The sequence below is a fragment of the Pseudomonas sp. FW305-70 genome, assembly GCF_058783925.1.
On sequence record NZ_JBYSYZ010000042.1, the window covers coordinates 1 to 54296 of the forward strand.

At 61.7% G+C, this 54296-nt stretch carries 45 protein-coding genes; 32 read left to right on the forward strand and 13 right to left on the reverse strand.

What is annotated here, in order from left to right; translation table 11 throughout:
• Positions 1-275: 275 nt before the first annotated feature.
• Positions 276-1310 carry an AraC family transcriptional regulator gene (locus AC3WN7_RS23850; RefSeq protein ID WP_102675293.1) on the reverse strand — a complete coding sequence of 345 codons (1035 nt, stop codon included), beginning with the start codon at positions 1308-1310 and terminating at the stop codon, positions 276-278.
• Between the two features lie 356 nt (positions 1311-1666).
• On the opposite strand from AC3WN7_RS23850, the gene AC3WN7_RS23855 reads away from it, so the two are divergent.
• The 8 genes from AC3WN7_RS23855 (at position 1667) to AC3WN7_RS23890 (ending at position 13662) form a co-directional block, all read left to right on the forward strand.
• Entirely contained in the window at positions 1667-2233 is a 567-nt protein-coding gene (locus tag AC3WN7_RS23855) for an RBBP9/YdeN family alpha/beta hydrolase (protein ID WP_015093602.1), read from the forward strand.
• Between the two features lie 123 nt (positions 2234-2356).
• Complete coding sequence (locus AC3WN7_RS23860; RefSeq protein WP_095965796.1) at positions 2357-4360, forward strand: DUF1302 domain-containing protein; 2004 nt, start codon at positions 2357-2359, stop codon at positions 4358-4360.
• Positions 4361-4401: 41 nt separating this feature from the next.
• A complete protein-coding gene (locus tag AC3WN7_RS23865) occupies positions 4402-5760 on the forward strand; it encodes a DUF1329 domain-containing protein (protein ID WP_095965795.1) in 1359 nt (452 codons plus the stop codon).
• Between the two features lie 192 nt (positions 5761-5952).
• The gene (locus AC3WN7_RS23870) at positions 5953-7044 is read left to right on the forward strand and encodes a WD40/YVTN/BNR-like repeat-containing protein (RefSeq protein ID WP_095965794.1); all 1092 of its coding nucleotides are present in this window, start codon (positions 5953-5955) and stop codon (positions 7042-7044) included.
• A gap of 16 nt (positions 7045-7060) precedes the next feature.
• Complete coding sequence (locus AC3WN7_RS23875; protein WP_102675292.1) at positions 7061-9580, forward strand: efflux RND transporter permease subunit; 2520 nt, start codon at positions 7061-7063, stop codon at positions 9578-9580.
• 6 nt (positions 9581-9586) lie between these two features.
• A complete protein-coding gene (locus AC3WN7_RS23880) occupies positions 9587-11365 on the forward strand; it encodes an acyl-CoA dehydrogenase C-terminal domain-containing protein (protein WP_102675291.1) in 1779 nt (592 codons plus the stop codon).
• Between the two features lie 23 nt (positions 11366-11388).
• Positions 11389-13032 carry a fatty acid--CoA ligase gene (locus tag AC3WN7_RS23885; protein WP_102675290.1) on the forward strand — a complete coding sequence of 548 codons (1644 nt, stop codon included), beginning with the start codon at positions 11389-11391 and terminating at the stop codon, positions 13030-13032.
• Between the two features lie 285 nt (positions 13033-13317).
• Positions 13318-13662: a potassium channel family protein gene (locus AC3WN7_RS23890; protein WP_102675289.1), complete on the forward strand. Its 345-nt coding sequence runs from the start codon at positions 13318-13320 to the stop codon at positions 13660-13662.
• 50 nt (positions 13663-13712) lie between these two features.
• Here AC3WN7_RS23890 and AC3WN7_RS23895 read toward each other — a convergent pair whose 3' ends face one another.
• The 7 genes from AC3WN7_RS23895 to AC3WN7_RS23925 form a co-directional block, all read right to left on the reverse strand.
• The gene (locus AC3WN7_RS23895) at positions 13713-15137 is read right to left on the reverse strand and encodes a gamma-aminobutyraldehyde dehydrogenase (RefSeq protein ID WP_095964997.1); all 1425 of its coding nucleotides are present in this window, start codon (positions 15135-15137) and stop codon (positions 13713-13715) included.
• Positions 15138-15314: 177 nt separating this feature from the next.
• A complete protein-coding gene (locus AC3WN7_RS23900; protein WP_015093712.1) occupies positions 15315-16124 on the reverse strand; it encodes an ABC transporter permease in 810 nt (269 codons plus the stop codon).
• Positions 16114-17061, reverse strand: a complete 948-nt coding sequence (locus AC3WN7_RS23905; RefSeq protein WP_095964998.1) for an ABC transporter permease — start codon at positions 17059-17061, stop codon at positions 16114-16116. Before AC3WN7_RS23905 ends, AC3WN7_RS23900 begins: the two co-directional genes overlap by 11 nt.
• Before the next feature lies 1 nt (position 17062).
• Positions 17063-18100: an ABC transporter ATP-binding protein gene (locus AC3WN7_RS23910; protein WP_095964999.1), complete on the reverse strand. Its 1038-nt coding sequence runs from the start codon at positions 18098-18100 to the stop codon at positions 17063-17065.
• A gap of 210 nt (positions 18101-18310) precedes the next feature.
• A complete protein-coding gene (gene ydcS, locus AC3WN7_RS23915; RefSeq protein WP_007975060.1) occupies positions 18311-19462 on the reverse strand; it encodes a putative ABC transporter substrate-binding protein YdcS in 1152 nt (383 codons plus the stop codon).
• Between the two features lie 110 nt (positions 19463-19572).
• Complete coding sequence (locus AC3WN7_RS23920) at positions 19573-21060, reverse strand: gamma-aminobutyraldehyde dehydrogenase (RefSeq protein ID WP_102675288.1); 1488 nt, start codon at positions 21058-21060, stop codon at positions 19573-19575.
• Positions 21061-21162: 102 nt separating this feature from the next.
• Positions 21163-22077, reverse strand: coding sequence for a LysR family transcriptional regulator (locus tag AC3WN7_RS23925; RefSeq protein WP_007975056.1), 915 nt, complete (start codon positions 22075-22077; stop codon positions 21163-21165).
• A 184-nt stretch (positions 22078-22261) separates the two neighbouring features.
• Between AC3WN7_RS23925 and AC3WN7_RS23930 the strand changes: the two genes are divergently transcribed.
• From AC3WN7_RS23930 to AC3WN7_RS24000, 15 genes are all read left to right on the forward strand, one after another.
• Positions 22262-22954, forward strand: a complete 693-nt coding sequence (locus AC3WN7_RS23930; protein ID WP_095965002.1) for a tellurite resistance TerB family protein — start codon at positions 22262-22264, stop codon at positions 22952-22954.
• A gap of 311 nt (positions 22955-23265) precedes the next feature.
• Positions 23266-24888 (forward strand): methyl-accepting chemotaxis protein, encoded by a 1623-nt coding sequence (locus tag AC3WN7_RS23935; RefSeq protein ID WP_095965003.1) that lies wholly within the window; start codon positions 23266-23268, stop codon positions 24886-24888.
• Entirely contained in the window at positions 24888-25424 is a 537-nt protein-coding gene (locus AC3WN7_RS23940; protein ID WP_095965004.1) for a chemotaxis protein CheW, read from the forward strand. Before AC3WN7_RS23935 ends, AC3WN7_RS23940 begins: the two co-directional genes overlap by 1 nt.
• A complete protein-coding gene (locus AC3WN7_RS23945) occupies positions 25421-26692 on the forward strand; it encodes a CheR family methyltransferase (RefSeq protein ID WP_095965005.1) in 1272 nt (423 codons plus the stop codon). Before AC3WN7_RS23940 ends, AC3WN7_RS23945 begins: the two co-directional genes overlap by 4 nt.
• Positions 26689-27369: a chemotaxis protein CheW gene (locus AC3WN7_RS23950; protein ID WP_095965006.1), complete on the forward strand. Its 681-nt coding sequence runs from the start codon at positions 26689-26691 to the stop codon at positions 27367-27369. The genes AC3WN7_RS23945 and AC3WN7_RS23950 overlap by 4 nt, the downstream gene beginning before the upstream one ends.
• On the forward strand, positions 27366-29639 hold the full coding sequence (locus AC3WN7_RS23955; protein ID WP_102675287.1) for a hybrid sensor histidine kinase/response regulator: 2274 nt from the start codon (positions 27366-27368) through the stop codon (positions 29637-29639). The genes AC3WN7_RS23950 and AC3WN7_RS23955 overlap by 4 nt, the downstream gene beginning before the upstream one ends.
• Positions 29636-30646 (forward strand): chemotaxis response regulator protein-glutamate methylesterase, encoded by a 1011-nt coding sequence (locus AC3WN7_RS23960; RefSeq protein ID WP_095965008.1) that lies wholly within the window; start codon positions 29636-29638, stop codon positions 30644-30646. Before AC3WN7_RS23955 ends, AC3WN7_RS23960 begins: the two co-directional genes overlap by 4 nt.
• A gap of 48 nt (positions 30647-30694) precedes the next feature.
• On the forward strand, positions 30695-31696 hold the full coding sequence (locus tag AC3WN7_RS23965; RefSeq protein ID WP_095965009.1) for a response regulator: 1002 nt from the start codon (positions 30695-30697) through the stop codon (positions 31694-31696).
• A 207-nt stretch (positions 31697-31903) separates the two neighbouring features.
• Positions 31904-32999, forward strand: a protein-coding gene (gene prfB / locus AC3WN7_RS23970) for a peptide chain release factor 2 (RefSeq protein ID WP_095965010.1) whose coding sequence is annotated in 2 segments (ribosomal slippage) — positions 31904-31975 and positions 31977-32999 — 1095 coding nt in all. Because the reading frame shifts where the segments join, the coding sequence is not laid out codon by codon here.
• 95 nt (positions 33000-33094) lie between these two features.
• Complete coding sequence (gene lysS, locus AC3WN7_RS23975) at positions 33095-34597, forward strand: lysine--tRNA ligase (protein ID WP_102675286.1); 1503 nt, start codon at positions 33095-33097, stop codon at positions 34595-34597.
• A gap of 99 nt (positions 34598-34696) precedes the next feature.
• Complete coding sequence (locus tag AC3WN7_RS23980; RefSeq protein ID WP_041474790.1) at positions 34697-35413, forward strand: TetR/AcrR family transcriptional regulator; 717 nt, start codon at positions 34697-34699, stop codon at positions 35411-35413.
• 43 nt (positions 35414-35456) lie between these two features.
• Entirely contained in the window at positions 35457-36011 is a 555-nt protein-coding gene (locus tag AC3WN7_RS23985; RefSeq protein ID WP_095965011.1) for a hypothetical protein, read from the forward strand.
• Positions 36012-36043: 32 nt separating this feature from the next.
• Entirely contained in the window at positions 36044-37321 is a 1278-nt protein-coding gene (locus tag AC3WN7_RS23990; RefSeq protein WP_095965012.1) for a flavohemoglobin expression-modulating QEGLA motif protein, read from the forward strand.
• Between the two features lie 147 nt (positions 37322-37468).
• Positions 37469-38383, forward strand: coding sequence for an alpha/beta hydrolase (locus AC3WN7_RS23995; RefSeq protein WP_095965013.1), 915 nt, complete (start codon positions 37469-37471; stop codon positions 38381-38383).
• Positions 38380-38709 carry a PA3694 family proteiin gene (locus AC3WN7_RS24000; protein WP_007975029.1) on the forward strand — a complete coding sequence of 110 codons (330 nt, stop codon included), beginning with the start codon at positions 38380-38382 and terminating at the stop codon, positions 38707-38709. Before AC3WN7_RS23995 ends, AC3WN7_RS24000 begins: the two co-directional genes overlap by 4 nt.
• A 141-nt stretch (positions 38710-38850) precedes the next feature.
• Here AC3WN7_RS24000 and lptF read toward each other — a convergent pair whose 3' ends face one another.
• The 3 genes from lptF to AC3WN7_RS24015 all read right to left on the reverse strand — a co-directional run bounded on the left by lptF (position 38851) and on the right by AC3WN7_RS24015 (position 40824).
• Positions 38851-39648, reverse strand: a complete 798-nt coding sequence (gene lptF / locus AC3WN7_RS24005; protein ID WP_095965014.1) for a lipotoxin F family OmpA-related lipoprotein LptF — start codon at positions 39646-39648, stop codon at positions 38851-38853.
• 45 nt (positions 39649-39693) lie between these two features.
• Positions 39694-40107 (reverse strand): DUF4398 domain-containing protein, encoded by a 414-nt coding sequence (locus AC3WN7_RS24010; RefSeq protein WP_095965015.1) that lies wholly within the window; start codon positions 40105-40107, stop codon positions 39694-39696.
• 372 nt (positions 40108-40479) lie between these two features.
• Entirely contained in the window at positions 40480-40824 is a 345-nt protein-coding gene (locus AC3WN7_RS24015) for a hypothetical protein (RefSeq protein WP_015093732.1), read from the reverse strand.
• A 201-nt stretch (positions 40825-41025) separates the two neighbouring features.
• Between AC3WN7_RS24015 and ppc the strand changes: the two genes are divergently transcribed.
• The 6 genes from ppc to AC3WN7_RS24045 all read left to right on the forward strand — a co-directional run bounded on the left by ppc (position 41026) and on the right by AC3WN7_RS24045 (position 47638).
• Entirely contained in the window at positions 41026-43656 is a 2631-nt protein-coding gene (ppc, locus tag AC3WN7_RS24020; protein ID WP_207258316.1) for a phosphoenolpyruvate carboxylase, read from the forward strand.
• A gap of 287 nt (positions 43657-43943) precedes the next feature.
• Positions 43944-44591 (forward strand): adenylate kinase, encoded by a 648-nt coding sequence (adk, locus tag AC3WN7_RS24025; protein WP_015093734.1) that lies wholly within the window; start codon positions 43944-43946, stop codon positions 44589-44591.
• Between the two features lie 94 nt (positions 44592-44685).
• A complete protein-coding gene (gene tsaB, locus AC3WN7_RS24030; protein ID WP_102675284.1) occupies positions 44686-45360 on the forward strand; it encodes a tRNA (adenosine(37)-N6)-threonylcarbamoyltransferase complex dimerization subunit type 1 TsaB in 675 nt (224 codons plus the stop codon).
• Positions 45361-45615: 255 nt separating this feature from the next.
• Positions 45616-45921: a hypothetical protein gene (locus tag AC3WN7_RS24035; RefSeq protein WP_102675283.1), complete on the forward strand. Its 306-nt coding sequence runs from the start codon at positions 45616-45618 to the stop codon at positions 45919-45921.
• Positions 45921-46781 (forward strand): DUF72 domain-containing protein, encoded by an 861-nt coding sequence (locus tag AC3WN7_RS24040; RefSeq protein WP_102675282.1) that lies wholly within the window; start codon positions 45921-45923, stop codon positions 46779-46781. The genes AC3WN7_RS24035 and AC3WN7_RS24040 overlap by 1 nt, the downstream gene beginning before the upstream one ends.
• Positions 46782-46816: 35 nt before the next feature.
• Complete coding sequence (locus tag AC3WN7_RS24045; RefSeq protein WP_102675281.1) at positions 46817-47638, forward strand: isocitrate lyase/PEP mutase family protein; 822 nt, start codon at positions 46817-46819, stop codon at positions 47636-47638.
• 3 nt (positions 47639-47641) lie between these two features.
• Here the strand turns inward: AC3WN7_RS24045 and AC3WN7_RS24050 are convergent, their stop codons facing one another.
• Positions 47642-48262, reverse strand: coding sequence for an energy transducer TonB (locus tag AC3WN7_RS24050; protein ID WP_102675280.1), 621 nt, complete (start codon positions 48260-48262; stop codon positions 47642-47644).
• 93 nt (positions 48263-48355) lie between these two features.
• On the opposite strand from AC3WN7_RS24050, the gene AC3WN7_RS24055 reads away from it, so the two are divergent.
• Positions 48356-49138 carry a class I SAM-dependent methyltransferase gene (locus tag AC3WN7_RS24055; RefSeq protein ID WP_007995774.1) on the forward strand — a complete coding sequence of 261 codons (783 nt, stop codon included), beginning with the start codon at positions 48356-48358 and terminating at the stop codon, positions 49136-49138.
• 138 nt (positions 49139-49276) lie between these two features.
• Here the strand turns inward: AC3WN7_RS24055 and AC3WN7_RS24060 are convergent, their stop codons facing one another.
• Complete coding sequence (locus tag AC3WN7_RS24060; protein WP_102675279.1) at positions 49277-49915, reverse strand: TetR/AcrR family transcriptional regulator; 639 nt, start codon at positions 49913-49915, stop codon at positions 49277-49279.
• 93 nt (positions 49916-50008) lie between these two features.
• Between AC3WN7_RS24060 and AC3WN7_RS24065 the strand changes: the two genes are divergently transcribed.
• The gene (locus AC3WN7_RS24065) at positions 50009-51109 is read left to right on the forward strand and encodes an efflux RND transporter periplasmic adaptor subunit (RefSeq protein WP_102675278.1); all 1101 of its coding nucleotides are present in this window, start codon (positions 50009-50011) and stop codon (positions 51107-51109) included.
• A 6-nt stretch (positions 51110-51115) separates the two neighbouring features.
• Positions 51116-54181, forward strand: a complete 3066-nt coding sequence (locus AC3WN7_RS24070) for an efflux RND transporter permease subunit (RefSeq protein ID WP_102675277.1) — start codon at positions 51116-51118, stop codon at positions 54179-54181.
• Positions 54182-54296: the final 115 nt, after the last annotated feature.

The following is a 54296-nucleotide window of genomic DNA, read 5'->3' on the forward strand; positions in this document are numbered from 1 at the left end:
AGGCTGGCTCCTACAGGTTCAGCGTGGGCACGGTCCTTTGTGGGAGCTGGCTTGCCAGCGATGGTCGTTAACGATGACGCGGGCGAGCTGGATGAACGCGGCGTGCTGGAGTCCATCGCCAGCAGGCTGGCTCCTACAGGTTCAGCGTGGGCACGGTCCTTTGTGGGAGCTGGCTTGCCAGCGATGGTCGTTAACGATGAGGCGGGTGAGCTGGATGAACGCGGCGTGCTGGAGTCCATCGCCAGCAGGCTGGTTCCTGCGGGTGTGTGTTCGACTCAGGACTCTTTCGGGCCTGCGCCAGGTTTTGCTGTGGATTGTTTTTGCGCACGCCACGTCGCCGGCGGCATCCCGAACTGGCTGATAAACCACCGCGTAAACGAACTCGCCATCGAATAGCCGAGCATGTCGGCAATGCGGCTAAGGGAGTAGTTCGGGTTGTCCAGATAACGCAGCACCAGATCACGGCGCACATCGTTGATTACGTCGTTGAAGGCGCAACCATCGTCCTTGAGGCGGCGTTGCAGGGTGCGTACGTTCATGCCCTGGCTCTGGGCGACCTGTTCGATGGTGGCGCGCCCCATGGGCAGCAGCAGGTAGATCGCCTTGCGTACTTCGAACAGCATCGAGGTGCCTTCGTGGCCCTGCAGCGAGTCGAGGTAGCTCTGGGCGTAGCGGGCCATGGCCGGGTCGGCGTTGGGGTTGGTCATGTCGAGGCTGATGTCGGGGCAGACGATGCCGTTGAACTCGCTGCCGAACTCCAGTTTGCAACCAAACAGCCGGCGGTGCAGGTGCAGGTTGTCCGGTGCCTGGTGCATGAAGTTGACGCTGTAGGGGTGCCAGTGTGAGCCCAGCAGGGCCGAGCACAGCCGGAACATCACGCCGATGGCCAACTCCGTGGCCTGGCGGCTGGGCATGGGCGTTTCGGTGACCACCTCTTCGCGAATGATCACCATCTTGCCGGCCTCTTCGATGAAGATGGCCAGCGAGTCGTTCATCAGGTGTCGGTAATCCACCACGACCTGCAAGGCATCGCGCAGGGTGCGCTGGTGGCTGAGCAGCAGGCTGACCACGCCGAAGTCCGAGAGCTGGCGTGACTCGGCCATGCTCAGGCCGAAGGTCTGGCAACCGCTGGCGGTGGCGGAGTCTTCCAGCAGGCGTACGGCGGCATCGATCTGGATGCGGTGTTCAGGGGCTTGCAGTTGGGCCCTGCTCAGGCCGACAGCGGCCAGCACGTCGCGCGGGTTGAAACCCAGGTACTGGGTGACCTCAAGGTAGTTGGTCAAGACGGCGGCGCGAACAAGCTTGGTCATGCGAGGGGCTTCCCTGTGCCGATGGCGATTGGCGTGAGCGTGGCGACTATATCCAGCGTATCAACAGTTGAACAGTTGTCATGTCGTTGATGGTTTTCATGCTGTGCGCTCACCCATCTTCTACGCTGCAGGGAGCCATCAGCGCTCATCCGTTGATTACAGTGACCTTGCGCCAACCTGCTGGGTTTTTTAGACCGACGGTCACGCGTCTGAGTGTCGGACAATTTGTCATCAAAAGAAAAGTGCCTGACGTCCAATGTAAAGCGCTTCGGGTGGGCGCTCTTTAATGTCGACCCTACAAAAAGCCCCTGGCGCAAACAGCCAGTCGAGTTATCGAGAAAGCGAAGGTGTTCACCGTGGACAAACTGCAAACTGCCGCCACCGTTCTGATTGTTCCAGGTCTGCGCGAGCACGTGGCCGAACATTGGCAAACGTTGCTGCAAGCCAGGCTGAGCAACGTGCGTAGCGTCCCGCCGCTGGAGACCGACAAGCTCGATTGCATGGCTCGCGTGCGGGCCATCCAGCACGAACTCGAGCAGATCGACGGGCCGGTGATTCTGGTGGCCCACAGTGCCGGCGTACTGATGGTCGCGCACTGGGCTGCGCATTACAGCCGTCCGATCAAGGGCGCTTTGCTGGCCGCGCCACCGGACCTCGATGCGGTCTGGCCGGCAAACTATCCATCTTCCGAAACCCTGCGTAGCCAGGGCTGGAATCCTCTGCCACAAGGCCCGCTGCCATTTCGCAGCATCGTGGCCGGCAGCACCAACGATCACCTTGCCACGCTGCCTGCGGTCACCCGCATGGCAGAAGGCTGGGGCGCCGAATTGCTCAATCTGGGCGATGTCGGTCACCTCAATCCGGCCGCAGGATTTGGCCACTGGCCGCAAGCCGAAGCACTCATCCTGGAGCTGGACCGCTAGTACAAGGAGCTGGACTGGCAGTACGCCACCGGCATTTGCCCTCATTCCTTAAACGCAAACCCGAAGAGGTTTGCGTGAGGGCGGCTGCGCTAAAAACAAATACAAAAAGGCGGAGACAACGCAATGCACAACAACAAGAGTCACGGCTTCACCGCTCCACGCTGCACCTTGCTGGCCTCGGCCATTCTCGCGGCAACCGTACCGGTGGCCCATGGGGCCGAAATCGAGACGGGGAATCCGGACTGGAACGTACGCGTGGATAACACCATCAAGTACAACTATGGCGTGCGCACCGAAAGCGCCGACAAACGCATGTTGGGAACGCCGAACAACAACGACGGCGACTACAACTTCCGCAAGGCCGGCACCAACATCACCAACCGTATCGACCTGTTGACCGAAATGGACGTGGTCTACAAGAACGCCATGGGTTTTCGCGTCAGCGCCGCCAGCTGGTACGACAAGGCCTATGACAACACCGGCTCCAACTCCAACCCGTTCGTCAACGGCAACGATGCGCGTTCGGGCCTGATTGCCAACGACCCGCGCCTGGCCGGGGTCACCCGTGACAACGTCGGCAACGGCAGCCCCCACCTGAGCAACTATGCCCAGCGCTACTACAGCGGTCCTTCGGGCGAAATCCTCGATGCCTTCGTGTTCTACAGCACCGAAGTGGGCGAGGAGTCGATGTTCAGCGCCAAGGCCGGTCAGCACAACGTGTTCTGGGGCGAGACCATTCTCAACCCGGTGCACTCGGTCAGCTATGGCCAGTCCGGCCTCGATCTGGCCAAGCTTGCCGCGTCGCCGGGTACCGAGGCCAAGGAACTGTTCGTTCCGCGTAACCAGCTGTCGATGACGTTCACCGTCAATCCCGAGCTGACCGTGGGTGCCCAGTACTTCCTCAATTGGGATGCCGCGCGCCTGCCGGAAGCGGGCACCTATTACGGTGGTTCCGACCTGGTCGGCTTCGGCGCGCAATCGTTCCTGTTGGGCAACACCAACGCCGTGGTACCGGGCAGCCCGCTGGGTTGTGGCCTGGCGCCGTGCAACGCCTTGACCAATGTGCGTCGCGGCAAGGACCTGACACCGCATGACAGCGGCGACTGGGGCGTCATGGCCAAGTGGTCGCCGGCGTGGCTGGATGGCACCCTCGGCGTTTACTACCGCGAAACCTCGGAAATCCTGCCGCAAGCCTATCTGGACGCCAGGGGCATTACCTCGGCCAACCCGAACGGCACCCGTCCGGCGGGGCAAGTGCCTGCGGTGATCAACACCCTCAATTCGCTGGACACCGCCACCTATCAACTGGCCTATGCCGACAACATCAAGATCCTTGGCCTGAGCCTGTCCAAGGATGTCGGCGGGATCAGCGTCGGTTCGGACCTGAACGTTCGCCACAACATGCCGCTGGCCAGTATCCCGGCGATCGTCAGTACCCGCAGCCCGCTGGGCCTGGGTCAAGGTCTGGGTCTGCTGCCTGCCCGTACGGACGCCACCGGTGTGGTCTACGACACCCCGAGCCGTGGCGACAGCATGAGCGCCACAGGCGACACCTTGCACTGGACGCTCAACGGTCTGATGACCCTGCCGAAAACACCGGTGTTCGATCAGGCCACCGTGCTGGCCGAGCTGTACTACAGCAACCTGCTCAAGCTCGATAGCAAGAACGAGGCGCTTTACAAGGGCAAGGACAGCTATCGCGGCATCGACGCGCCGACCCGTGACAACTGGGGCCTGGCAGTCAACTTCACACCGACCTGGTACCAGGTGTTCCCCGGTGTCGACCTCAACGCACCCATGTCCGTCAACGTCGGTCTCGACGGTGTGTCGCCGGTCTCCGGTGGCGGGGCCAAGGACACCGGCAACTATGCCGTGGGCGTGGGCGCCATTGTCTACAACAAATACTTTATCGACCTGAAGTACGTGGACTCCTTCGGCCAGACCGACAAGTGCAACGTCAGCGGTGTGAGCACCGGCCCGAACGGCGGCGACGGCTCCACCCCGAATGCCTTCAGCGGCAACGAAAACTACGCCTGCTACGCCGGCGGCTACTCGTCCTTCTCCGGAGGGGGGGCCACGACCGAGGACCGTGGCGCCCTGTACCTGACGATGAAAACAACATTCTGATTCACCACTGATTTGCTCAATGCAAGCAGGAGAATAACAAGATGAAATTTGTACAAACCGTGTTGGCCGCTTCGCTGGCCATGGTCTTCGCCGCCCAGGCACAGGCTGCTGTTTCAACTCAGGAAGCTGCCAAACTGGGCACCAGCCTGACGCTGGTGGGCGCCGAAAAAGCCGGGAACGCCGATGGCTCCATCCCCGCCTACAACGGTGGCCTGACCAGCGCGCCGGCCGGCTTCAAAGCTGGCGACAGCATGCGCCCGGATCCTTTTGCCAGCGAAAAGCCGCTGTTGGTGATCGACGGCAAGAACGTCGATCAATACAAGGGCCTGCTCACGGCAACCACGGTAGAACTGGCCAAGCGTTTCCCGACGTTCCGTGTCGACGTGTTCCCGACGCACCGCACCGTTTCGCTGCCTCAAGCGATTCTGGACAACGGCGTGAAGAACGCCAGCGGCGCCAAGTCCCTGGAAGGTGGCCTGGCCATCGACAACGTGCTGCCGGGCATTCCGTTCCCGATTCCGCAGTCGGGCAACGAAGCGATGTGGAACTTCCTGTTGCGCTACCAGGGCGTCAGCATCAGCTCCAAGTACGACTCCTGGAACGTCGACTCCGCCGGTGTGCCGAGCCTGGCGACCACCGGGCAAGCGAACATCTCCTACCCGATCTATGAAAACCTCTCGCAGCCGATCAGCAGCGCCGACGTGTACTACCAGATGAAGCTGGCGTACACCGGCCCTGCGCGCCGTGCCGGTGAGGCGATCATGCTCAAGGACGCCGCCAACCCGTTGCAGCAGCCGCGTCGTGCCTGGCAGTACTTGCCGGGTCAGCGTCGGGTGAAACTGGCGCCGAGCCTGGCGTACGACACGCCTAACCCGGGTACCGCCGGCGCGGGCACCTACGATGACGTGTTCGTGTTCAACGGTGCGCTGGACCGCTACGACTGGAAGCTGGTGGGCAAGCAGGAAATGATCGTGCCCTACAACACCTACAAGCTGACTTACGTCCAGGATCCGAAGTCGCTGACCACTGCCAATCACCTGTCGCCGGACTTCGTACGCTGGGAAAAACACCGCGTGTGGGTTGTCGAAGGCAACCTCAAGGCCGGTGCCCGTCACATCTACGCCAAGCGCCGCTTCTACCTCGACGAAGACAGCTGGACCGCTCTGGCCTCGGATCAATATGACGCCCGTGGTCAGCTCTATCGCGGTTCCTTCGCCTTCCTCAGCCAGAGCTATGACAAGCAGGTTCCGGACTCGACGCCCTTCATGATCTACGACCTGGTGGGTGGTTCGTACAACATCAACGGTGTGGTCGGTCCTTACGGCGGCATCAAGTACATCGAGCCGCTCTCCAAGGCGCAGTGGTCTTCGGAATCGCTGGCAGGCGCCGGCATTCGCTAAGTCAACCGCAAGCAAACGCTCACCCTGTAGGAGCGAGCTTGCTCGCGATGGACCAGAGGGCGACGCGGGCATCCATACAGCACGCGTCATCGTTCACGACCATCGCGAGCAAGCTCGCTCCTACAAGGGCATGACCTGCACGTCTGGTACACGCAAGTGTGCCTCGACGCGGTTTTCCGAAGAGGACGCAGCATGTGTTCGTATAAAAATAATATTGTGCGTTTGGCGTTAGGCGTTGTGCTCGGCCTGTCGCAGGGCATCACCCAGGCGGCCGATTACGTCGATGTGCTGGACCTGCCCGCCAGGGTCAGTGCCTTGGCGATCAACAGCCCGTTGTCCGGCATGACCCGCGCCGGCGGGCGCGTGATTACCGTCGGCCAGCGTGGCCATATTCTGTTTTCCGATGATTCGGGAAACCACTGGCAGCAGGCCGTCGTACCGGCCAGTGCCGACCTCACTGCGGTGAATTTTCCGACCGCCACCCAAGGCTGGGCGGTGGGCAATGACGGCGTGGTGCTGCACAGCAGCGACGCCGGCGCGACCTGGAAGAAGCAACTCGACGGTCGCCAGATCGGCGAATTGCTGATCAAGCATTACTCGGCGCTGGCCAAGGCCGAGCCGGGCAACGAGCAATGGCCCCAGTTGGCTATGGAAGGCCAACGACTACTGGATCAGGGCGCGGACAAACCGCTGCTGGACGTCTGGTTCGCCAATGAAAAAACCGGCTATGTGGTCGGCGTGTTCAACCTGATCCTGCGCACCGACGACGGCGGTCAGACCTGGACGCCATTCCAGGACCGCACCGACAACCCGCAGGGCTTCCACCTCAATGCCATCGCCTCCACTGGCAATGCGTTGTACATAGCCGGCGAGCAAGGCCTGTTGCTCAAGTGGGACGACAGCGCCCAACGCTTCAATGCCGTGCCGACGCCGTATCAGGGCAGCTTCTTCGGCGTGCTCGGCAAGCCCGGCGAAGTGCTGGTCTACGGCCTGCGCGGCAACGTGCTGCGCAGCACCGATGGCGGCCAGAACTGGACTGCGCTGGACAGCGGCCTGCACGTCAGCATCACCGCGGGCCTGATCGATGCCCGTGGCAATTATCGCTTGTTCACCCAGGGCGGGCAGATGCTGGTCAGCCAGGGGACGGGCGCGCAGATGCATCTGGTGCGGCAACCGGCACCGACGCCGGTCGCCGGCGCTGCCCAGTCCACCGACGGCGCACTGGTGCTGGCGGGAAGCCGTGGTGCCCGGACGCTGTCCGCCGATCCAGCCCTCGAACCCTAAGAGCGAGAACCCAGACATGGGCAACATCAAACAAGACGCCATGCCGGTGATCCGCGATCTGCGTGATTTCGACCACCGCTCCGGCAACCGCCTGGAACGCCTGGTGTTCAACTTCCGTCCGCTGTTCATGCTGCTGATGGCCCTGGCCACCGTGGTGCTCGGCTACATGGCGGCGACGCGCCTGGAGCTGCGCCCCAGCTTCGAAAAGATGATTCCGCAGAGCCAGCCGTACATCCAGAACTTCCTGGAAAACCGCGCTTCGCTGCGCGGGTTGGGCAACTCGGTGCGCGTGGTGGTCGAGAACACCCAGGGCGATATTTTCGATCCCGAATACCTCGACGTACTCAAGCAGGTCAACGACCAGCTGTTCCTCACCGAAGGCGTCGACCGCGCCTGGATGAAGTCGCTGTGGAGTCCGGCGGTGCGCTGGACCGAAGTCACCGAGGATGGTTTCCAGGGTGGCCCGGTGATGCCCGACACCTATTCAGGGCAGCCTGATCAGATCGAACAGCTGCGCCAGAACATTTCCCGCGCCGGCATTGTCGGCAGCCTGGTGGCCAGCGATTTCAAGTCGACCATGCTGGTCGTGCCACTGCTGGACAAAGCCGCCGCCGGTGGCCAGCGCATCAACTACCACGCGTTTTCGCAGATGCTCGAAGAGCAGTTGCGCGACAAGATCGAATACGCCGGCGACAGCGCTGCACGTAAGTCCGGGGTGGAAGGCACCGGCCATTACAAGGTGCGGGTGATCGGCTTCGCCAAACTCATGGGCGACCTGATCGACGGCCTGATCCAGGTGATGATGTTCTTCGGTCTGGCGGTCGTCACTTCACTGGCCATCATCTACGCCTACACCCGTTGCGTGCGCAGCACCTTGCTGGTGGTTGGCTGCTCGCTGGTCGCGGTGGTCTGGCAACTGGGCATCGTCGCCTGGCTCGGTTACGCCATCGATCCGTACTCGGTGCTGGTGCCGTTTTTGATCTTCGCCATCGGCGTGTCCCACGCCGCGCAGAAGATGAACGGCATCATGCAGGACATCGCCCGCGGCACCCACAAGCTGATCGCTGCGCGCTACACCTTCCGCCGCCTGTTCATCGCCGGCGTCACCGCCTTGCTGGCCGATGCCGTGGGCTTTGCGGTGCTGATGCTGATCGACATCCCGGTGATCCAGGACCTGGCAATCACCGCCAGCATCGGCGTCGCGGTGCTGATCTTCACCTCGCTGTTGCTGATGCCGGTGGCGCTGTCCTATATCGGTGTTGGCGCCAAGGCCGCCGAGCGCGCGCTGAAAATCGACACCCGTGCCGAAAAGCACAAAGGCTTCGGCCGGTTGTGGGACGCGCTCGATCGCTTCACCACCGCCAAGTGGGCGACCGGTGCCGTGCTGGTCGCGGTGCTGATGGGCATTGGCGGCTACGTGGTCAGCCTCAACCTGAAGATCGGTGACCTGGAAAGCGGTGCGCCGGAGTTGCGCGCCGACTCGCGCTACAACCGCGACAACGCCTACATCACCCAGCACTACGCGCTGTCCAGCGACCTGTTCGCGGTGATGATCAAGACCGCGCCGGAAGGCTGCCTGAACTACAAGACCCTGGTGCTCGCCGACCGCCTGGCCTGGGAGCTGCAACAGTATCCGGGCGTGCAGGCCACCGCGTCCTTGGTCAACGCGGTACGGCAGATCACTGCCGGCACCTACGAAGGCAACCCCAAGCTCAACAGCATCCAGCGCAACCAGGACGTGCTCAACTACGCCGCGCAGCAAGCCTCGGTCAACTCCCCGGAGCTGTTCAACACCGAGTGCTCGCTGATGCCGGTGATCGCGTTCCTCAAGGATCACAAGGCCGAAACCCTCGATGCCGTGGTCGCCATCGCCGACAAATTCGCCAAGGAAAACAGCACCGAGGATCGCCAGTTCCTGCTGGCTGCCGGCAGCGCCGGTATCGAGGCGGCGACCAACATCGTGGTGCGCGAGGCCAATCGCACCATGCTGCTGTACGTCTACGCGGCGGTGACGCTGTTCTGCCTGATCACCTTCCGCAGCTGGCGGGCCACGCTGGTGGCGTTGTTGCCCCTGGTGCTGACCTCGATCCTCTGTGAGGCCCTGATGGTGGCCATGGGCATCGGCGTGAAAGTCGCGACCCTGCCGGTGATCGCCCTCGGTGTCGGTATCGGCGTGGACTACGCCCTGTACCTGCTCAGCGTGCAACTGCACTTCCAGCGCCAGGGCCTGCCGTTGTCCCAGGCCTACCGCAACGCCGTGTCCTTCACAGGCCGCGTGGTCGGGCTGGTGGGCATCACCCTCGCCGCCGGCGTGGTGTGCTGGGTCTGGTCGCCGATCAAGTTCCAGGCCGACATGGGCATCCTGCTGACCTTCATGTTCCTGTGGAACATGCTCGGTGCGCTGATCCTGATTCCGGCCCTGTCGTATTTCCTGCTGCGCGAACGGGCCCCGCAGCCGGGCTCCGCTACCGCCGCCGAGAACACTGAATCCACTGAACGTCCGGGCATGCCCCATGCCCTGACCACTTCCGAGTAAGCCAAGATGTCTGAATACAAAGCTCCCCTGCGCGACATGCGCTTCGTACTCAACGAGGTTTTCCAGGTGTCCCGGCTCTGGGCCAGTTTGCCCGGCCTGGCCGACGTGATCGATGAAGAAACCGCCGCTGCCATCCTTGAAGAGGCCGGCAAGATCACCGGCGAAGTCATCGCACCCTTGAACCGCGTCACCGACGAACAGGGTTGTACCTGGAGCAATGGTTCGGTCACCGCGCCAGAGGGTTTTGCCGGGGCCTATCAAGCTTTCGCCGAGGGCGGTTGGGTCGGTGTCGGCGGTGATCCGCAGTACGGCGGCATGGGCATGCCCAAGGCGATTTCGGCGCAGGTCGAAGAGATGGTCAACTCGGCCAGCCTGTCGTTCGGCCTGTACCCGATGCTGACCGCCGGTGCCTGCCTGTCGATCAAGGCCCACGCCAGCGAAGAGCTCAAGCAACGCTATCTGCCGAACATGTACGCCGGCACCTGGACCGGTTCGATGTGCCTGACCGAAGCCCACGCCGGCACCGACCTGGGCCTGATTCGCACCAAGGCCGAACCCCAGGCCGATGGCAGCTACAAGGTCAGCGGCAGCAAGATCTTCATCACCGGCGGCGACCACGACCTGAGCGAGAACATCATCCACCTGGTACTGGCGCGCCTGCCGGATGCACCGGCGGGGCCGAAGGGCATCTCGCTGTTCCTGGTGCCCAAGGTGCTGGTCAACGCCGACGGTTCGCTGGGTGAAAACAATGCGCTGTCGTGTGGCTCCATCGAACACAAGATGGGCATCAAGGCCTCCGCCACCTGCGTGATGAACTTCGATGGCGCCACCGGCTGGATCGTCGATGCGCCGAACAAAGGCCTGGCGGCGATGTTCACCATGATGAACTACGAGCGTCTGGGTGTGGGCATCCAGGGCCTGGCCCAGGGCGAGCGTTCCTATCAGAACGCCGTCGCATACGCCCGCGACCGTCTGCAAAGCCGTGCGCCGACCGGTGCGCAGAACAAGGACAAGGCCGCCGACCCGATCATCGTGCACCCGGACGTGCGTCGCATGCTGTTGACCATGAAAGCCTTGAACGAAGGCGGCCGTGCGTTCTCCAGCTATGTCGCGTTGCAACTGGACACGGCCAGGTACAGCGAAGACGAAGTCACGCGCAATCGCGCGCAAGAACTGGTGGCACTGTTGACCCCGGTGGCCAAGGCGTTCCTCACCGACATGGGCCTGGAAACCACCTTGCACGGTCAGATGATCTTCGGCGGCCACGGCTACATCCGCGAGTGGGGCCAGGAGCAACTGGTGCGCGACGTGCGCATCACCCAGATCTACGAAGGCACCAACGGCATCCAGTCCCTGGACCTGGCCGGGCGCAAGATCGTCGGCAGCGGCGGGGCGCTCTACCGCTTGTTCGCCTCGGAAATCCGCAACTTTACCGCTAACGCCGCTGCGGACCTCGACGAGTTCACCAAGCCGCTGAATGCCGCCGTGGACACCCTCGACGAGCTGACCGCATGGCTGCTGGACCGGGCCCAGGGCAACCCGAATGAAATCGGCGCGGCCTCGGTCGAGTACCTGCACGTGTTTGGCTACACCGCCTACGCCTACATGTGGGCGCGGATGGCCAAGGCCGTCATCAGCGGGGATGCCGAAGACGATTTCTACACCAGCAAACTGGCCACCGCGCGTTTCTACTTCGCCCGGTTGCTGCCGCGTATCCACTCGTTGAGCGCATCGGTCAAGGCCGGTAGTGACTGCCTCTACGAGCTGAAAGCCGATCAGTTCTGATCGAAGGACAAGGAACTCCAACCATGCTGAAAACAAAAATAATTCCGCCTGCCGACGGCGCTTATGCCTATCCCTTGCTGATCAAGCAATTGCTGCTGTCCGGCGTGCGTTACGAGCCGGGCCGGGAAATCGTCTACGCCGACAAACTGCGCTACAGCTACCAGACGCTGAACCAGCGCATTCGCCGCCTGGCCAATGCGCTGACGGCGGCCGGGGTCAAGGCCGGTGACACCGTGGCCTTGCTCGACTGGGACAGCCACCGCTACCTGGAATGCTTCTTCGCCGTGCCGATGATCGGCGCGGTGCTGCACACGGTGAACATTCGCCTGTCACCGGAGCAGGTGCTGTTCACCATGAACCACGCAGAGGATGACCTGGTGCTGGTGCATGACGACTTCCTGCCCCTGGTCGAACAGATCCACGGGCGGCTGGAAACGGTAAAAGGCTACCTGCAGCTCACCGATGACGAGGCGACCGCGACCTCGCTGCCGGTGCTCGGTGAGTACGAGCAGTTGCTGTCCCTGGCCCCGGACCAGTACGACTTCCCGGATTTCGACGAGAACTCGGTGGCCACGCTGTTCTACACCACCGGCACCACCGGCGACCCGAAAGGCGTGTACTTCAGCCATCGGCAACTGGTGCTGCACACCCTGAATGCCGTCGGCACCCTGGGCGTCTATCAGGGCCAGCCGCTGTTGCGTTCCGACGATGTGTACATGCCGATCACGCCGATGTTCCACGTGCATGCGTGGGGCGTGCCGTATGTCGCGACGCTGATGGGCATCAAGCAGGTCTACCCCGGCCGCTACGAGCCCAACAGCCTGGTCCGGCTGTACCGCGAAGAGAAGGTGACCTTCTCCCACTGCGTGCCGACCATCCTGCAGATGATCCTCAACTGCGAGGAAGGCAAGGCGACCCGTTTCGACGGCTGGAAAATGCTCCTGGGCGGCAGTGCCCTGACGCTTGGCATCGCCAGTGAAGCCAGCGCCAAAGGCATGGTGGTGCACGCTGGCTACGGCATGTCGGAAACCTGCCCGTTGCTGTGCCTGACCTACCTGCGCGACGAGGACCTTCAGCTATCCGCCGAAGCGCAACTGCCGATCCGCATCAAGACTGGCACGCCGGTGCCGCTGGTCGACCTGAAGATCATCGACGCCGAGGGCAACGACGTGGCCCATGACGGCGAGTCCCTGGGCGAGATCGTGGTGCGCGCGCCGTGGCTGACCCAGGGCTATCTGAAAGCCCCGGACAAAGGCGCGGAGCTGTGGCACAACGGCTGGCTGCACACCGGCGACATGGCCTCGATTGACCAACAGGGCGGCGTGGAAATCAAGGACCGCATCAAGGACGTGATCAAGACCGGCGGCGAGTGGATCAGCTCCCTGGAACTGGAAAGCCTGATCAGCGAACACCCGGGCGTCATGTCCGTCGCGGTGGTGGGCATCGTCGATGAGCAGTGGGGCGAACGGCCCATGGCCATGGTGGTGTGCGAGCCGGGGCAATACCTGGACCGCAAGATCCTCGAGACGCACCTGCAAGCCTTCGTCGACGGCGGCCGCATCAACAAATGGGCGATCCCCAAGCAGTTCAAGTTCGTCGCCGAAATCCCCAAGACCAGTGTTGGCAAGATCAACAAGAAGCTGATTCGGGAAACGGAAGCGAACTGAGGGATAAACCTGGCGCTGTTGTTGTAGGAGCGAGCTTGCTCGCGATGGACTGGAGAGCGCTGCGTTTAACCAGTAAACACGCGTTATCGTTGACGACCATCGCGAGCGAGCTCGCTCCTACAGGAATCCGGCAGCAGGCGGTTTCCGGATAGCCCGGGGGGCGTCATCTTTGTCATAGTCCTGGCCAGAGATAACGCCCCGTTGGTCGCAGTTTTCAGCGCTTGTGCCAAGCTGAACGGGGTATTGAACCGCTGTGCATCAGTCAATCCCCAGGAAGCCCACGACATGAACCTCACCCGTGCATCAAACGTCCGCCACGAGTTCTACAAGGCCGTCTGGTTCTACTTCAAAGTGGTGTGGCCGATCTTCTCGATACTGCTGCTGGTAATCATTGCGTTCGGCCTCATCATCGCCCACCTGGAAGGGTGGAACCCCTATGACGGCATCTACTTCGCCTTCGTGACCGGCCTGACCATCGGCTACGGAGAACTGGTGCCCAAACTGGGGGTGTCACGGGTGCTGGCGATCCTGCTGGGGTTCAATGGGGTACTGATGACGGCGACATTCGCGGCGATCAGTGTCCGGGCGATTGAAGTGACGGTGACGGCGTCACGCAAGGGCAAGGAATAGGGGCAACCAACACGCACTCTCCTGTGGGAGCGGGCTTGCTCGCGAAGCTTTTAGTGCTTGAACATCACATGCCGCACAACGGTGTAATCCTCCAGCCCGTACATGGACATGTCCTTGCCATACCCGGACAACTTCTGACCGCCATGAGGCATTTCGCTGACCAGCATGAAGTGCGTATTGACCCAGGTGCAGCCGTACTGCAAGCGCGCCGACATCCGATGGGCGCGGCCGACATCGGCGGTCCACACGGAGGAGGCCAGGCCGTAGTCCGAATCGTTGGCCCAGCCCAGCACCTGCGCTTCATCGCTGAACCTGGTCACCGACACCACCGGCCCGAACACTTCGCGCCGCACGATCTCGTCATCCTGCTGGGCATCGGCCAGCACCGTCGGTTCGAAGAAGAAACCATTGCCTTCGACAGCCTTGCCGCCAGTGATCAGGCGAATGTGCGGCTGGGCGATGGCGCGTTCGACGAAACCGGCCACGCGGTCGCGGTGCTGTGCGGTAATCAGCGGGCCGAGTTCGGTCGATGGATCGTCCTGCACGCCGTACTTGATGCTGCTGACGGCGGCACCGAGTTTCTCGACGAATTTCTCGTAGATGCCTTCCTGCGCGTAGATGCGGCAGGCGGCGGTGCAGTCCTGACCGGCGTTGTAGAACCCGAAGGTGCGGATGCCTTCGACGGCGGCGTCGATGTCGGCGTCGTCGAAGATGATCACCGGAGCCTTGCCGCCCAGTTCCATGTGCATGCGTTTGACGCTGTCGGCGGTGCTGGAAATGATGTTCGAGCCGGTGGCGATCGAACCGGTCAGCGACACCATGCGCACTTTCGGGTGGGTGACCAGCGGGCTGCCGACGCTAGGACCGCGGCCGAACACCAGGTTGAGTACGCCGGCCGGGAAGATGTCCGACGCCAGTTCGGCCAGGCGTAGCGCAGTCAGCGGGGTCTGTTCCGACGGCTTGAGCACCACGGTATTACCGGCGGCCAGGGCCGGGGCGATTTTCCAGGCGACCATCATCAGCGGGTAGTTCCACGGCGCGATGGAGGCGATCACGCCCACCGGGTCGCGGCGGATCATCGAGGTGTGGCCGGGCAGGTATTCGCCACCGGCCGAACCGCTCATGCAACGGCTGGCGCCGGCGAAGAAGCGGAACACGTCGGCAATCGCCGGGATCTCGTCGTTCAGCGCGGCGCTGTAAGGCTTGCCGCAGTTGTCCGATTCCAGTTTGGCCAGCTCTTCGCCGTGGGCCTCGATGGCATCGGCGAGTTTGAGCAGCAGCAGCGAACGTTCTTTCGGCGGGGTCTGCGACCAGCTGGTGAAAGCGGCGTCGGCGGCACGTACGGCGGCATCGACCTGGGCTTCGCTGGCTTCGTTGATTTCCACCAGCACACGACCCAGCGCGGGGTTGAACACCGGTTGGGCAGGGCCTTCGCCGTCTTGCAGTTGGCCGTTGATCAAGAGTTTGGTTTGCATGGCGTTGTCCTCTTCGGAACTGTTGTTTTTTCTCTGTGGAAACCGGCCAAAATGTGGGAGCGGGCTTGCTCGCGAAAGCGGTTTATCAGTCGCCATCATTGTTGAATGTGATGGCCTCTTCGCGAGCAAGCCCGCTCCCACAGGATCCGGTTCCCCCATTGGGAGTTGAGTTGTCAGTTACTTGCCGCCACTGCCCGCAACGCTTTCACCGCCACGGGTCAGGTAATAGGCGCCAAGGATCGGCAGCATGGTCACGATCATCACCAGCATCGCCACGACGTTGGTCACCGGCACGTCCCGTGGGCGGCTCAGCTGGTTGAGCAGCCACAGCGGCAGGGTCCGTTCATGGCCGGCGGTGAAGGTGGTGACGATGATTTCGTCGAACGACAGGGCAAACGCCAGCATGCCGCCGGCCAGCAACGCCGAGCCGAGGTTCGGCAGGATGATGTAGCGGAAGGTCTGCCAGCCGTCGGCGCCGAGGTCCATCGAGGCCTCGATCAAGCTGTGGGACGTACGGCGCAAGCGGGCGATGACGTTGTTGTAGACGATCACCACGCAGAAGGTCGCGTGGCCGACGATGATGGTGAACATCCCCGGCTCGATGCCCAGTGTCTTGAAGGTTGCCAGCAACGCGATCCCGGTGATGATCCCCGGCAGGGCGATCGGCAGGATCAGCATCAGCGAGATGCCCTGCTTGCCGAAGAAGTCTCGGCGGTACAGTGCCGCCGAAGCCAGCGTGCCAAGGACCATGGCAATCAGCGTGGCAATCGAGGCGATCTGCAACGACAGCTTGATGGCTTCGAGCACGTCCGGCCGGGAGAACGCCACGCCGATCCACTTCCAAGTGAAGCCCTTGGGCGGAAAGCTGAACGCCGCGTCTTCGGTGTTGAAGGCGTACAGGAAGATGATCAGGATCGGGAAGTGCAGGAACACCAATCCGCCCCAGGCCGCGATGCGTAGCCCGAGAGATGCTTTTTCAGAGTGCATCGAAGGCCCCCAGACGTTTGACGATGGACAGATAGATGGCGATCAGCACGATCGGCACCAGGGTGAACGCTGCGGCCATGGGCATGTTGCCGATGGCGCCTTGCTGGGCATACACCATGCTGCCGACGAAGTAGCCGGGCGGGCCGATCAGTTGCGGCACGATGAAATCGCCCAGGGTCAGCGAGAAGGTGAAGATCGAACCGGCGGCAATGCCCGGGATCGACAGCGGCAGAATCACTTGCATGAAGGTCTGGCGCGGCTTGGCCCCGAGGTCGGCGGAGGCTTGCAGCAGCGAGGGCGGCAGGCGTTCCAGCGAAGCCTGGATCGGCAGGATCATGAACGGCAGCCAGATGTAGACGAACACCATGAAACGGCCCAGGTGCGAGGTCGACAAGGTGCTGCCGCCGACGCCTGGAATCCCCAACACGAACTGCAGGACCGGTTCCAGCCCCAGGTGCTGCACGAACCACTGTGCCACGCCGCCCTTGGCCAGCAGCAGTGTCCAGGCGTAGGCCTTGACGATGTAACTGGCCCACATCGGCATCATCACCGCGATGTAGAAAAACGCTTTGGTCTTGCCCGTGGTGTAGCGCGCCATGTAGTAGGCGATCGGGAATGCGACGATGGCGCTGGCAATCGACACGGCAATCGCCATGCCCAGAGTGCGCAGGATGATGTCGAAGTTCGACGGCTGGAACAGCGCGGTGAAGTTGGCCAGGGTCAGGTCGGGAGTGACCGCCATGGTGAAGTCATCGAAGGTGTAGAAACCTTGCCACAGCAGAACCAGCAACGAACCCAGGTAGATCGCGCCGAACCACAGCAGCGGCGGTACCAGCAGGAGCGACAGGTAAAAATTCGGCCGACGATACAGCAGGTTGGAAAACCTGCGCAGCAGCGAGCCGCTGGCCGGCGATTGAGGGATGGCTACGGTGTTCATCTCACACCCCGCCTGCAACGGTGTCGTGTAACGGGATCATGGCTTCGCGTGCCCAACGCGCGCTGATGCGCTGCCCGGTCTGGTGTTGTGCGCTGGTGTCCAGCCACTGATTGTTGGCCTGGCTGATGTTCAGGGTCTGGCCGTTTTCCAGTTTCAGTTCATAGCGGGTGGCGCTGCCCTGGTACTGGATATCGTGGAGCAAGCCGGTGACTTCGATTTCGTGGCTGGCCAGCGGGCCTTCGGCGAAACGCACGTGTTCCGGGCGAATCGAGAACGGCTGTGGATTGCCACTGAGCTGCCTGGCCAGGTCACCGCGAATCACGTTGGAGGTGCCGACGAATTCCGCCACGAAGGTGGTGGCCGGTTTCATGTACAGGTTACGCGGGCTGTCGACTTGTTCGATGCGGCCCTTGTTGAATACCGCCACGCGGTCGGACATCGACAGCGCTTCGGTCTGGTCGTGGGTGACGAAGATGAAGGTGATGCCGAGCTGGCGCTGCAGTTTTTTCAGCTCGCTCTGCATTTGCTCGCGCAGTTTCAAGTCGAGTGCGCCGAGTGGCTCGTCGAGCAAGAGTACGCGAGGCCGGTTGACCAGGGCGCGGGCCAGGGCCACACGCTGGCGCTGACCACCGGAAAGCTGCACCGGCTTGCGGTCGCCATAGCCGCCGAGGGCGACCATATCGAGGGCTTCTTCGGCGCGTTTCAGACGTTCGGCCTTGCCCACGCCTTTGACTTTCAAACCGTAGGCGACGTTGTCGCGAACGTTCATGTGCGGGAACAGCGCGTAATCCTGGAACACGGTGTTCACGTCACGCTGGTACGGCGGCAGGCCGGCGGCCTCTTCGCCATGAATACGGATGGAGCCTGCGCTCGGTTGTTCGAAACCGGCGATCAGGCGCAAACAGGTGGTCTTGCCCGAGCCGGAAGGCCCCAGCATGGAGAAGAACTCGCCGTCCTGGATGTCGATGGAAACCCGGTCTACGGCTTTCACTTCGCCGAATTGACGGGAAACGTTGGTGAACTGGACTGCAAGCGTCATGGTGCGGTGCTCCAAAAAGGCGAAGGCCGTCGCAGCGGCCCTGCCTGGACTTCTGAAAAAGCTGAATCGAATACGGTGTGTTGGTTGTAGATATCCCCCTGTGGGAGCGGGCTTGCTCGCGAATGCAGTGTGTCAGGCAACATCAATGCTGGATGTGATGGCCTCTTCGCGAGCAAGCCCGCTCCCACAGGGGCGGTGTCATCTCACAAACTACCTACCGCCCATGATCGCGATGTAGTCCTGGGTCCAGCGGCTGTACGGCACGAACTTGCCGCCTTCAGCTTGTGGGGTTTTCCAGAAGGCGATCTTGTCGAACTGGTCGAAACCGTTGGTCTTGCAGCCTTCGGCGCCGAGCAGTTCGCTCTCCTTGCACGCCGCAGGGACCGCTGGCAGCGAGCCGAACCACGCCGCTACGTCGCCCTGGACTTTCGGTTGCAGCGACCAGTCCATCCACTTGTAGGCGCAGTTCGGGTGCTTGGCCTCGCTGTGCATCATGGTGGTGTCGGCCCAACCGGTGGCGCCTTCTTTCGGGATGGTCGAGGCGATGGGCTGTTTCTCGTTCATCAGGCCGTTGACCTGATACGGCCACGCGCCGGAGGCGACCACGCCTTCGTTCTTGAAGTCACTCATTTGCACGGTGGTGTCGTGCCAGTAGCGGTGGATCAACGGCTGCTGGGCGCGCAGCAGGTCGAGCACGGCCTTGTACTGGGCCTCGGTCAGTTCATACGGGCTCTGGATGCCCAGTTCCGGTTTGGCGGTTTTCAGGTAAAGCGCCGCGTCGGCGATGTAGATCGGGCCGTCATAGGCTTGCACGCGCCCCTTGTTCGGCTTGCCGTCCGGCAGGTTTTCGGCATTGAACAGCACGCCCCAGGTGGTCGGCGCGGTCTTGAACACGTTGGTGTTGTACATCAGCACGTTCGGGCCCCACTGATAGGGGGTGCCGTAGGTCTGCTTGTTGACCACGTACCAGGGTGCATCCTTGAGGCGCGGGTCGAGGTTTTTCCAGTTCGGGATCAACGCGGTGTTGATCGGCTGTACACGCTTGCCGACGATCAGGCGCAGGGAGGCGTCGCCCGACGCCGTCACCAGATCGTAACCACCCTTGGCCATCAGACTGACCATTTCATCGGAAGTGGCCGCGGTCTTGACGTTGACCTTGCAGCCGGTTTCCTTCTCGAAACCGGTCACCCAGTCGTAGGCCTTGTCGCTCTCGCCACGTTCGATGTAGCCAGGCCAGGCCACAATATCCAGTTGGCCCTCGCCAGCCCCGACAGCTTTGAGCGGCTCGGCGGCCTGGAGGCTGGCACTGGCCAGCAGCGCGGTGGTGATTGCACTGAGCAGTGCGGTCTTGTGCACGAACATGGGACACACCTCTTTGTTTTTTAGGTTTTTGTTAAGAGTAGCTGCAAGCGGCAAGCTTCAAGCTGCAAGGAACAGCGATCTGCTTTGGCTTGTAGCTTGTAGCTTGCCGCTTAAAGCTCCTGTCCATGCCGTGCCATGATGTGCCGCACCACGCTGTAGTCCTGAAGCGAATCGCTGGACAGGTCCTTGCCGTAGCCCGAACGCTTCAGGCCGCCATGGGGCATTTCGCTGACCAGCATGAAATGGCTGTTGATCCAGGTGCAGCCGTACTGCAGGCGCGCCGCGACCTGCATGGCCTTGTCGAGGTTCTGGGTCCAGACCGACGACGCCAGGCCGTATTCCGAATCGTTGGCCCAGTCCACCGCTTGTTCCAGTTCATCGAAACGGGTCACGGTGACCACCGGTCCGAACACTTCGCGCTGGACGATCTCATCGCCTTGCTTGCAGCCGGCCAGCAGGGTCGGCTGGTAATAGAAGCCGGCGCCGGAATGCACGGCCGCGCCGGTCACCCGCTCGATGTGCGGCTGGCCGAGGGCGCGTTCGACAAAGCTGGCCACGCGGTCGCGCTGGCGGGTGCTGATCAGCGGGCCGATTTCGTTGTCGGCGTCGCGCTTGCCGGCGAAGCGCAGGCTGCTGACGGCCGCGCCGAGCTCGGCCACCAGACGGTCGTGAATCCCGGCCTGGGCATAAATGCGGCAAGCGGCGGTGCAATCCTGGCCGGCGTTGTAGTAGCCATAAGTGCGCACACCTTCGACCACGGCCTGAATGTCGGCATCGTTGCAGACGATCACCGGAGCCTTGCCGCCGAGTTCGAGGTGGGTACGCTTGAGGGTTTTCGATGCGGCCTGGAGGATTTTTTGCCCGGTGACGATATCGCCGGTCAGCGACACCATGCGCACTTTAGGGTGGCTCACCAGGTGGCTGCCGACGCCTTCGCCACCCCCGCAAACGATGTTGATCACACCCCGTGGCAGGATCTCGGCCAGCGCGGGTGCCAGGGCCAGGATCGACAGCGGCGTGTGTTCCGACGGTTTGAACACCAGGGTGTTGCCGGCGGCGAGGGCCGGGGCGATTTTCCACGCGGCCATCATGATCGGGTAGTTCCACGGCGCGATCGACGCCACGACCCCGATAGGATCGCGGCGCACCATGCTGGTGTAGCCCGGCAGGTATTCGCCGCTGAGCTGGCCGGTCTGGCAACGCACGGCACCGGCGAAGAAGCGGAACACGTCGACCGTGGCGCTCAGGTCATCCTGGCGGGCCAGGTGCAACGGCTTGCCGCAGTTCATGGACTCGAGGCGGGCCAGCAGGTCGGCGTTTTTTTCGATGGCGTTGGCGATGTCCAGCAACAGGTTCGAACGTTGCTGTGGCGTGGTCCGTGACCAACCGGCAAACGCGCGGTGGGCGGCGAGGATCGCGGCTTCGATTTGCTCGGTGCTGGCTTCGGCGATTTGCGTGATGATTTCGCCGGTGGCCGGGTTGAGAATCGGCTCGACACAGCCTTGACCGGCGACTAATTCACCATCGATCAACAATGCGGTGAACAACGGGGTCTGCGCGCCAGCCATTTTTCGGGTTCTCTTTTCTTGTGTGGCCATGGTGTTCCCAGTGATTGGGACCCGGCCGTCTTATATAGATGTAACAAGACTAGTTCGCGGGCCCGAGGACAACAAATACTAAATACTGAAGGTGGCGTTCGATTAAATAGATGGCTTGCGCCCGCCATGGGGTTGTTCGCGGGCGACCGTCAGGAACGGGTCTACCAGCGCCGGCCGGGCCGTGCCGCGACGCCAGGCGAGGCCGACATCCAGGGTCTGGCTGAGGTCGGCAATCGGCCGCGCTTCGATGATGTCGCCCTCCAGCGACCACGGGCGATAGGTCATGTCGGGTTGGATCGATACCCCCAGGCCGGCGGCCACCAGGCTTCGCACCGCTTCGGTCGAGGCCGTGCGCAGGGTGATGCGCGGTTGCAAAGAGGCGGCTGACCACATGCGCTGGGCGTTGCGGTCCATTTCATCGACGTTCAGTTGAATCAATGGCTCGCGGGCCACATCGGCGAGGTTGATGCTGTCGTGTTCCAGCAAGGGATGCTGGGCCGGCAGCCATAGCCGGTGCGGCGAGTGGGTCAGCACTTCGGTCTGCAAGGCGTGACGGTCTTCGAGGTTGGAGAGGATCAGCACGCCGACATCGATCTCGCCGCTGACCAGCAAATGCTCGATGTACGGGCGCTCATCTTCCATCACGCGGATTTCCACGTTGGGGTAGGCGCGCTGGAAGCGAGTGAGCAAATCCGCCAGGTAGTAACCGGCCACCAGGCTGGTCACGCCGACGATCAATTGCCCGGCAACCTGGTCGGTGCTCTGTTGCAGGCTGCGCTTGGCGTTATCCACGGTGGCCAGGATCAAGTGCGCCTGGCGCAGGAATTGATGGCCCTGATGGGTCAGGGTCATGCCCTTGGCGTGGCGGCTGAACAGGCTGACGCCGATTTCCTCCTCCAGCTGCTGGATGGCCAGGGTCAGGGTCGACTGGGAAATGAACGCGGTTTGTGCGGCGGCGGAGATCGAACCGGTCTCGGCCACAGCGATGAAATGGCGGATCTGACGCAAGGTCATCATGGGGGGAGGCACCCGGTGGGCTGTTTTTATCGATTTGTTGGAGTGTATATCTTTTTTTTCGATGGTCAGCGCCAGGTGCCCTGGCGATGCAACATCTGGAAGCACTCTCGCGCACGGGGCGTCGGCACTTTCGATCTAGGCTGGTGCCCTTGATTTCAGGTTAAACGTCCTGTGGAGGCAGCAAATGAACACCCGTGGATTGCTCGATCAACTACTCAAGTCCGGCCAGGACCTGCTTCAGAACAAGACCGGTGGCTCACAGCAAAAGGGCGCGAGCGGTGGCACCGGTGCCCTCGGCAGTTTGCTCTCCGGCGCAAGCGGCGGGGCATTGGCGGCAGGTGCGATGGGCTTGCTGCTCGGCAGCAAGAAGGCCCGCAAGGTGGGCGGCAAGGTTGCGGTCTATGGCGGCCTCGCCGCGTTGGGCGTGCTGGCCTACAAGGCCTACGGCAACTGGCAGGCCCAGCAGGGCACTGCGCCAGAAACGGAACCGCAAACCCTCGACCGCTTGCCTGCCGCGCAAGTCGAGCAGCACAGCCAGGCGATTCTCAAGGCGCTGGTGGCCGCGGCCAAGGCTGACGGGCATGTCGACGAGCGTGAGCGCGCGCTGATCGAGGGCGAGTTCATCAAGCTCGACAATGACCAGGAGCTGCAACACTGGCTGCACGCCGAACTCAACAAGCCGCTTGACCCCGCCGACGTCGCCCGTGCCGCGCGCACGCCGGAGACCGCCGCCGAGATGTACATCGCGAGTGTGATGATGGTCGACGAGGAGAACTTCATGGAGAAGTCCTACCTGGATGAGTTGGCGCGGCAACTCAGGCTGGAGCCGGGGTTGAAGGCTGAGCTGGAGAAGCAGGTTCGCCAGGCTTCGATGTAATTGTGGGAGCTGGCTTGCCAGCGAAGGCGGTCATTCAGTCAGTAATCGGTTGTCTGACACGACGCTTTCGCTGGCAAGCCAGCTCCCACAGGGTCCTCGTTTTCAGCCACGCCACACCCCCAATGGCCGATCCGTCGCCCGATTCTACCCAATCACCCCTAACACCCATTCCCTCAATTAGCGGACAGTCCCACCCAGAGCCCATCCCGCCTTTTTTCAACGGGATGAGAAGTGGGTTGCATCTGTCTTATAAATGAAACACCGCCCTCGGCTATACTCCCCGCATTTCGAATCAGGCCCGAGGATTGACTGTGAAGAACTGGACGTTACGCCAACGCATTTTGGCGAGCTTTGCGGTAATTATCGCCATCATGCTGCTGATGGTGGTCGTCTCGTATTCGCGGCTTCTGAAGATCGAAAGCAGCGAAGCCAGCGTTCGTGAGGATGCTCTGCCCGGGTTGTATTACAGCTCGATGATCCGCGGCGCCTGGTCCGACAGTTATCTGAGGATGATGGGGATGCTGGGGCTGGAGCAGGGACAGGGCTTCACCGACAAGGATGCATCGGACTTCAAGGATTTTTCCGCGCGTCTGCAAGAGCAGATGGAGCTTTATCGTCAAACGATCACGACGGATGAGGACAAGGTCGAGTACGCCGCGTTTGAAACCATCCACAGGGATTACCACCGGATCCTGCTTGCCGTTGCCGAGTTGCATAAACGCAACCAGGACGCCGAAGCCATCAAGATGTTCAACGAAGAACTGACCCCGGTCTGGACGGCTGGTCGAATGAGACTCAGTGAGATTCTGCGTCATAACAAAGCGGTGGCAGACCAGGATGTTGCGGCCATCGATGATGCGGTGCTCACCGCAAAAACCATCATGGGCATTTCCCTGCTGGTGGCGGTGCTGGCTGCCGGTCTCTGCGGCCTGTTGTTGATGCGCGCGATCATGGCGCCGATGAACCGTATCGTGCAGATCCTCGAAGTCATGCGTACGGGCGATCTCAGCCGCCGTCTCAACCTGGAGCGCAAGGACGAATTCGGCGCGGTAGAGACCGGTTTCAACGACATGATGACCGAGCTCACCTCGCTGGTGTCCCAGGCACAGCGTTCATCGGTGCAGGTGACCACGTCGGTCACCGAGATCGCCGCCACCTCCAAGCAGCAACAGGCGACTGCCACGGAAACCGCCGCCACCACCACGGAAATCGGCGCGACCTCCCGTGAAATCGCCGCCACCTCCCGGGATCTGGTGCGCACCATGACCGAGGTTTCCACCGCCGCCGATCAGGCTTCCGTGGCCGCCGGCTCCGGGCAACAGGGCCTGGCGCGCATGGAGGAAACCATGCACTCGGTGATGGGCGCGGCCGATCTGGTCAATGCCAAGCTGGCGATCCTCAACGAGAAGGCCGGCAACATCAATCAGGTGGTGGTGACCATCGTCAAGGTGGCCGACCAGACCAACCTGCTGTCGCTCAACGCCGCCATCGAGGCCGAGAAGGCCGGTGAGTACGGGCGCGGTTTTGCCGTGGTCGCCACCGAAGTACGGCGCCTGGCGGACCAGACGGCGGTGGCCACCTACGACATCGAGCAAATGGTGCGCGAGATCCAGTCAGCGGTATCGGCCGGGGTCATGGGCATGGACAAGTTCTCCGAAGAAGTGCGTCGCGGCATGTCCGAGGTGCAGCAGGTCGGCGAGCAATTGTCGCAGATCATCCATCAGGTCCAGGCGCTGGCGCCGCGGGTGCTGATGGTCAACGAAGGGATGCAGGCCCAGGCTACCGGTGCCGAGCAGATCAACCATGCGCTGGTGCAGTTGGGTGATGCCAGCAGCCAGACAGTCGAGTCTCTGCGCCAGGCCAGTTTCGCCATTGATGAACTGAGCCAGGTAGCCGTCGGGCTGCGCGGCGGCGTTTCGCGATTCAAAGTCTAATGAGCGAAATCACGGCCAAGCGCTCTGCCGTGAAGCAGGCGCTGCATGCATTGTTTCTGGTGTTTCGCATCGGCAGCGAGCGCTATGCCTTGAAGGCTGTCGAAGTGGTTGAAGTGCTGCCGCGCCTGCCCTTGAAGCCCATTGCCCATGCCCCCGCCTGGGTCGCCGGGGTGTTCGCCTATCGGGGCGCCGTGGTGCCGGTGATCGACTTGAGTGCACTGACGTTTGGCGCGCCGGCACAGGCCCGTACCAGCACCCGGCTGGTGCTGGTCAACTACTGCCCGGATGGAACCGCCGAGACGCAGTTGCTCGGGCTGATTCTGGAACAGGCGACCGACACCTTGCGCTGCGATCCGGCGGATTTTCAGCCCTACGGCCTGGACAATCGCCAGGCGCCGTACCTGGGGCCGGTGCGCAAGGACGAGCAAGGCTTGCTGCAATGGGTACGGGTCAGTGATCTGCTGAACGATCAGGTGCGCGCCTTGTTGTTTCCTTCGCCGCCAATGGATCCGGCGCTGCTGGAGGTGCGGCCATGAGCAGCGATCAGCGTTTTTTCGACTTCCTCAAGGAGCGAATCGGACTCGACGTGACCTCGGTGGGGCCGGCAATCATCGAGCGGGCGGTGCGCCAGCGCAGCGTGGCTGCGCAAGCAGTCTCGGCCGATGAGTATTGGCTCACCTTGCAGGGCTCACGGGACGAGCAACAGGCATTGATCGAAGCGGTGATCGTTCCGGAAACCTGGTTCTTCCGGTATCCGGAATCCTTCGCCACCCTGGCGAAACTGGCGAGCAAGCGTCTGGCTGAAATCAACAACCTGCGCGCACTGCGGATTCTCAGCCTGCCGTGTTCCACCGGTGAAGAACCGTATTCAATCGCCATGGCGTTGTTCGATGCCGGACTCAAGCCGCACCAGTTCAAGGTCGACGGCATGGACGTCAGCCCGTTGTCGGTGGATAAAGCCAGGCGAGCCTTGTACGGCAAGAATTCCTTTCGGGGCGACGACATTGCGTTTCGCGACCGCCATTTCATAGCCGAAGGCGACGGCTATCGCCTGGACCCGCGTGTGCAGGAACAGGTGCGCTTGCAGGTCGGCAATCTGCTGGACCCGGCCTTGCTGGCCGGTGAACCGCCCTTCGATTTCGTGTTTTGTCGCAACCTGCTGATCTATTTCGACCAGTCGACCCAGAAGCAAGTCTTTGAAGTGCTCAAGCGCCTGACCCACGATGATGGCGTGCTGTTTATCGGCCCGGCCGAAGGCAGTCTGCTGGGGCGTTTGGGGATGCGCTCGATCGGTATCGCGCAGTCCTTCGCCTTCAGTCGACAAGGGGCTGCGGAGCCTGAACCCCTGCCGGCATTCGTTCCAACCCCCTTGCCTGTGCCGCAACCGCTGCGCAATCGACCTGTTGCGCCGGTGCGCAGTCGTCCGTTCGCCAGTGTCGTGCCACTGGCGTCTGTGCCGAAAACCTCTGGCACCGATACGGCCGTGCTGCTGGCGAACATCGCCGGGCTGGCCAACGAAGGTAAAAGCGCCGAGGCAAAGGCTGCGTGTGAAAGCTATTTGCGCAGTCATGAACCGGTAGCCCAGGTGTTCTATTGGCTGGGACTGCTCAGTGATGTTGCGGGAAACGTCCTGGAAGCCCAGGGCTTTTATCGCAAGGCGTTGTACCTCGAACCGCAACATCCCGAAGCGTTGATGCACCTGGCCGCCTTGCTGCAGGCCCAGGGTGACGCGGCGGGGGCCAGACGATTGCAGGAACGTGCCGCCCGCAGCGCACGCGCCGCCGACAGTGAGCGTAAACGATGATCGCCTCCGACACCTTCAGCGTCACCCGGGATGCCCAGGTCATCGACGATTGCTGGAACCGCATCGGTATCCACGGCGACAAGTCCTGCCCGTTGCTGGCCGAACATATTCATTGCCGCAATTGTGCGGTGTATTCGGCCGCCGCGACGCGTCTGCTCGATCGTTATGCCTTGCAGCAGCAAGAGCGCGGACCAGTGTCCGTCGGGCTCGAGAGTGAGGTGAAAACCCGCTCGTTGTTGATGTTCCGTCTGGGAGAAGAGTGGTTGGGACTGGCCACGCGCAGCCTGGTGGAAGTGTCGCCGTTGCAGGCGATTCACTCTTTGCCGCACCAGCGCTCCCGGGCCTTGCTCGGCGTGGCGAATGTGCGCGGCGCGCTGGTGGCCTGCCTGTCGCTGGTGGAGCTGCTCGGGCTCGACGGAACCAACAGTGTGGCACCGGGTGCGCGGGTCATGCCGCGCATGCTGATCATCGCGGCCCACGGCGGGCCGGTGGTGGTGCCGGTGGACGAAGTCGACGGGATTCACGCCATCGACGAGCATATCCTCGATAGCGCATCGCGCTCGGGGGCCCAGGCCAGCGCCAGATACACCCGTGGCGTGTTGCAATTCAAAGGTCGCAGCCTGCGTTGGCTGGATGAAGAACAGCTGTTGTCCGCCGTGACCCGGAGCCTCACATGACCCCCGAGCAAATGCGCGACGCCTCTTTGCTGGAGCTGTTCAGCCTGGAGGCCGAAGCCCAGACCCAGGTCTTGAGTGCCGGCCTGCTGGCGCTTGAGCGCGATCCGACCCTGGCCGATCAGCTTGAATCGTGCATGCGTGCGGCGCACTCGCTCAAGGGGGCGGCGCGGATCGTGGGCGTCGATGCCGGGGTCAGCGTCGCCCACGTGATGGAAGATTGCCTGGTCAGTGCCCAGGAAGGGCGCCTGTTGCTGCGCCCCGAACACATCGATGCGTTGCTGCAAGGCACCGATCTGCTGATGCGCATCGCCACGCCGGACAACAATCCGCAGGCCGCGGATATTGAGGCTTACGTATCCTTGATGGCACGCTTGCTGGATCCGACAGCACCGCTGGTTGCGCCTGCCGAACCGGTCATGGCCGAACGGATTATCTCCGAGCTCATGCTTGAAGCACCCGCGCCCGAGGTCGAACCGCCTGCGGCGCCCGCCCTGCGCAAGACCAAACGCACCACCGAAAATGGTGAACGTGTGTTGCGCGTCACCGCCGAGCGCCTGAACAGCCTGCTCGATCTGTCGAGCAAGTCCCTGGTGGAAACGCAGCGCCTCAAACCGCACCTGGCGACCATGCAGCGACTCAAGCGCATGCAGAGCAACAGCCTGCGAGCGCTGGAGAATCTCAACGTTCACCTCAAGGATCACGCCTTGAGCCTGGAAGCCCAGGAAGCCCTTGAGGATGCGCGGCGCTTACTGGCGCAATCCCAGCAATTGCTCATGGAAAAGAACGCCGAACTCGATGAGTTCGCCTGGCATGCCAGTCAGCGGGCGCAGGTGTTGTACGACACGGCGCTGGCCTGTCGCATGCGGCCCTTTGCCGATGTGCTGACCGGGCAGGTGCGCATGGTCCGTGATCTGGGGCGCGACCTGGGTAAACAGGTGCGACTGGAAATTGAAGGCGAGAAGACCCAGGTCGATCGCGACGTGCTGGAAAAGCTCGAGGCGCCGCTGACTCACCTGCTGCGCAACGCGGTCGACCACGGCATCGAACTCCCGGAACAACGCCTGCTGGCCGGCAAGCCGGCGGAAGGTTTGATTCGTCTGCGCGCTTCGCATCAGGCTGGTTTGCTGGTGCTTGAATTGAGCGATGACGGTAATGGCGTGGATCTGGAAAAAGTCCGTCGCAGTATCGTTGAACGAAATCTGTCCCCCGCAGAAACCGCCGCGCAGTTGAGCGAAGAAGAGCTGCTGACGTTCCTGTTCCTGCCCGGTTTCAGCCTGCGCGACAGGGTCACCGAGGTGTCCGGTCGTGGCGTCGGCCTGGATGCGGTGCAGCACATGGTCCGGCAGTTGCGCGGTGCGGTGGTGCTGGAGCAGACGGCGGGCGAGGGCAGTCGTTTCCATCTTGAAGTGCCGTTGACCCTGTCGGTGGTGCGCAGCCTGGTGGTGGAGGTTGGCGACGAGGCCTATGCCTTTCCGCTGGCGCACATTGAGCGCATGTGTGATCTGGAGCCGGCGGATATTGTGCAGGTCGAAGGTCGCCAGCATTTCTGGTACGAAGGCCGGCATGTCGGGCTGGTGGCGGCCAGCCAGTTGCTGCATCGCCCGGCCAGCCAGAACAGCGGGCAAACCCTGAAAGTCGTGGTGATTCGCGAGCGCGATGCGATCTATGGCGTGGCCGTGGAGCGGTTTATCGGGGAGCGGACATTGGTGGTGCTGCCGCTGGATGAGCGTCTGGGCAAGGTGCAGGACATTTCCGCCGGAGCCTTGCTAGACGACGGTTCGGTGGTGTTGATCGTCGATGTCGAAGACATGCTGCGGTCCGTGGAAAAACTGCTCAACACCGGGCGCCTGGAGCGCATCGCCCGCCACAGTAATCAGGTGGTCGAGGCGGCCCGCAAACGAATTCTGGTGGTGGACGATTCCCTGACCGTGCGAGAGTTGCAGCGCAAGCTGTTGCTCAATCGCGGATACGACGTGGCGGTTGCGGTAGACGGCATGGACGGCTGGAACGCATTGCGTTCGGAGGATTTCGATCTGTTGATCACCGACATTGATATGCCGCGCATGGACGGCATCGAACTGGTTACGTTGCTGCGTCGGGACAATCGCCTGCAATCGCTCCCGGTGATGGTGGTGTCCTACAAGGATCGCGAGGAGGACCGGCGCCGTGGACTGGATGCCGGGGCCGACTATTATCTAGCCAAGGCCAGTTTTCATGACGACGCCTTGCTCGATGCAGTGGTCGAGCTCATCGGAGGAGCGCGTGCATGAGGATTGCAATCGTCAACGACATGCCCATGGCGGTGGAGGCCCTGCGCCGCGCCCTGGCATTCGAGCCGACACACGAGGTGGTCTGGGTCGCCGGCAATGGCGCCGAAGCGGTGCGCCTGTGCGCCCAGGACACGCCGGACCTGATCCTGATGGACCTGATCATGCCGGTGATGGATGGCGTCGAGGCCACGCGGCGGATCATGGCTGAGACCCCGTGCGCCATTGTCATCGTCACCGTGGATCGCCAGCAGAACGTGCACCGGGTGTTCGAGGCCATGGGCCACGGTGCGCTGGACGTGGTCGACACCCCGACCGTCGGCGCCGGCAATGCCCAGGACGCGGCTGCGCCGTTGTTGCGCAAGATCATGAACATCGGCTGGCTGATCGGCGACAAGGGCAACCCCCCACGCCCGACGCTGGCGCCAATGCGCAGTTCGGGCTCACGCCAGAGCCTGATCGCCATTGGCTCATCCGCCGGTGGGCCGGCTGCGCTGGAAGTCTTGCTCAAGGGTCTGCCACGTGATTTTTCTCCAGCTATCGTGCTGGTGCAGCACGTTGACCAGGTGTTTGCCGCCGGCATGGCTGAATGGCTCGGCAGTGCCAGCGGCCTCAACGTGCGCCTGGCCGAGGAAGGCGAGCCGCCGCAAAGCGGCACGGTATTGCTGGCCGGCACCAATCACCATATTCGCTTGCTGAAAAACGGCACGCTGGCCTACACCGCCGAACCGGTCAACGAAATCTACCGGCCATCCATCGATGTGTTCTTCGAAAGCGTGGCCAGTTACTGGAACGGTGACGCCGTGGGGGTTTTACTCACCGGCATGGGGCGTGATGGCGCCCAGGGGCTTAAACTCATGCGCCAACAGGGCTACCTGACCATCGCACAAGACCAGGGCAGCAGTGCGGTGTATGGCATGCCAAAGGCGGCCGCAGCCATCGACGCTGCCGTGGAGATTCGCCCGCTGGACAAGATAGCGCCACGATTGCTGGAGATTTTCGCCAAATGAGCACATTTTTCCTCATTCCTGGCTCAAGTAGTACTCAGGTGACCGCACATGAATGAATTACAGCTCGACGACTTCAAGACCGACGAAAACGCCGCCATGGTGTTGCTGGTGGACGATCAGGCCATGATCGGCGAAGCCGTGCGCCGCGGCCTGTCGAACGAAGAGAACATCGATTTCCACTTCTGCGCCGACCCGCACCAGGCCATCGCCCACGCGGTGCGCATCAAGCCGACGGTGATCCTGCAGGATCTGGTCATGCCCGGCCTTGACGGCCTGAGCCTGGTGCGCGAATACCGCAATCACCCGGCGACCAAGGACATTCCGATCATCGTCCTGTCGACCAAGGAAGATCCGCTGATCAAGAGCGCGGCCTTTGCCGCCGGGGCCAACGATTACCTGGTCAAGCTACCGGACAACATCGAACTGGTCGCGCGCATCCGCTATCACTCACGGTCCTACATGACCCTGCTGCAACGGGACGCGGCCTACCGCGCGTTGCGGGTCAGCCAGCAGCAACTGCTCGACACCAACCTGGTCCTGCAACGCCTGATGAACTCCGATGGCCTGACCGGGTTGTCGAACCGTCGACACTTCGACGAGTACATGGAACTGGAGTGGCGTCGCTCGCTGCGTGAGCAGAGCCAGTTGTCGTTGCTGATGATCGATGTCGACTACTTCAAGACCTACAACGACAGTTTCGGCCACCTGGAAGGCGATGAAGCCCTGCGCAAGGTCGCCACGGCGATCAAGGAAGCCAGTGCCCGGCCTTCGGACCTGCCGGCCCGCTACGGCGGCGAAGAGTTTGCCCTGGTGCTGCCCAACACCTCCCAGGGCGGCGCGCGGCTTGTCGCCGAGAAGCTGCGCCAGACCGTGGCAGCCCTAAAGATCCCGCATAACTCGCCAACCGAAGGGTCGAGCCTGACCATCAGCATCGGCCTGTCGACCATCACCCCGAAAGCGGGCAGCAACTGCCGCGACCTGATCCTGGCGGCGGACAAGGGGCTGTATTCGGCGAAGAACAACGGGCGCAACCAAGTGGGGATCGGGTGACCACCACGCCCCTGTAGGAGCGAGCCTGCTCGCGATGGTCGTTAACGATGACGATGGCTATCTGAATAAACGCGGTGCCTGAGCGTTTCTCGCGAGCAAGCTCGCTCCTACAGGGACTTGGCATTTCGGCCAAGCGGACTGCCGTTTTCGGCTGTTTCCCGTTATACTCGCCGGCTTTCAAAAGTTCGCCAACGAGTGCTGCCCGTCATGGAAATCAACCCGATCCTGAACACCATCAAGGACCTGTCCGAGCGCTCCGAAACTATTCGGGGGTATCTTTGACTACGATCAAAAGCATGAGCGTCTGACCGAAGTCAATCGCGAGCTTGAAGATCCGAGTGTCTGGAACAAACCTGAATACGCTCAGGAGTTGGGCCGCGAGCGCGCTGCGCTGGCGCAAATCGTCGATACCCTGGACGAACTGAACACCGGTCTGGCCGATTGCCGCGACCTGCTGGACATGGCCGTCGAAGAAAACGACGAAGGTGCAGTGGACGATGTCGTCGCCGAGCTGGCCCGACTCGAGGAAAGTCTGGCCAAGCTGGAATTCCGTCGCATGTTCAGCCACGAAATGGACCCGAACAACGCCTACCTGGACATCCAGGCCGGTTCCGGCGGCACCGAAGCCCAGGACTGGGCCAACATTCTGCTGCGCATGTACCTGCGCTGGGCCGACAAACGCGGTTTCGACGCGACCATCATGGAACTGTCCGCCGGTGAAGTCGCCGGGATCAAGGGCGCGACCGTGCACATCAAGGGCGAATACGCGTTTGGCTGGTTGCGCACCGAGATCGGCGTGCACCGCCTGGTGCGCAAGAGCCCGTTCGACTCCGGCAACCGTCGCCACACCTCGTTCTCCGCGGTGTTCGTCTCGCCAGAGATCGATGACAAGGTCGAAATCGAAATCAACCCGGCAGACTTGCGGATCGACACCTATCGTTCCTCGGGTGCCGGTGGTCAGCACGTAAACACCACCGACTCGGCCGTACGTATCACCCACGTACCGACCAATACCGTGGTCAGCTGCCAGAACGAACGTTCCCAGCACGCCAACAAGGACACCGCCATGAAAATGCTGCGGGCCAAGTTGTACGAGCAGGAAATGCAGAAGCGCAACGCGGCGTCCCAGGCGCTGGAAGACACCAAGTCCGATATCGGCTGGGGTCATCAGATCCGTTCGTACGTGCTCGATGCCTCGCGGATCAAGGATCTGCGCACCAACATCGAACGCAGCGACTGTGACAAGGTGCTCGATGGCGACATCGACGAATACCTGGAAGCGAGCCTGAAGTCCGGGCTGTAAGTTACTGACACACCGCGATCCCCTGTAGGAGCCGGCTTGCCGGCGATCCCCGGCCGCAGGCCGGGGAAAACGAACCAGATGGAATATTTAAAGACATGAGCGACCTAGAACTCGACCCGCAAGCCCTGCAACAGGAAGAAAACTCCCTGATCGCCCTGCGCAAGGAAAAGCTTGCTGCCGAGCGCGCCAAGGGCAATGCCTTCCCGAACGACTTCCGCCGCGAAAACTACTGCGATGCACTGCAGAAACAGTACGCGGACAAGACCAAGGAAGAGCTGGCAGAGGCTGCGATCCCGGTCAAGGTTGCCGGTCGTATCATGCTCAACCGTGGCTCGTTCATGGTGATCCAGGACATGACCGGTCGTATCCAGGTCTACGTCAATCGCAAGACCCTGTCCGAAGAAACCCTGGCAGCGGTGAAAACCTGGGACATGGGCGACATCATTGCCGCCGAAGGCACCCTGGCCCGTTCCGGCAAGGGTGACCTGTACGTTGAAATGACCAACGTGCGCCTGCTGACCAAATCCCTGCGCCCGCTGCCGGACAAGCACCACGGCCTGACCGACACCGAACAGCGCTACCGCCAGCGCTACGTTGACCTGATCGTCAACGAAGACGTGCGCCAGACCTTCCGCGTGCGTTCGCAAGTCATCGCCCACATCCGCAGCTTCCTGATGAAGCGTGACTTCCTGGAAGTGGAAACGCCGATGCTGCAGACCATTCCGGGCGGCGCGGCAGCCAAGCCGTTCGAAACCCACCACAACGCGCTGGACATGGAAATGTTCCTGCGCATTGCGCCTGAGCTGTACCTCAAGCGCCTTGTTGTCGGCGGGTTCGAGAAGGTGTTCGAGATCAACCGCAACTTCCGTAACGAAGGCGTTTCGACTCGTCACAACCCTGAATTCACCATGTTGGAGTTCTACCAGGCCTACGCCGACTACGAAGACAACATGGACCTGACCGAAGAGTTGTTCCGTGAACTGGCGCAGCTGGTTCTGGGCAGCACCGACGTGCCGTACGGCGACAAGGTGTTCCACTTCGGCGAGCCGTTCGTGCGCCTGTCGGTGTTCGACTCGATCCTCAAGTACAACCCCGAGCTGACCGCTGACGACCTGAACGACATCGACAAGGCTCGCGCCATCGCCAAGAAGGCCGGCGCCAAGGTGCTGGGCTTCGAAGGCCTGGGCAAGCTGCAGGTGATGATTTTCGAAGAGCTGGTCGAGCACAAGCTGGAACAGCCACACTTCATTACTCAGTACCCGTTCGAAGTGTCGCCGCTGGCACGTCGTGATGACGACAACCCGAACGTCACCGACCGATTCGAGCTGTTCATCGGTGGTCGTGAAATCGCTAACGCCTACTCCGAGCTGAACGACGCGGAAGACCAGGCCGAGCGTTTCATGGCCCAGGTGGCCGACAAGGACGCCGGCGACGACGAAGCCATGCACTACGACGCCGACTTCGTGCGTGCGCTGGAGTACGGCATGCCGCCAACGGCGGGTGAAGGCATCGGTATCGACCGTCTGGTGATGCTGCTGACCAACTCCCCGTCGATCCGCGACGTGATCCTGTTCCCGCACATGCGGCCGCAAGCGTAAGTGTTTCAATTAAAAAACCGCCTTTTCAGGCGGTTTTTTATTGCCTGTCTGGTACAAACGTATCAACTTGTTAGTTTCATCTGAGAGGAAATACCTGTCGTGATTCGTGCAATGGCTCAAGAAGGTGCAGCGGGTATCGCCACTGCGGTCGCTGAAAGTGTTCAGTACCAGGGCCGCAAGGCCAGCCGACAGGGCAGTGAGCAGCGTCGACAGGACATTCTCGACGCCGCGATGCGTATTGTCGTGCGCGATGGCGTGCGCGCCGTACGGCACCGTGCGGTGGCCGCCGAGGCGCAAGTGCCGTTGTCGGCGACCACTTACTATTTCAAGGATATCGATGACCTGCTCACCGATACCTTCGCCCAATACGTGGAACGCAGTGCCGCGTACATGGGCAAGCTGTGGGTCAACAACGAGGGCCTGCTGCGCGACATGATCGCCAGTGGCGATGGCAGCCCGCAGGCGCGCTCGAAACTGGCGGACGATATCGCACGGCTGATGACCGACTACGTTCACCGGCAACTGATCAATCGCCGCGAACACCTGATGGCCGAGCAGGCGTTCCGCCAGGAGGCGTTGCTCAACCCGCGCCTGGCCGAACTGGTGCGTTCGCATCAGCAAATCCTGTTGCAGGGCTCTTGCCAACTGTTCCAGGTGCTGGGCTCGCGCGAGCCGCATCAGGATGCCAAGGTGTTGACGGCAATTATCGGCCGGATGGAATATCAGGGCCTGCTCAACGTAGACGAGCCTGCCGCCGAAGAGGAAATGCTCGGCATCCTGACGCGCTACATGCACCTGGTGCTGGCGTCGGTGTGACGCGATCCCTACAGGTCGGCGGTGTATTCATAGGGAGTATTGAATGAAAGCCTGGCGTGTCGTTGTGATCGCCTTGTCGTTCTTGCTGCTCAGTGGCTGTCTGGTGTCCTTCAAGGAACCGCTGCCTGCAAGCGACCCCGCGCCCAAAGGATTACTCGGCAAATGGACCAGCACCAATGCCTGGGGTGAGGCGCTCAACCTCGAACTGACCCGCCTCGGCGACAACCGCTATCAGGCCGTCAGCTATTACCGGGCCAGGCCCCGGGAGCGGGAGGCCTATCCCTTCACGGTGTCGCGTCATGGCAGCCGCTGGTACCTGTCGGCGAAGGTGCCGGCGCAGTTCGGCGGGCATTTCACCCTCGGCGGTTTTGAGCTGACCGACAAACATGAGTTGGTGGTTTACAACCTCGACCTCGAACAGATCAATCAGGCCATCAAGCAAAACGTCCTGAGCGGTGAAAGCTTCCAGACCAGCGATGGCGATGGTGTATTGATCGACAGCCACATGGATCAAGTCGCCGCCTACCTCGACGACCCGGCCAATTCCGATGTGTTCGTCGAAGCGGTGCGCTATCAGCGCCAGGCCAAAGCCAAGTAAGCAGCACCCACAGGTTTCTACAGGAGTTTCGCGTGGACGATTACCAACAGTCGATACGCATTTTGTCTGATCGCATCGTGTTGGCGCAGACGCCGATCCGCGTCCTCGATGCGGTCAAATGGGACGACAACATTCGCAAGGGTTTCCTCAAGGCCAAGGGCAAGGAAATGCCGGCGGTGGACCGCGACTACTACCTCAACCGGCCGCTGGCGTTCGATTCCAGCAAAGTGAAGCTGGAGTTCCAGAACATCGAGCGCGACATCACTCGCCAGCTCGGCCAGTTCAACCCCGTCGGCCAGATCATGCGGCGCATGTGCAAGGAGTACCGCATGGTGGTGCGCATGCTCGAAGCGCGCGGCACCGAGGATTTCGGCCTGATTTCCCAGGAATTGTACGGCGCCGCGTCCGACGCATTCCATGCCGGCGACCCGACCCTGTCCGACCTGGGCATGATGCTGTCCGAATACCTGAACAACATCGACGGCCGTGGCGACCTCAAGGACGAGCCGAAGACGCTGACGGCCAAGGATGCGGTCGATATGTTGCAGCATCGCCTGAACAAGGTGTTTGGCGAAGCCGAGGAAACCATCCGGGTGTTCGAGTCCGATGGCATCGTCGCCGATGCGGCGGCCGGCGCCGACTACATCAAGATCCGCTCCGACGCGATGTTCAACCAGCGCGATGTGCGCGCCCTGGAGGTCCACGAAGGGCTGGTGCACGTCGGCACCACGCTCAACGGCCTGAACCAGCCGATCTGCACCTTCCTGGCCAAAGGCCCGCCCTCGTCGACGGTGACCCAGGAAGGCCTGGCGATCCTGATGGAAATCATCACCTTCGCCTCGTACCCCAGCCGTCTGCGCAAACTCACGAACCGCACCCGCGCGATTCACATGGTAGAGGAGGGCGCGGATTTCCTGCAGGTGTTCGAGTTCTTCCGTGAGCAAGGCTTCGAGATGCCCGAGAGCTACAGCAACGCCAGCCGCGTGTTCCGCGGCTCGGTGCCGACAGGTCTGCCATTTACCAAAGACTTGTCCTACCTCAAGGGCTTCATCATGATTTACAACTACATTCAACTGGCCGTGCGTAAAGGCAAGCTGGAGCAGATACCGCTGTTGTTCTGCGGCAAGACCACCCTGGAGGACATGCGTACCTTGCGTCAGTTGGTGGACGAAGGCCTGGTGGTGCCGCCCAAGTACCTGCCGGAACAGTTTCGCGACATGAACGCGTTGTCGGCGTGGATGTGCTTCTCCAACTTCCTCAACCACTTGAGCCTGGACCGGATCGAGGCGGATTATTCCAACATCCTTTAAGGCTGGTGAGATCCAAATGTGGGAGCGGGCTTGCTCGCGAAGGCGGTGTGTCAGCTAACTGAGATGTTGAATGTTAAACCGCATTCGCGAGCAAGCCCGCTCCCACATTGAGCCGTGTTCCACCCATTTTCTGCGAGGTTTCAACGGATGAGAATCCTCGGCATCCTCTGCCTTTTCCTGGCCTTGAATGGCTGCAGCTCGCTGCTGTTCTACCCGGAACCCGGCCAGTTGTTCACCCCGGAAAAGGCCGGGCTTGAATACCGCACCGTCACCCTGAACACCGCCGATGGCCTCAAGCTGAATGCCTGGTGGCTGCCGGTGAAGCAGGGGGTTGAGGTCAAGGGCACGGTGCTGCACTTACACGGCAATGGCGGAAACCTGCCCATGCACCTTGGCGGCAGTTTCTGGTTGCCGAAAAATGGTTACCAGGTGTTGCTTGTGGACTATCGCGGTTACGGCCTGTCCGAAGGCGAACCCAGCCTGCCGGCGATCTACCAGGACATCGATGCGGCGTTCGCCTGGCTGGACAAGGCGCCGCAGGTTCAAGGCAAGCCGCTGATCCTGCTCGGCCAGAGTCTCGGTGGCTCGATGGCCGTGCATTACCTGGTCCAGCACCCGCAACGGCAGAAACAACTGAAAGCTTTTGTCCTCGACGGTGTGCCCGCCAGTTATCGCAGTGTCGGTCGCTATGCCTTGAGTAATTCATGGGTGTTCTGGACGTTCCAGGTGCCGTTGTCGTGGCTGGTGCCGGACGGTGACAGCGCGATCAACTCCATGGCGCAGCTTAAAGATGTGCCGAAACTGATCTACCACAGCATCGACGATCCGATCGTGCCTCTTTCCAACGGCATCCGACTGTATCAAGCTGCGCCGCCGCCGCGGGTGCTGCAACTGACCCGTGGCGGTCATGTGCAGACATTCGCCGACCCGGTCTGGCGTAACGTCATGCTGCGCTATCTCGATGACCCGCAGCATTTCAACGGCCTGCGCCGCCTGGGTGAAATCCCCAATTACCCGGCACCCCCGAATTCTGAAGATGAACCACCAGAGAGTCCGCAATGAGTGAAGAACGCAACGCCATCCCGCTGATCATCACCGGTATCTGCAGCATCCTCGGCACCGTCGGTGCCCTGTGGTGGTACGGCTACCTGCACTTCGCCAAGCCTGAGGATGCGTTGCTGCTCAACGAATTCACCATGCTCAAGACCATTCCGGGCGAAGACTACAAAGTCTCACTGGAGCCGGCCGCGCAAGTGGCGCAGTGCATCGATGGCGTGCTGGTGCTGTTTGACATGGAACAGAAAGGCCTGACCGGCGTGCTGGTCGACAGCAAGAAAAAAGCCGTGCGTTGCATGGGGCAGGAGACGCCGCAGAAGCTGGAGCCGTAACCCGGTTCTAACTAACAACACAGATCCAATGTGGGAGCGGGCTTGCTCGCGAAGGCGGTTTAACTTTCAGCAATAGTGCTGACTGATACACCGCTTTCGCGAGCAAGCCCGCTCCCACACTGGTTTCGCGTAGTAGCTTGATTATTGGGTGTATGAACTCACCGCCGAACGCGGCATCACCGGCTGATTGTCATTGGAAATGGTCACCTCCACCCGGCGGTTCATCGCCCGGCCCGAGGTGCTTGAGTTATCCGCCACCGGATACTCCTTGCCGTACCCTTGGGCAACGATGCGCGCCGGATCGACGCCCATCTTCACCAGGGCCGCTCGCACGGAATCCGCACGACGTTCCGAGAGCGACTGGTTGTGCGATGCCGTACCGGTGCTGTCGGTATAACCCTCGACAATCACTTTGCGGTCGGGGTTTTCCTGGAGGTACTGCGCCAGTTTGTTGATGTTCATCAGGCCGTTGGATTTCAGCTCGGCCTTGTCGGTGGCGAACAGCACATCCCCGAATGTCACCAGCGTCCCGCGCTCGGTCTGCCTGGCGTTGAGGCTGTCCTTCAGTTGCTTGATCTGCTGATCGCGGCCTTCCAGGCGGGCTTCGGCCCGTTGCGCCGACGTGTTTTTCAGATTGGCTTCAGCGGTGCGCAGGGCAATGGTCTGCTTGGCCACTTCAACCCGCTGGTTGGTCAGATAGGCAAGCTGGTCAACCTTGGTTGCGTCTTCCTTGTCCCTGTAGGCCTGGTCGGCCTTGTCCAGATAATCGCTGGCCTCCTTGGTTTCCAGGGCTGCGACTTTGCTGGCCTGTGGGTCGGCTTGCAGGCCGCTGTAGTTGGTGCGGGCCTGTTCGAGGTTGGCGTTGGGCGGCGTGGAGCAGGCCGCCAGGGCGATGGTGGCAGCCAGCAGAGTTGGGATCATCAGTTGAATGCGTTTCATGATTTCGTCCTTTTAGTCGAGTGGGAATGCGTGGAGCCGCGCCGCTTACTGAACGGTGCGCTGGCTTTCCTGACGCAATTCCTGAACGCCTTTCTGCGCGTCCTTCACGGATTGTTCGGCCTTCATCGCCTGGGCCTTGCGCTCTGCGACACGAGCGTCCCACTCGGCCTGTTCGGCGAGCATCCGGGCCTGGTCATATTTTTTGTCGTGCATGGCGATTTCGGCTTGCTTGAGCTTGTCCTGGGCCGACTTCATTTCCACCGCGGCGAACTCGGTGCCGCCGGCGCTCACGGCGTCGTTGACGGCCGATTGGGTCACCGCGTACTGCTCGGTCGGCGGGTTACCGGCGCAACCGGCCAGGGCCAGGCTGCTGCCGAGGGCCAGCGCCGCCAGCTGGAGGCCGCGCGAATGAGTGAACGAGGATGTGCCGGTTCGGGTTTTCATGGTCTTCAACTCCATTGGGCTAACTCCTGAAAAGCGTTGAATCCATCCTGGGCCGGGCGCTGAAGCCATCAATTGCGGGGTGTTTTGAAACGCTCGTCCCAGGCGTGGTTACTTGGGTTGACCCGAGGCGTTTTTTGAAAGTTCAGAGAATTTAGCCAGCTATCGAAAAAACTTTGACCGAGTCGACAGGGCTCTAAGTCGGGGATTTATGTTACGCACAGCGGTATATCGGACCTTTTCAGGCCCGAAGTAACGCAATTTTTGAAGTGAAAAACGGGCCAATGTGGGAGCGGGCTTGCTCGCGAATGAGGTTTAACATTCAACAATAATGTTGACTGATACACCGCCTTCGCGAGCAAGCCCGCTCCCACAGGGTTCTACGAAAACTCAGTGTTTCTGTTTGTCGTCCGGCACTGACATGTCGTGCAGATGCCGGCGGGACAGCGCCAGAAAACGCGGGGTCGGCCCGATGTCTTCGTACAGCGGATCACCTTCTTCGTCAGTGGCGACCACGGTCGAGCCCTTGACGTACGGGAAGCTTCTTTCCAGCTCTTCGAGCGCGGCGCCGATCAGGTCGCCGAGCAGTTCTTCGGGATGCCGCTTGGGGTACATCTCGACGAGCGCGGCCAGCCGTGCGGCAGACTCCACATCCAGATGAATCGAGTAGCCGGTGTCGGTCAGGCGGCCCTTGGCGTTTTCTTCCCAGTGGTGGGCAAGCTCGCGAATTTTCATATTGACCTCATGGCGCGACCGCTCGTGGCGGGCAGGGTGAGTGTCCGGCGTTGGCCGGCGACAGCCGTTGTACGGCTTATCTTCAGACTAGCTTCAACGGGCAAGGTTTGAAGGCCCTTCGTCGTCTTGCTTGTAAGAAGCTGTCTGGGGCGGCACTCTCTAGGTTCCAAGCCGCCCGGATTTTTTGCTGGAGACCTGCTGATGACCGATATTGATGCACGCTTGCGCGAGGACGTTCACCTGTTGGGTGAGCTGTTGGGCAACACCATTCGTGAGCAGTATGGCGATGGTTTTCTCGACAAGATCGAGCAGATCCGCAAGGGCGCCAAGGCGGACCGGCGCGGCTCCATGGACGCCGAGCTCAGCGCCAGCCTCAACCAGTTGACCGAAGACGAGCTGTTGCCGGTAGCGCGGGCGTTCAATCAGTTTCTCAACCTGGCCAATATCGCCGAGCAATACCAGTTGATTCACCGTCGGGAGGCGTCTCAACAGGCGCCGTTCGAAGCCCGGGTGTTGCCCGAATTGCTCGCTCGCCTGCGCGCCGAGGGCCATGGTGCCGACGCGCTGGCCCGGCAATTGGGGCGACTGGAGATTGAACTGGTGCTGACCGCGCACCCGACCGAAGTCGCGCGCCGCACGCTGATCCAGAAGTACGACGCCATCGCCGCGCAATTGGCGGCTCAGGATCACCGCGACCTGACCCGTGCCGAGCGCGAACAGATCAAGACCACCTTGCAGCGCCTGATCGCCGAAGCCTGGCACACCGAGGAAATCCGCCGCACGCGTCCGACACCGGTGGACGAAGCCAAGTGGGGTTTCGCGGTGATCGAGCATTCGCTGTGGCAGGCCATTCCCAATTATCTGCGCAAGGCCGACCAGGCCCTGCACGCCGCTACCGGCCTGCACTTGCCACTGGAGGCGGCGCCGATTCGCTTTGCCTCGTGGATGGGCGGCGACCGCGACGGCAACCCCAATGTGACGGCGGCGGTGACCCGAGAGGTTTTACTGTTGGCGCGCTGGATGGCGGCTGATCTGTACCTGCGCGATGTCGATCACCTGGCGGCTGAGCTGTCCATGCAGCAGGCCAGCGATGAATTGAAGGCCAAGGCGGGTGACAGCGCCGAACCTTACCGGGCCGTGCTCAAACAGCTGCGCGAGCGCCTGCGGGCGACGCGCAACTGGGCGCACACCTCATTGTCGGCACCCACACCGGCACCGGCCGATGTGCTGCAAAACAACCGCGAACTGCTCGACCCGCTGGAGCTGTGCTACCACTCGTTGCATGAATGCGGCATGGGCGTGATCGCTGACGGACCCTTGCTCGACTGCCTGCGTCGGGCGGTGACCTTCGGTCTGTTCCTGGTTCGTCTGGATGTGCGCCAGGACTCGTCGCGACACAGCGCGGCCATGACCGAAATCACCGACTACCTCGGCCTGGGGCGCTACGAGGACTGGAGCGAGGAAGAGCGCATCGCCTTCCTGATGCGTGAACTGAATAACCACCGGCCGTTGCTGCCGGCGTACTTCAAACCCTCCGCCGATACCGCCGAGGTGCTGGCGACCTGCCGGGAAATCGCCGCTGCACCGGGGGCGTCCCTGGGTTCCTATGTGATCTCGATGGCCGGTGCCGCTTCCGATGTGCTGGCGGTGCAATTGTTGCTCAAGGAATCCGGCGTGCTGCGGCCGATGCGCGTGGTGCCGCTGTTCGAAACCCTGGCCGACCTCGACAACGCGGGGCCGGTGATCGAGAAACTGCTGCTGTTGCCGGGCTATCGCTCGCGTCTGCAAGGGCCGCAGGAAGTGATGATCGGCTATTCCGATTCGGCCAAGGACGCCGGCACCACCGCGGCGGCCTGGGCGCAGTACCGGGCGCAGGAGCGACTGGTGGATATCTGCCGTGAACAACAAGTGGAGCTGCTATTGTTCCACGGCCGCGGCGGCACCGTGGGGCGTGGCGGCGGACCGGCCCACGCGGCGATTCTGTCGCAGCCGCCGGGTTCGGTGGCGGGGCGGTTCCGCACCACCGAACAGGGTGAAATGATTCGATTCAAATTCGGCCTGCCGGACATCGCCGAGCAAAACCTCAACCTGTACCTGGCCGCCGTGCTTGAGGCGACCTTGCTGCCGCCGCCGCCACCGACGCCCGAGTGGCGCCATTTGATGGACGAACTGGCCGCAGACGGTGTCAGCGCTTACCGCGCCGTGGTGCGGGAAAATCCGCAGTTCGTGGAGTATTTCCGCCAGTCCACGCCGGAACAGGAACTCGGTCGTTTGCCCCTGGGCAGTCGGCCGGCCAAGCGCCGGGCCGGGGGGATCGAAAGCCTGCGGGCGATTCCGTGGATCTTCGGCTGGACCCAGACACGCCTGATGCTGCCGGCCTGGCTGGGTTGGGAATCTGCCCTGAGCAAGGCACTGGAGCGGGGTGAAGGTGAACTGCTGGGGCAGATGCGTGAGCAATGGCCGTTCTTCCGCACCCGCATCGATATGCTGGAGATGGTCCTGGCCAAGGCCGATGCCGACATTGCCCGGTCCTATGACGAGCGTCTGGTGGAGCCGAATCTGTTGCCATTGGGTGCGCACTTACGCGACCTATTGTCGCAGGCGTGCTCCATCGTTCTCGGCCTGACCGGGCAGTCGCAGCTACTGGCACATAGCCCAGCGACCCTTGAATTCATCCGCTTGCGCAACACCTACCTCGACCCGCTTCATCTATTGCAGGCCGAGTTGCTGGCCCGTTCACGATTGCAGGATGTAGCGCAGGGCAGCCCGGTAGAACAGGCCCTGCTGGTGTCTGTCGCGGGGATTGCCGCCGGTTTGCGTAACACCGGCTAAGGTTTTTGCCGTGGGGTCAGGCATCCGGCAGGTGAGGCGGATGCCGCCGCAGGACGGGTTGAAAAGTGCTGTCAGGCGACAGTTAATGTTGGGGTTGCGACTTGGGGAACCGTGCGCAATGGTCGCAGGAGGCAGCGGTTTCTCCGACTTTTGGCGTCTTGTGTGGGCGCAGCCTGCTGTGTATCTTGATCAGCCTTTGGCCGTTTGGGCGGCCACGACCCTTTTTTGAGATTGGCCCCACGAGGCGAATCTGACGTTATCCATATAAAAAATTGAGGAGCACATCGATGCGCGTCATTCTGCTGGGAGCTCCCGGGGCCGGTAAAGGTACTCAGGCTAAGTTCATCACCGAAAAATTCGGCATTCCGCAAATCTCCACCGGCGACATGCTGCGTGCAGCGGTCAAGGCCGGCACCGAGCTGGGCATCAAGGCCAAGAGCATCATGGATGCCGGTGGCCTGGTGTCCGATGACCTGATCATCGCACTGGTCAAGGACCGCATCGCCCAGTCCGACTGCGCCAACGGTTTCCTGTTCGACGGCTTCCCGCGCACCATTCCCCAGGCTGAAGCCCTGGTGACTGCTGGCGTCGAGCTGGACGCAGTGGTTGAAATCGCCGTCGAGGACGAAGAAATCGTCCAGCGTATCGCCGGTCGTCGTGTTCACGAGGCCAGCGGCCGCGTGTACCACATCGTCTACAACCCGCCGAAAATCGCCGGCAAGGACGACATCACCGGTGAAGAGCTGGTACAGCGCAAGGACGACACCGAAGAAACCGTGCGTCATCGCCTGTCGGTCTACCACTCCCAGACCAAGCCGCTGGTGGATTTCTACCAGAAGCTGTCGGCCGCCAATGGCAAGCCGCAGTACAGCCATATCGAAGGCGTCGGTTCGGTTGAAGCGATCACCGCCAAGGTGCTTGAAGCCCTGAGCTGAAAAGCCTGAATCGCTTCATCTTCTACGGCCCGCTTGCGGGCCGTAGTTGTTTATACTGACGCACTTTTTCTGACCTCTTGTTACGGATACATCGATGAGCACCTTGCTGGCCCTGGATACCGCGACTGAAGCTTGCTCCGTTGCCTTGCTGCATGACGGCAAGGTCACGAGCCATTACGAGGTGATCCCGCGCCTGCACGCGCAGAAGCTGTTGCCGATGATCAAGCAATTGCTGGCCGATGCTGGCACCACCCTGCAAGCAGTCGATGCCATTGCATTCGGCCGTGGCCCGGGAGCCTTCACCGGTGTGCGCATCGCCATCGGCGTGGTGCAAGGCCTGGCGTTTGCCCTGGATCGTCCGGTGCTGCCGGTGTCGAACCTGGCCGTGCTGGCGCAACGTGCATTGCGCGAACATGGCGCCACTCAGGTCGCTGCTGCCATCGATGCGCGCATGGATGAAGTGTATTGGGGGTGCTACCGCGAAACGGCCGGGGAGATGCGTCTTGTTGGCGCTGAAGCGGTACTGCCGCCGGAGTCCGCGGCATTGCCGGCCGATGCCGGCGGCGAGTGGTTCGGCGCTGGCACCGGTTGGGGGTATGGCGAACGCATCGCGGTCAGCCTGAGCGGTCAGGACGCGGCCATGTTGCCCCATGCCGAAGACCTGCTGACCCTGGCGCGATTTGCCTGGGCGCGTGGCGAGGCGATCGTGGCTGACGAGGCTCAGCCGGTTTATCTGCGCGACAAGGTGGCGACGCCTAAAGCGCGTTGATTCACGCAGTACCTGTGGGAGCGGGCTTGCTCGCGAAGGCGGTATAACATTCAACATTTCTATTGCCTGACACACCGTCTTCGCGAGCAAGCCCGCTCCCACAGGGTTGGTGTTCTGCTCTAATTCTGCCAATCGTCATTTTCTAACCCCGGCTTTTAAACCTTTTGCCTTTTATGTGTTCTAGTTATCACTCGGCGGTTTGCGAAGTGGGAAATGCGCCACTAAACTGCCATCACTGATTCCGAGTATGCACGTATGCGTATCGACGGCGTTTCCTCTCAGTCCTACCCCATCAAGCGCAAGCCACGCAAAGACCGTGTGGTGGAAGACGACGCCATTGATATCGAAGGCGAGCTGGAATTCCCGACTGAAGAGCAACTGGCTGCACGCGCCGCCAAAGCCTCTGCGCAAAAACCGAGCAATCTTCCCGCCCGTCAGCAAGACATGATTTACCACCGCGCCATGAGCAAAGGCGTGGCGATGGCCCTGGCCAGCTACCTGAGCACCGCCGGTTTCGTCGATTGGGAAGCGGATGTGCTGGGTCTCGACCTGTACATCTGATGTTGCTGCCGTACTACCTCGGTTGTCCCTCGTGGAGCGAAAACGCCTGGCGCGACTACCTGTATCCGCTGGACGCCAGGCCAGCTGAGTTTCTCCATCTCTATTCCCGAGTATTCAATGCCGTAGAAGGCAACACGACCTTCTACGCGAGCCCGGCTGCGAGCACCGTGCAGCGTTGGGCCGACACCATGCCCGAACACTTTCGTTTCACCGCCAAGTTTCCCGGCGAGATCAGCCACGGCGGTGACCTGCGCGAACAGCTGACCGCCGCCGAGACCTTCCTGCAATTACTCAGCCCGCTCGGCGAGCGGGTGTCGCCACTGTGGTTGCAGCTGTCGAAAAGCTTCACGCCCCAACGGTTGCCCGAACTGGCCGGATTTATCGATGCCCTGCAACGCCCGCTGGCCGTTGAAGTGCGCCATGGCGATTTTTTCGCCAAGGGTGACAGCGAGCGGATACTCAATCGTCTGCTGCTGGATCGCGGTGTTGAACGCATCTGCCTTGATTCCCGCGCGTTGTTCAGTTGCACATCCACCGAGCTTTCGGTGCTTCACGCCCAATCGAAGAAGCCCCGGGTGCCTCCGCGTCCGGCGGCGTTCACGCAGTGTCCGCAAGTGCGCTTTATCGGTCATCCAGTGCTTGAGGCCAACGATCCGTTCCTGGAACCCTGGGTCGAGAAAATCGCGCTGTGGATCGAAGAAGGGCGCACGCCGTATATCTTCCTGCACACCGCCGACAACCTGCTGGCGGCGAAACTGGCGCAGCGTTTTCACGCCAGGCTGATGCGGCGTCTGCCTGGCTTGCCGGCGCTGCCTGAGCTATACAGAGAACCCGCCGCCGAGCAACTTGGCCTGCTCTGAGGCGGATTCCTTCCCCCTCTTCAGGAGCCTGCCCCATGGATGCGCAAACCCTTCGAGCCCAGGCGTTCAAAGCCCTTCACGAACGCTCCGGCGCTTTTGTGATTCCCAATCCGTGGGATGCCGGTTCAGCGAAGATGCTCGCCAGCCTCGGCTTCGAGGCGCTGACGACCACCAGTGCCGGTTATGCCTTTTCCCAAGGCCGTGCCGATGGCGGCTTGAGCCTCGACGATACCCTGATGAACGTTCAGGCGATTGTTGCCGCCACCGACTTGCCGGTTGCCGTGGACCTGGAAAACGGTTTTGCCGACAACCCGGCCGATTGCGCCAAAAGCATTTTGCGCGCGGCAGAGGCCGGTGCTGTCGGTGGTTCGATTGAAGATGCCACCGGCCGTGAAGAAGGCCCCATCTACTGTTTCGACCATGCTGTGGCGCGCATCGAGGCCTCTGTGGCTGCCGCTCGCAGCTTGCCGTTCCCCTTCACATTGACCGCCCGGGCCGAAAACTTCCTGCACGGCAATCCTGATCTGGACGACACCATCCGCCGCTTGCAGGCCTTCGCTGAGGCCGGTGCCGATGTGCTTTACGCACCCGGTCTGCGCAGCGCCGAGGATGTGCTGGCGGTGGTGCGCGCGGTGGCGCCCAAACCGGTGAATGTGTTGATGTCGGGCGGTTTGAACCTGACGGTCGCGCAGTTGGCTGAAATGGGCGTCAAACGCATCAGTGTCGGTTCGGCGCTGGCGTTGGCGGCCTATGGTGAATTCTTCCGCGCTGCCGAAGAAATCCAGACATCAGGCACGTTCGGCTTCACTTCACGGTCGATGCCCTACCAGAAGGCCAATCAGTTCTTCAAAGGCTGAGGGTCAGGCGGCGATGCGAAGGTTTTGCAGGATGATCGGGCGCGCCCAACCATTGTCGAAATCGAGTTGTTTCTGCTGTTCCACCAATTCTTCCGGAGAGAACGGCGGGAACGGCTTGTCGAGCAGATCCAGATCGAATTCGGCAATCGGCAGGTGCAGCGGACGTGGTTGCGGGGCAGGGCTGGCTTGCGGCAGTGGCTGACCGGCGTTGAGCACGATCGGGCGAACCCAGCCGCTGTCGAAATCCTGGTGTTTTTGCTGGGCGACGATTTCATCCGCCGGGAACGGTGGGAATGGTTTGTCGGCCAGGTCCATTTCGAATTCGGCAATCGGCAGGAACAGCGGCTCGGGCGGACGTACCTGAATGTCCTTCACGTCGCACTCACGCTGGGAAACGATGTGTTCCAGCAGATCGCTGCCAACGGTCGGCTCGACCGGGCTTTCGAGATCGACCGGTGGGAAATTCAGTGATTCAGGCAGCACATCACCCGACTGATCGGCCAGCGCACGGGCAAAGAAATCCTGCCAGAGGTGACTGACACCGCTCAGTGCCTGGGTGTTTCGCAGGTTGTAATTGCCGTAGGGCGATATAAAACCTGTGATTGTGGGTTGAATGTCTGACATTTCTCTCGGTCGACGCTCAGCTCTGGCAAAATGCTCGATAGTTTTGTTATCGGCAGTTTTTGCCGATCATTAATTTTTTGAGCGTGTTTTCCGATGATTGATCAACCCGCGGCCTGCCGCATCCATGTCCAGGCGCTGGACGCGGCTTTCGAGCCACAAGCCGAGCAATGGGCCGAGCGCCTGGGCTTGCCGATGCAAGTGGCGGACGGCGAATTTGCCTTGCAGGTGGGTGACCAGGGTTTGCAGTTGCAACAGCTGGGGCCGGACGCGCCGGGGCCGGTGCGGGTGGACTTCGTCGAGGGCGGTGCGGCCCATCGCCGTCTGTACGGCGGCGGCAGCGGGCAGATGATCGCCAAGGCTGTTGGTGTCGCCCAGGGTGTGCGCCCGCGGGTACTGGATGCCACGGCAGGGCTGGGCAAGGACGCGTTCGTGCTGGCCAGCCTCGGTTGCGAGATGAGCCTGATCGAGCGTCAGCCGTTGATCGGTGCCTTGCTGGAAGATGGCCTGGCCCGTGGTGCGGAAGATTTCGATGTGGCGCCGATCGTGGCGCGCATGCGGCTGCTCAAGGGCAACTCGATCGAGGTGATGCGCAATTGGGAGGGCGAACCGCCGCAGGTGATCTACCTGGACCCGATGTTCCCGCACCGTGAGAAAACCGCGCTGGTGAAGAAGGAAATGCGCCTGTTCCGGCCGCTGGTGGGTGATGACCCGGATGCGCCGGCCTTGCTCGAAGCGGCGTTGGCCCTGGCCAGCCACCGGGTGGTGGTCAAGCGCCCGCGCAAGGCGCCGTGCATCGACGGGCCGAAGCCGAGCCATGCCCTGGATGGCAAGTCGAGCCGGTACGATATTTATCCGAAGAAGGCTTTGAAGCCTTAAGACCGAGTCGCCTTCATCGCGGGCAAGCCACGCTCCCACAGGTTCTGTGCCGGGTTCAAAATTCGAGTACACCTCGGACCCTGTGGGAGCGGGCTTGCCCGCGAAGGCGTCGGTACAGTCAACGCAATGCTGTCAGGCTCACTCAGGCCGATAAGCCCGCATAAACAACCCCACCACTTCCCGCACATGGCTCTCCGCGGCCTCGCCGACCGGCGGCTCGCCGCAGCCATACAGCAAGCGGAAATTCCCGGCGCCCTTGAGCAGGCAGAAGAAGTGCTCGGCGGCGTTGTGCGGCTTGTCGATGCTCAGCACGCCACTTTCGTCGATCCGTCTCAGCAAGCGTTCCATGCCGTGCAGCATGCGCTCCGGGCCCGCCTCAAAGAAGATTTGCGCGAGTTTCGGGTCCTGGCTGCCCAAGGTCATCATCAGTCGGTGCAAGTTCACTGATTCGTCACTGTTGATCAGCTGATGAAAGCCGCGCGCGATGTTCAGCAGCACGGCTTCCACTGCCACGCCTTGGGGTAACTCGAAGAACAGCGGGGGCAACTGCTCCTCGCACTTGGCCATCACGGCGGCGGAGAACAGTGTCTCCTTGTCGTTGAAGTGGCTGTAGACCGTCAGCTTCGACACACCGGCCTCGGCTGCGACGGCATCCATGCTGGTATTGGCATAACCCTTACTCAGAAACAGCACTTTTGCCGCATCGAGAATGGCCTGGCGTTTCACCAGATCCTTGGGTCTGCCTGGGCCATTGGGTGCTGAAAGATTGTTTGGCATATTCGCTTTTATTACTGGACTGGTGAGTTTGCTATTAATAACATACTGCTCAGTATAATTATTCAAAGCACCATTAGCGAAAGGTCCTTCACCATGTTCCGCTATGCCTTGCCCCTCGCGTTGCCAGTCACCCTGGCTTTTTTATTGTCTGCGTGTGGCTCCGACGAAGTGCCGCCAATCAGCGTGCGCCCGGCCATGGTGGTTCAGCCAGAGCCTTCGGCACAGGCCATGGAAAGTTATCCAGGTGAAGTCCGCGCGCGTTATGAGCCGGACCTGGCGTTCCGCATTGGCGGTAAAGTCAGCCGACGACTGGTCGAGGAAGGGCAGCGGGTCAAGGCCGATCAACCTTTGGCAGAGCTCGATCCTCAGGATGTGCGCCTGCAACTGGAGGCCACCCGGGCTCAGGTCGCTGCAGCTGAAGCCAATCTGAGCATGGTGCGTGCCGAGCGTGATCGCTACAAAACCCTGATGGAGCGTCAGTTGGTCAGCCGCTCGCAGTACGACAATCACGAAAACCTCTACCGCTCCGGCGAAGCGCGCCTCAAGCAAATCAAGGCCGAATACAACGTTTCCAATAACCAGGCCAGCTACGCCGTGCTGCGTGCGCCGCAGGACGGCGTCGTGGCCAAGCGTCTGGTTGAAGTCGGGCAAGTCGTGGCCGCGGGGCAAACGGTGTTCACACTGGCGACCGATGGCGAGCGTGAAGTCTTGATCAGCCTGCCGGAACAGAACTTCGGCCGCTTCAAGGTCGGTGAACCGGTGGCGGTGGAACTCTGGACCCAGCCCGGCCAGCGTTTCGAGGGGCGCATCCGTGAGCTGTCGCCGGCGGCTGATCCAAAGTCCCGCACCTTCGCGGCGCGCATCGCCTTCACCTCCGGCAAGGTGCCGGTGGAGCTGGGCCAGAGCGCCCGGGTGTTCGTGCAGGCCGCCGACGTGGTGCCTCTGTCCGTTCCGCTGTCGGCGTTGACGGCAGAAAACGGCGTGACCTATGTCTGGGTCGTCAGCGCCAACAACACCTTGAAGAAAACCCCGGTGCGAGTGGGTGCCTTCGGTGAGAAAACCGTACCGGTGCTCGAGGGGCTCAACGCCAGCGACTGGGTCGTGGCCGCCGGTGTCCATGTGCTTCTCGACGGGCAGCAGGTGCGTCCGGTGGATCGCTCCAATCGCGTGGTCAATCTGGCGGACAAGGAGTAAGCCCCGATGCGCTTCAACCTTTCCGAATGGGCGCTGCGTAATCGCCAGATCGTCTTGTTCCTGATGCTGTTGCTGGCCATCGTCGGCGCACTTTCCTACACCAAGCTCGGCCAGAGTGAAGACCCGCCGTTCACCTTCAAGGCCATGGTGATTCGCACCAACTGGCCGGGCGCGACCGCCGAGGAAGTCTCGCGCCAGGTCACCGAACGCATTGAAAAAAAGCTGATGGAAACCGGCGAGTACGAGCGCATCGTTTCGTTCTCGCGGCCCGGGGAATCCCAGGTCACCTTCATTGCGCGTGATTCCATGCACTCGGCAGAGATCCCGGAGCTCTGGTATCAGGTACGCAAGAAAGTCAGCGACATTCGTCATACCCTGCCGCCTGGGATTCAGGGGCCGTTCTTCAACGATGAGTTCGGTACCACGTTCGGCAACATCTACGCCCTGACCGGCGCGGGTTTCGACTACGCTGTGCTCAAGGATTACGCCGACCGTATCCAGATCCAGCTGCAACGGGTCAAGGATGTAGGCAAGGTCGAACTGCTGGGGTTGCAGGACGAAAAAATCTGGATCGAACTCTCCAACGTCAAGCTCGCCACCCTCGGCTTGCCGCTGGCGGCTGTCCAGCAAGCCCTTGAAGAGCAGAACGCGGTGTCCACGGCAGGCTTTTTCGAAACCAGCAGCGAGCGCTTGCAGCTACGGGTCACGGGGAATTTTCAGACGGTCGAGGAGATCAAGAACTTCCCGATCCGCGTCGGTGATCGCACCTTCCGTATCTCCGATGTGGCTGATGTGCGGCGTGGTTTCAATGATCCACCGGCGCCGCGCATGCGCTTCATGGCGCAGGATGCCATCGGCCTGGCGGTGGCCATGAAGGACGGCGGTGACATCCTGATATTGGGCAAGGCACTGGAAGTCGAATTCGCCCGCATCCAGAAGAACCTCCCGGCCGGCATGGAGCTGCGCAAAGTCTCCGACCAGCCGGCGGCGGTGAAAACCGGTGTCGGTGAGTTCGTGCAAGTGCTGGTCGAGGCGCTGGCCATCGTGTTGCTGGTGAGCTTTTTCTCCCTCGGCGTGCGCACCGGCATGGTGGTGGCCCTGGCGATTCCGCTGGTGCTGGCAATGACGTTTGCCAGCATGTATTACCTCGGCATCGGCCTGCACAAGATTTCTCTCGGTGCATTGGTACTGGCGCTGGGCTTGCTGGTGGACGACGCGATCATCGCCGTGGAAATGATGGCGATCAAAATGGAGCAGGGTTTCGACCGGGTCAAAGCCGCGAGTTATGCCTGGACCAGTACCGCGTTCCCGATGCTCACCGGTACGCTGATCACCGCGGCCGGCTTCCTGCCGATTGCCACGGCGCAATCGGGCACTGGCGAATACACCCGTTCGATCTTCGAGGTGGTCACCATCGCGCTGTTGGCGTCGTGGGTGGCCGCGGTGGTTTTCGTACCCTATCTCGGGGAAAAACTCCTGCCGGACCTGGCAAAAATTCACGCCGCCAAGCACGGTGCCGGCCAACCCGATCCCTATGGCACGCCGTTCTACCAGCGCGTCCGGCGTCTGGTGGAGTGGTGCGTGTGCTGGCGCAAAACCGTGATCGCCGCGACTGTGGTGTTGTTCATCGCATCCATTGTGCTGTTCAAGTTTGTACCGCAGCAATTCTTCCCGGCATCGGGTCGCCTGGAGTTGATGGTCGACCTGAAGCTGGCCGAAGGTGCTTCGCTGAGCAACACCGCCGACGAGGTCAAACGCCTCGAAGCGCTGCTCAAGGACAAGGCGGGGATCGACAACTACGTGGCCTACGTCGGCACCGGTTCGCCGCGTTTTTACCTGCCGCTGGATCAGCAATTGCCGGCGGCGAGCTTCGCCCAGTTTGTCGTCCTGGCGAAAACCATCGAAGAACGGGAAGCCCTGCGCACCTGGTTGATCTCAACCCTCAACGAGCAATTCCCCGCTCTACGCTCGCGGGTCACGCGACTGGAAAACGGTCCGCCGGTTGGCTACCCGGTACAGTTCCGCGTGACCGGGGAGCACATCGAGGAGGTGCGGGCGCTGGCGCGCAAAGTCGCGGCCAAGGTTCGCGAGAACCCGCATGTGGTCAACGTCCACCTCGATTGGGAAGAACCGAGCAAGGTGGTGTACCTGAACATCGATCAGGACCGCGCGCGGGCGCTGGGCGTGAGCACGGCGAACCTGTCGAGGTTCCTGCAAAGCTCCCTCACCGGTTCCAGCGTCAGCCAGTACCGTGAAGACAACGAGTTGATCGAGATCCTGTTGCGCGGCACCGTGCATGAACGCACCGAGCTGTCATTGCTGCCGAGCCTGGCGGTGCCGACCGAGAACGGTCGCAGCGTCGCGTTGTCGCAGATCGCGACCCTGGAGTACGGCTTCGAAGAGGGCATCATCTGGCACCGCAACCGCCAGCCTAACGTGACGGTTCGCGCCGACATCTATGACAAGCAGCAACCGGCGACACTGGTGCAGCAGATCATGCCGACCCTCGATCCGATCCGCGCCGAACTGCCTGACGGCTACTTGCTGGATGTCGGTGGCACCGTTGAAGATTCGGCACGCGGACAGAACTCGGTGAAGGCCGGCGTGCCGTTGTTCATCGTGGTGGTGTTGACCTTGCTGATGCTGCAACTGCGCAGTTTCTCGCGCACGGCGATGGTGTTTCTGACGGCGCCGTTGGGGTTGATCGGGGTGACGCTGTTTCTGTTGGTGTTTCGCCAGCCGTTCGGTTTCGTGGCGATGCTGGGGACTATCGCCTTGTCGGGGATGATCATGCGTAACTCGGTGATTCTGGTGGATCAGATCGAGCAGGACATTGCTGCGGGGTTGAAGCCTTGGCAGGCGATTATCGAGGCGACGGTGCGGCGGTTCCGGCCGATTGTGTTGACGGCGCTGGCGGCGGTGTTGGCGATGATTCCGTTGTCGCGCAGTGTGTTTTTTGGGCCGATGGCGGTGGCGATCATGGGGGGGTTGATCGTTGCTACGGCGTTGACGCTGCTGTTTTTGCCTGCGCTTTATGCGGCCTGGTTTCGGGTCAGGAAGGAGTCCGTTTGATTGGGGACATATCCATTGCTTCGGTAGCGGCGACTTACGGTTCCGCTCTTACAGCGGGTCACTTTTGGCAAACGCCCCAAAAGTAACCAAAAGGTCTCGCCCCTTACGTACGGCC

Excerpts from the sequence above, each read along its gene's own strand:
- AC3WN7_RS23850 (WP_102675293.1), bottom strand. The coding sequence starts at position 1,310 with ATGACCAAGCTTGTTCGCGCCGCCGTCTTGACCAACTACCTTGAGGTC.
- AC3WN7_RS23860 (WP_095965796.1), top strand. The coding sequence starts at position 2,357 with ATGCACAACAACAAGAGTCACGGCTTCACCGCTCCACGCTGCACCTTG.
- AC3WN7_RS23865 (WP_095965795.1), top strand. The coding sequence starts at position 4,402 with ATGAAATTTGTACAAACCGTGTTGGCCGCTTCGCTGGCCATGGTCTTC.
- AC3WN7_RS23870 (WP_095965794.1), top strand. The coding sequence starts at position 5,953 with ATGTGTTCGTATAAAAATAATATTGTGCGTTTGGCGTTAGGCGTTGTG.
- AC3WN7_RS23875 (WP_102675292.1), top strand. The coding sequence starts at position 7,061 with ATGGGCAACATCAAACAAGACGCCATGCCGGTGATCCGCGATCTGCGT.
- AC3WN7_RS23880 (WP_102675291.1), top strand. The coding sequence starts at position 9,587 with ATGTCTGAATACAAAGCTCCCCTGCGCGACATGCGCTTCGTACTCAAC.
- AC3WN7_RS23885 (WP_102675290.1), top strand. The coding sequence starts at position 11,389 with ATGCTGAAAACAAAAATAATTCCGCCTGCCGACGGCGCTTATGCCTAT.
- AC3WN7_RS23890 (WP_102675289.1), top strand. The coding sequence starts at position 13,318 with ATGAACCTCACCCGTGCATCAAACGTCCGCCACGAGTTCTACAAGGCC.
- AC3WN7_RS23895 (WP_095964997.1), bottom strand. The coding sequence starts at position 15,137 with ATGCAAACCAAACTCTTGATCAACGGCCAACTGCAAGACGGCGAAGGC.
- AC3WN7_RS23900 (WP_015093712.1), bottom strand. The coding sequence starts at position 16,124 with ATGCACTCTGAAAAAGCATCTCTCGGGCTACGCATCGCGGCCTGGGGC.
- AC3WN7_RS23905 (WP_095964998.1), bottom strand. The coding sequence starts at position 17,061 with ATGAACACCGTAGCCATCCCTCAATCGCCGGCCAGCGGCTCGCTGCTG.
- AC3WN7_RS23910 (WP_095964999.1), bottom strand. The coding sequence starts at position 18,100 with ATGACGCTTGCAGTCCAGTTCACCAACGTTTCCCGTCAATTCGGCGAA.
- ydcS (WP_007975060.1), bottom strand. The coding sequence starts at position 19,462 with ATGTTCGTGCACAAGACCGCACTGCTCAGTGCAATCACCACCGCGCTG.
- AC3WN7_RS23920 (WP_102675288.1), bottom strand. The coding sequence starts at position 21,060 with ATGGCCACACAAGAAAAGAGAACCCGAAAAATGGCTGGCGCGCAGACC.
- AC3WN7_RS23925 (WP_007975056.1), bottom strand. The coding sequence starts at position 22,077 with ATGATGACCTTGCGTCAGATCCGCCATTTCATCGCTGTGGCCGAGACC.
- AC3WN7_RS23930 (WP_095965002.1), top strand. The coding sequence starts at position 22,262 with ATGAACACCCGTGGATTGCTCGATCAACTACTCAAGTCCGGCCAGGAC.
- AC3WN7_RS23940 (WP_095965004.1), top strand. The coding sequence starts at position 24,888 with ATGAGCGAAATCACGGCCAAGCGCTCTGCCGTGAAGCAGGCGCTGCAT.
- AC3WN7_RS23945 (WP_095965005.1), top strand. The coding sequence starts at position 25,421 with ATGAGCAGCGATCAGCGTTTTTTCGACTTCCTCAAGGAGCGAATCGGA.
- AC3WN7_RS23950 (WP_095965006.1), top strand. The coding sequence starts at position 26,689 with ATGATCGCCTCCGACACCTTCAGCGTCACCCGGGATGCCCAGGTCATC.
- AC3WN7_RS23955 (WP_102675287.1), top strand. The coding sequence starts at position 27,366 with ATGACCCCCGAGCAAATGCGCGACGCCTCTTTGCTGGAGCTGTTCAGC.
- AC3WN7_RS23960 (WP_095965008.1), top strand. The coding sequence starts at position 29,636 with ATGAGGATTGCAATCGTCAACGACATGCCCATGGCGGTGGAGGCCCTG.
- AC3WN7_RS23965 (WP_095965009.1), top strand. The coding sequence starts at position 30,695 with ATGAATGAATTACAGCTCGACGACTTCAAGACCGACGAAAACGCCGCC.
- lysS (WP_102675286.1), top strand. The coding sequence starts at position 33,095 with ATGAGCGACCTAGAACTCGACCCGCAAGCCCTGCAACAGGAAGAAAAC.
- AC3WN7_RS23985 (WP_095965011.1), top strand. The coding sequence starts at position 35,457 with ATGAAAGCCTGGCGTGTCGTTGTGATCGCCTTGTCGTTCTTGCTGCTC.
- AC3WN7_RS23995 (WP_095965013.1), top strand. The coding sequence starts at position 37,469 with ATGAGAATCCTCGGCATCCTCTGCCTTTTCCTGGCCTTGAATGGCTGC.
- AC3WN7_RS24000 (WP_007975029.1), top strand. The coding sequence starts at position 38,380 with ATGAGTGAAGAACGCAACGCCATCCCGCTGATCATCACCGGTATCTGC.
- lptF (WP_095965014.1), bottom strand. The coding sequence starts at position 39,648 with ATGAAACGCATTCAACTGATGATCCCAACTCTGCTGGCTGCCACCATC.
- AC3WN7_RS24010 (WP_095965015.1), bottom strand. The coding sequence starts at position 40,107 with ATGGAGTTGAAGACCATGAAAACCCGAACCGGCACATCCTCGTTCACT.
- AC3WN7_RS24015 (WP_015093732.1), bottom strand. The coding sequence starts at position 40,824 with ATGAAAATTCGCGAGCTTGCCCACCACTGGGAAGAAAACGCCAAGGGC.
- ppc (WP_207258316.1), top strand. The coding sequence starts at position 41,026 with ATGACCGATATTGATGCACGCTTGCGCGAGGACGTTCACCTGTTGGGT.
- adk (WP_015093734.1), top strand. The coding sequence starts at position 43,944 with ATGCGCGTCATTCTGCTGGGAGCTCCCGGGGCCGGTAAAGGTACTCAG.
- tsaB (WP_102675284.1), top strand. The coding sequence starts at position 44,686 with ATGAGCACCTTGCTGGCCCTGGATACCGCGACTGAAGCTTGCTCCGTT.
- AC3WN7_RS24035 (WP_102675283.1), top strand. The coding sequence starts at position 45,616 with ATGCGTATCGACGGCGTTTCCTCTCAGTCCTACCCCATCAAGCGCAAG.
- AC3WN7_RS24040 (WP_102675282.1), top strand. The coding sequence starts at position 45,921 with ATGTTGCTGCCGTACTACCTCGGTTGTCCCTCGTGGAGCGAAAACGCC.
- AC3WN7_RS24045 (WP_102675281.1), top strand. The coding sequence starts at position 46,817 with ATGGATGCGCAAACCCTTCGAGCCCAGGCGTTCAAAGCCCTTCACGAA.
- AC3WN7_RS24050 (WP_102675280.1), bottom strand. The coding sequence starts at position 48,262 with ATGTCAGACATTCAACCCACAATCACAGGTTTTATATCGCCCTACGGC.
- AC3WN7_RS24055 (WP_007995774.1), top strand. The coding sequence starts at position 48,356 with ATGATTGATCAACCCGCGGCCTGCCGCATCCATGTCCAGGCGCTGGAC.
- AC3WN7_RS24060 (WP_102675279.1), bottom strand. The coding sequence starts at position 49,915 with ATGCCAAACAATCTTTCAGCACCCAATGGCCCAGGCAGACCCAAGGAT.
- AC3WN7_RS24065 (WP_102675278.1), top strand. The coding sequence starts at position 50,009 with ATGTTCCGCTATGCCTTGCCCCTCGCGTTGCCAGTCACCCTGGCTTTT.
- AC3WN7_RS24070 (WP_102675277.1), top strand. The coding sequence starts at position 51,116 with ATGCGCTTCAACCTTTCCGAATGGGCGCTGCGTAATCGCCAGATCGTC.